47 protein-coding genes and 2 tRNA genes (2 of these 49 only partly in view) are annotated in these 57671 nt (G+C 62.5%); 35 read left to right on the top strand and 14 right to left on the bottom strand.

Annotated features, from left to right (window positions below):
- From tsaE to JV241A_RS22415, 11 genes are all read left to right on the top strand, one after another.
- Window positions 1-217: the 3' portion of a tRNA (adenosine(37)-N6)-threonylcarbamoyltransferase complex ATPase subunit type 1 TsaE gene (gene tsaE, locus JV241A_RS22465; protein WP_134064520.1), read on the top strand. The gene continues 254 nt to the left of window position 1, outside the view; 217 of the gene's 471 nt are visible here — the last part of the coding sequence; its start codon lies beyond the left edge, outside the window; it ends in the stop codon at window positions 215-217.
- 3 nt (window positions 218-220) lie between these two features.
- Window positions 221-1645 carry an N-acetylmuramoyl-L-alanine amidase gene (locus JV241A_RS22460; protein ID WP_205125920.1) on the top strand — a complete coding sequence of 475 codons (1425 nt, stop codon included), beginning with the start codon at window positions 221-223 and terminating at the stop codon, window positions 1643-1645.
- Window positions 1642-3543, top strand: a complete 1902-nt coding sequence (gene mutL, locus JV241A_RS22455) for a DNA mismatch repair endonuclease MutL (protein WP_134064517.1) — start codon at window positions 1642-1644, stop codon at window positions 3541-3543. The genes JV241A_RS22460 and mutL overlap by 4 nt, the downstream gene beginning before the upstream one ends.
- Before the next feature lies 1 nt (window position 3544).
- A complete protein-coding gene (gene miaA, locus JV241A_RS22450) occupies window positions 3545-4516 on the top strand; it encodes a tRNA (adenosine(37)-N6)-dimethylallyltransferase MiaA (RefSeq protein WP_134064515.1) in 972 nt (323 codons plus the stop codon).
- A 96-nt stretch (window positions 4517-4612) separates the two neighbouring features.
- The gene (hfq, locus tag JV241A_RS22445; protein WP_010221594.1) at window positions 4613-4873 is read left to right on the top strand and encodes an RNA chaperone Hfq; all 261 of its coding nucleotides are present in this window, start codon (window positions 4613-4615) and stop codon (window positions 4871-4873) included.
- Between the two features lie 12 nt (window positions 4874-4885).
- Complete coding sequence (hflX, locus tag JV241A_RS22440; RefSeq protein WP_010221595.1) at window positions 4886-6187, top strand: ribosome rescue GTPase HflX; 1302 nt, start codon at window positions 4886-4888, stop codon at window positions 6185-6187.
- 96 nt (window positions 6188-6283) lie between these two features.
- Window positions 6284-7444: an FtsH protease activity modulator HflK gene (hflK, locus tag JV241A_RS22435; protein ID WP_115089095.1), complete on the top strand. Its 1161-nt coding sequence runs from the start codon at window positions 6284-6286 to the stop codon at window positions 7442-7444.
- Window positions 7444-8313, top strand: a complete 870-nt coding sequence (hflC, locus tag JV241A_RS22430; RefSeq protein WP_010221597.1) for a protease modulator HflC — start codon at window positions 7444-7446, stop codon at window positions 8311-8313. Before hflK ends, hflC begins: the two co-directional genes overlap by 1 nt.
- Window positions 8314-8588: 275 nt before the next feature.
- On the top strand, window positions 8589-9776 hold the full coding sequence (locus JV241A_RS22425; RefSeq protein WP_038997444.1) for an ATP phosphoribosyltransferase regulatory subunit: 1188 nt from the start codon (window positions 8589-8591) through the stop codon (window positions 9774-9776).
- A 54-nt stretch (window positions 9777-9830) separates the two neighbouring features.
- Complete coding sequence (locus tag JV241A_RS22420; protein WP_010221599.1) at window positions 9831-11123, top strand: adenylosuccinate synthase; 1293 nt, start codon at window positions 9831-9833, stop codon at window positions 11121-11123.
- A 138-nt stretch (window positions 11124-11261) separates the two neighbouring features.
- Complete coding sequence (locus JV241A_RS22415; protein WP_115089516.1) at window positions 11262-13196, top strand: methyl-accepting chemotaxis protein; 1935 nt, start codon at window positions 11262-11264, stop codon at window positions 13194-13196.
- A gap of 51 nt (window positions 13197-13247) precedes the next feature.
- Here JV241A_RS22415 and JV241A_RS22410 read toward each other — a convergent pair whose 3' ends face one another.
- The 4 genes from JV241A_RS22410 to JV241A_RS22395 form a co-directional block, all read right to left on the bottom strand.
- The gene (locus tag JV241A_RS22410) at window positions 13248-14816 is read right to left on the bottom strand and encodes an iron ABC transporter permease (RefSeq protein ID WP_115089093.1); all 1569 of its coding nucleotides are present in this window, start codon (window positions 14814-14816) and stop codon (window positions 13248-13250) included.
- Window positions 14816-15829: an extracellular solute-binding protein gene (locus JV241A_RS22405; protein ID WP_115089091.1), complete on the bottom strand. Its 1014-nt coding sequence runs from the start codon at window positions 15827-15829 to the stop codon at window positions 14816-14818. The genes JV241A_RS22410 and JV241A_RS22405 overlap by 1 nt, the downstream gene beginning before the upstream one ends.
- Window positions 15830-16005: 176 nt before the next feature.
- Window positions 16006-16092 (bottom strand) — tRNA-Leu (locus JV241A_RS22400).
- 87 nt (window positions 16093-16179) lie between these two features.
- A tRNA-Leu gene (locus JV241A_RS22395) sits at window positions 16180-16266 on the bottom strand.
- A 266-nt stretch (window positions 16267-16532) separates the two neighbouring features.
- On the opposite strand from JV241A_RS22395, the gene rnr reads away from it, so the two are divergent.
- The 7 genes from rnr to dnaB all read left to right on the top strand — a co-directional run bounded on the left by rnr (window position 16533) and on the right by dnaB (window position 23753).
- Window positions 16533-19130, top strand: coding sequence for a ribonuclease R (gene rnr, locus JV241A_RS22390; protein WP_134064513.1), 2598 nt, complete (start codon window positions 16533-16535; stop codon window positions 19128-19130).
- The gene (rlmB, locus tag JV241A_RS22385; protein WP_115089088.1) at window positions 19127-19879 is read left to right on the top strand and encodes a 23S rRNA (guanosine(2251)-2'-O)-methyltransferase RlmB; all 753 of its coding nucleotides are present in this window, start codon (window positions 19127-19129) and stop codon (window positions 19877-19879) included. The genes rnr and rlmB overlap by 4 nt, the downstream gene beginning before the upstream one ends.
- Before the next feature lie 277 nt (window positions 19880-20156).
- A complete protein-coding gene (gene rpsF / locus JV241A_RS22380; protein ID WP_115089086.1) occupies window positions 20157-20582 on the top strand; it encodes a 30S ribosomal protein S6 in 426 nt (141 codons plus the stop codon).
- Between the two features lie 28 nt (window positions 20583-20610).
- Window positions 20611-20841, top strand: coding sequence for a 30S ribosomal protein S18 (gene rpsR / locus JV241A_RS22375; protein ID WP_009403887.1), 231 nt, complete (start codon window positions 20611-20613; stop codon window positions 20839-20841).
- 36 nt (window positions 20842-20877) lie between these two features.
- Window positions 20878-21777, top strand: a complete 900-nt coding sequence (locus JV241A_RS22370) for a hypothetical protein (RefSeq protein WP_115089084.1) — start codon at window positions 20878-20880, stop codon at window positions 21775-21777.
- Between the two features lie 21 nt (window positions 21778-21798).
- Complete coding sequence (gene rplI / locus JV241A_RS22365) at window positions 21799-22245, top strand: 50S ribosomal protein L9 (RefSeq protein WP_045196876.1); 447 nt, start codon at window positions 21799-21801, stop codon at window positions 22243-22245.
- A gap of 110 nt (window positions 22246-22355) precedes the next feature.
- Window positions 22356-23753, top strand: coding sequence for a replicative DNA helicase (gene dnaB / locus JV241A_RS22360; protein ID WP_115089082.1), 1398 nt, complete (start codon window positions 22356-22358; stop codon window positions 23751-23753).
- Between the two features lie 5 nt (window positions 23754-23758).
- Here dnaB and JV241A_RS22355 read toward each other — a convergent pair whose 3' ends face one another.
- Window positions 23759-28288: a hypothetical protein gene (locus tag JV241A_RS22355; RefSeq protein WP_134064511.1), complete on the bottom strand. Its 4530-nt coding sequence runs from the start codon at window positions 28286-28288 to the stop codon at window positions 23759-23761.
- A 168-nt stretch (window positions 28289-28456) separates the two neighbouring features.
- On the opposite strand from JV241A_RS22355, the gene JV241A_RS22350 reads away from it, so the two are divergent.
- From JV241A_RS22350 to JV241A_RS22335, 4 genes are all read left to right on the top strand, one after another.
- Entirely contained in the window at window positions 28457-30760 is a 2304-nt protein-coding gene (locus JV241A_RS22350; RefSeq protein WP_134064509.1) for a YgiQ family radical SAM protein, read from the top strand.
- Window positions 30761-30960: 200 nt separating this feature from the next.
- Complete coding sequence (locus JV241A_RS22345; RefSeq protein ID WP_134064507.1) at window positions 30961-34245, top strand: transglutaminase family protein; 3285 nt, start codon at window positions 30961-30963, stop codon at window positions 34243-34245.
- Window positions 34246-34284: 39 nt separating this feature from the next.
- Entirely contained in the window at window positions 34285-36771 is a 2487-nt protein-coding gene (locus JV241A_RS22340) for a circularly permuted type 2 ATP-grasp protein (RefSeq protein ID WP_134064505.1), read from the top strand.
- Window positions 36771-37688, top strand: a complete 918-nt coding sequence (locus JV241A_RS22335; RefSeq protein ID WP_115089073.1) for a transglutaminase family protein — start codon at window positions 36771-36773, stop codon at window positions 37686-37688. Before JV241A_RS22340 ends, JV241A_RS22335 begins: the two co-directional genes overlap by 1 nt.
- A 116-nt stretch (window positions 37689-37804) precedes the next feature.
- Here JV241A_RS22335 and JV241A_RS22330 read toward each other — a convergent pair whose 3' ends face one another.
- Window positions 37805-38392, bottom strand: a complete 588-nt coding sequence (locus JV241A_RS22330) for a TIGR00730 family Rossman fold protein (protein WP_115089071.1) — start codon at window positions 38390-38392, stop codon at window positions 37805-37807.
- Between the two features lie 354 nt (window positions 38393-38746).
- Here JV241A_RS22330 and azu point away from each other — a divergent pair, with 354 nt between their 5' ends.
- The gene (azu, locus tag JV241A_RS22325; RefSeq protein ID WP_115089069.1) at window positions 38747-39193 is read left to right on the top strand and encodes an azurin; all 447 of its coding nucleotides are present in this window, start codon (window positions 38747-38749) and stop codon (window positions 39191-39193) included.
- Between the two features lie 95 nt (window positions 39194-39288).
- On the opposite strand, the gene nadE is transcribed toward azu, so the two are convergent.
- Both nadE and pncB read right to left on the bottom strand, forming a co-directional pair.
- Window positions 39289-40116, bottom strand: coding sequence for an ammonia-dependent NAD(+) synthetase (gene nadE / locus JV241A_RS22320; RefSeq protein ID WP_134064503.1), 828 nt, complete (start codon window positions 40114-40116; stop codon window positions 39289-39291).
- A gap of 3 nt (window positions 40117-40119) precedes the next feature.
- Window positions 40120-41322 (bottom strand): nicotinate phosphoribosyltransferase, encoded by a 1203-nt coding sequence (gene pncB, locus JV241A_RS22315; protein WP_038997430.1) that lies wholly within the window; start codon window positions 41320-41322, stop codon window positions 40120-40122.
- A gap of 470 nt (window positions 41323-41792) precedes the next feature.
- Between pncB and JV241A_RS22310 the strand changes: the two genes are divergently transcribed.
- From JV241A_RS22310 to JV241A_RS22280, 7 genes are all read left to right on the top strand, one after another.
- The gene (locus JV241A_RS22310; protein WP_115089065.1) at window positions 41793-42929 is read left to right on the top strand and encodes a branched-chain amino acid ABC transporter substrate-binding protein; all 1137 of its coding nucleotides are present in this window, start codon (window positions 41793-41795) and stop codon (window positions 42927-42929) included.
- 160 nt (window positions 42930-43089) lie between these two features.
- A complete protein-coding gene (locus JV241A_RS22305) occupies window positions 43090-44004 on the top strand; it encodes a branched-chain amino acid ABC transporter permease (RefSeq protein ID WP_010221625.1) in 915 nt (304 codons plus the stop codon).
- 2 nt (window positions 44005-44006) lie between these two features.
- The gene (livM, locus tag JV241A_RS22300; protein WP_115089064.1) at window positions 44007-45290 is read left to right on the top strand and encodes a high-affinity branched-chain amino acid ABC transporter permease LivM; all 1284 of its coding nucleotides are present in this window, start codon (window positions 44007-44009) and stop codon (window positions 45288-45290) included.
- Window positions 45287-46162, top strand: a complete 876-nt coding sequence (locus JV241A_RS22295; protein WP_038997426.1) for an ATP-binding cassette domain-containing protein — start codon at window positions 45287-45289, stop codon at window positions 46160-46162. The genes livM and JV241A_RS22295 overlap by 4 nt, the downstream gene beginning before the upstream one ends.
- Window positions 46159-46875 carry an ABC transporter ATP-binding protein gene (locus JV241A_RS22290; RefSeq protein ID WP_123564965.1) on the top strand — a complete coding sequence of 239 codons (717 nt, stop codon included), beginning with the start codon at window positions 46159-46161 and terminating at the stop codon, window positions 46873-46875. Before JV241A_RS22295 ends, JV241A_RS22290 begins: the two co-directional genes overlap by 4 nt.
- A gap of 383 nt (window positions 46876-47258) precedes the next feature.
- Window positions 47259-47528, top strand: coding sequence for a hypothetical protein (locus JV241A_RS22285; protein WP_115089060.1), 270 nt, complete (start codon window positions 47259-47261; stop codon window positions 47526-47528).
- Window positions 47529-47551: 23 nt separating this feature from the next.
- Window positions 47552-48319, top strand: coding sequence for an SDR family oxidoreductase (locus JV241A_RS22280; protein ID WP_134064501.1), 768 nt, complete (start codon window positions 47552-47554; stop codon window positions 48317-48319).
- Between the two features lie 83 nt (window positions 48320-48402).
- Here JV241A_RS22280 and JV241A_RS22275 read toward each other — a convergent pair whose 3' ends face one another.
- From JV241A_RS22275 to JV241A_RS22265, 3 genes are all read right to left on the bottom strand, one after another.
- Window positions 48403-49512 carry an AGE family epimerase/isomerase gene (locus JV241A_RS22275; protein WP_115089058.1) on the bottom strand — a complete coding sequence of 370 codons (1110 nt, stop codon included), beginning with the start codon at window positions 49510-49512 and terminating at the stop codon, window positions 48403-48405.
- A gap of 136 nt (window positions 49513-49648) precedes the next feature.
- Window positions 49649-50278 carry a TetR family transcriptional regulator gene (locus JV241A_RS22270; protein ID WP_134064499.1) on the bottom strand — a complete coding sequence of 210 codons (630 nt, stop codon included), beginning with the start codon at window positions 50276-50278 and terminating at the stop codon, window positions 49649-49651.
- 134 nt (window positions 50279-50412) lie between these two features.
- Window positions 50413-50814: a hypothetical protein gene (locus JV241A_RS22265; protein WP_134064497.1), complete on the bottom strand. Its 402-nt coding sequence runs from the start codon at window positions 50812-50814 to the stop codon at window positions 50413-50415.
- Window positions 50815-51155: 341 nt separating this feature from the next.
- Between JV241A_RS22265 and JV241A_RS22260 the strand changes: the two genes are divergently transcribed.
- Window positions 51156-53216 (top strand): AsmA family protein, encoded by a 2061-nt coding sequence (locus JV241A_RS22260; RefSeq protein WP_134064495.1) that lies wholly within the window; start codon window positions 51156-51158, stop codon window positions 53214-53216.
- A 101-nt stretch (window positions 53217-53317) separates the two neighbouring features.
- Here the strand turns inward: JV241A_RS22260 and JV241A_RS22255 are convergent, their stop codons facing one another.
- Window positions 53318-53848 (bottom strand): ferritin-like domain-containing protein, encoded by a 531-nt coding sequence (locus JV241A_RS22255; RefSeq protein ID WP_010221634.1) that lies wholly within the window; start codon window positions 53846-53848, stop codon window positions 53318-53320.
- 90 nt (window positions 53849-53938) lie between these two features.
- Window positions 53939-54292 carry an osmotically-inducible lipoprotein OsmE gene (gene osmE / locus JV241A_RS22250; RefSeq protein ID WP_134064493.1) on the bottom strand — a complete coding sequence of 118 codons (354 nt, stop codon included), beginning with the start codon at window positions 54290-54292 and terminating at the stop codon, window positions 53939-53941.
- A 123-nt stretch (window positions 54293-54415) separates the two neighbouring features.
- On the opposite strand from osmE, the gene JV241A_RS22245 reads away from it, so the two are divergent.
- Window positions 54416-55306 (top strand): triacylglycerol lipase, encoded by an 891-nt coding sequence (locus tag JV241A_RS22245; protein WP_115089049.1) that lies wholly within the window; start codon window positions 54416-54418, stop codon window positions 55304-55306.
- Here the strand turns inward: JV241A_RS22245 and JV241A_RS22240 are convergent.
- Window positions 55287-56180, bottom strand: a complete 894-nt coding sequence (locus tag JV241A_RS22240) for a DMT family transporter (protein ID WP_134064491.1) — start codon at window positions 56178-56180, stop codon at window positions 55287-55289. The two genes, JV241A_RS22245 and JV241A_RS22240, sit on opposite strands and share 20 nt — an antisense overlap.
- Before the next feature lie 98 nt (window positions 56181-56278).
- Between JV241A_RS22240 and JV241A_RS22235 the strand changes: the two genes are divergently transcribed.
- The 3 genes from JV241A_RS22235 to JV241A_RS22225 all read left to right on the top strand — a co-directional run.
- Window positions 56279-57070 carry a helix-turn-helix transcriptional regulator gene (locus JV241A_RS22235; protein ID WP_134064489.1) on the top strand — a complete coding sequence of 264 codons (792 nt, stop codon included), beginning with the start codon at window positions 56279-56281 and terminating at the stop codon, window positions 57068-57070.
- A gap of 62 nt (window positions 57071-57132) precedes the next feature.
- Window positions 57133-57414, top strand: a complete 282-nt coding sequence (locus tag JV241A_RS22230; protein ID WP_115089043.1) for a PsiF family protein — start codon at window positions 57133-57135, stop codon at window positions 57412-57414.
- Between the two features lie 111 nt (window positions 57415-57525).
- Window positions 57526-57671, top strand: partial view of a hypothetical protein gene (locus JV241A_RS22225; protein ID WP_134064487.1) — the 5' portion only. 265 nt of this gene lie beyond the right edge of the window; only the first 146 of its 411 coding nucleotides appear in the window; the start codon lies at window positions 57526-57528; its stop codon lies beyond the right edge, outside the window.

Genomic DNA, 57671 nt, shown 5'->3' with positions numbered 1-57671 from the left:
CGATCCGGAGGAGCTGGAGTTCATGGGCATCCGCGATTACTTCGAAGATGACGCCCTGTGCCTGTTCGAATGGCCCCAAAAAGGGGCGGGCATTTTGCCAAAGCCCGACCTGACCATTACCATAAGCCCCCAGGCGAGCGGTCGTTCGCTCAACCTGTCGCCGCAGGGGGCACGTGGCGAAGCCTGGTGTGCCGCTCTGGCCTTGGAATTCAAATAGAAAATGGGGATAGGTATGCGCATTCGCGCACTGGTTTCTGTCGTAGGACTGCTGCTTACGGCAGTAGCCGTGGACGCTCTGGCCGTTACGCAAGTCAAAAGTATGCGTTTATGGCGAGCGCCGGATAACACACGGCTGGTCTTCGACCTCTCGGGCCCTGTGCAGCACAGCGTATTTACCCTGACCGCCCCGGATCGCCTGGTGATCGACATCAATGGCGCGACCCTGGCCGCGCCGCTTTCAGTGTCCACCTCCAACACCCCGATTACCAGCGTGCGCTCGGCCCAGCGTACGCCCACCGACCTGCGCGTGGTGGTTGACCTCAAGAAGTCGGTGACGCCCAAGAGCTTCACCCTGGCGCCCAACGCGCAGTACGGCAACCGCCTGGTGGTCGATCTGTTCGACCAGGAGGCCGACGCCGTCACCCCGCCGCCGACCCCGCCGGTCGCCACCACGCCTGCGGTGCCGGTGACTCCGGCACAACCGGCGATCAAGCTGACCCCGGTGCCCAATGGCAAGCGTGACATCGTCATCGCCATCGACGCCGGTCACGGCGGTGAAGACCCGGGGGCTTCCGGCTCGCGCGGCCAACACGAAAAAGACATCGTCCTGGCCATCGCCAAGGAACTGCAGCGCCAGATCAACTCCGAGAAGGGCTTCCGCGCCGAGCTGACGCGTACCGGCGACTACTTCATCCCGCTGCGTAAGCGCACCGAGATTGCCCGCAAGAAGGGCGCCGACCTGTTCATTTCGATCCACGCTGACGCCGCGCCGTCCAAGGCCGCGTTTGGTGCCTCGGTGTTCGCCTTGTCCGATCGCGGTGCCACCTCGGAAACCGCGCGCTGGCTGGCCGACAGCGAAAACCGCTCCGACCTGATCGGTGGTGCCGGCAACGTCAGCCTCGATGACAAGGACCGCATGCTCGCCGGTGTGCTGCTCGACCTGTCGATGACCGCTTCGCTGAGCTCCAGCCTCAACGTCGGGCAGAAGGTCCTGGGCAACATGGGCCGTATCACGCCGCTGCACAAGCAGCGCGTCGAACAGGCCGGGTTCATGGTGCTGAAATCGCCGGACATCCCGTCGATCCTGGTGGAAACCGGCTTTATCTCCAACGCCAACGAGGCCGCCAAGCTGGCCACCCCGAGCCACCAGCAGTCCCTCGCCCGCTCGATTCACAGTGGCGTGCGCCAGTTCTTCCAGCAGAACCCGCCGCCGGGCACTTATGTCGCCTGGCTGCGTGACAGCGGCAAGATTGCCCAGGGCCCACGCGAGCATTCGGTGCGCCCGGGCGAGACGTTGGCGATGATCGCCGTGCGCTATCAGGTCAGCGTTGCCAGCCTGCGCAGCGCCAACAGCCTGAAGACCGATGAGCTGAAAGTCGGCCAGCACCTGAACATCCCGACCACGGCACTGGCGGCCCAGCAATGAGCAGCAGTGCCCGGATCGAGCTGCTCAGCCCGCGGCTGGCCAACCAGATTGCTGCTGGTGAGGTAGTCGAGCGCCCGGCCTCGGTAATCAAGGAGCTGCTGGAAAACAGCCTGGACTCCGGTGCCAAACGCATCGACGTCGAAGTCGAGCAGGGCGGCGTCAAGTTGCTGCGGGTGCGCGACGACGGTGGCGGTATCGCTGCCGATGACCTGCCGCTGGCCCTGGCCCGGCACGCCACCAGCAAGATCCGCGACCTGGAAGACCTCGAGCGGGTCATGAGCCTGGGCTTTCGTGGTGAGGCCCTGGCCTCGATCAGTTCGGTCGCCCGCCTGACCCTGACCTCGCGCACCCGTGACGCCGAGCAGGCCTGGCAGGTGGAAACCGAAGGCCGCGACATGGCCCCGCGGGTGCAGCCTGCGGCGCATCCGGTCGGCACCTCGGTGGAAGTGCGCGACCTGTTCTTCAATACTCCAGCCCGGCGCAAGTTCCTCAAGACCGAGAAAACTGAATTCGATCACCTGCAGGAAGTGATCCGGCGCCTGGCGCTGGCGCGTTTCGACGTGGGTTTTCACCTGCGTCACAACGGCAAAAGCATTCTCAGCCTGCACGAAGCCCATGACGACACTGCTCGCGCTCGCCGCGTAGCCGCTATTTGTGGCCCGGGCTTCCTTGAGCAGGCGCTGCCGATCGAAGTCGAGCGCAACGGCTTGCACCTGTGGGGCTGGGTCGGCCTGCCGACCTTCTCGCGCAGTCAGGCCGACCTCCAGTACTTCTTCGTCAACGGCCGCGCAGTGCGCGACAAGCTAGTCGCCCACGCCGTGCGCCAGGCTTATCGCGACGTGCTGTTCAACGGTCGGCACCCGACCTTTGTGCTGTTTCTCGAAGTCGACCCGACAGGCGTCGACGTCAACGTGCACCCGACCAAGCACGAAGTGCGCTTCCGTGACGGGCGCATGGTTCACGACTTTCTATACGGCACCTTGCACCGCGCCTTGGCCGATGTGCGCCCGGAAGACCAGTTGGCCGCGCCTGCTGCGACCGGCGAGATCGTCCGTCCCAGCGGCATTCAGGCGGGTGAGTTCGGGCCTCAGGGCGAGATGCGCCTGGCCGCCAATCTGCTCGAGCAGCCGCCTGCCGAGCCAGGCCTGCGCCCGTCCCTGGGCAGCAATGGCAGTGGCGCTGGCTATCAGTATCAGTACACACCGCGGCCAGCCCAGGCATTGCCTGCGGCCGAAGCCCAGGGTGTGTACCGTGAGTTCTTTGCCCCACTGAACGATGCCGCGCCTGCTGCATTGCCCGAAGGCCAGGGCGACATCCCGCCTCTGGGTTACGCCCTGGCCCAGCTCAAGGGCATCTATATCCTTGCCGAAAACGCCGTCGGCCTGGTGCTGGTTGACATGCACGCCGCCCATGAGCGGATCATGTACGAGCGCCTCAAGATGGCCATGGCCAGCGAAGGCCTCAGCGGCCAACCGCTGCTGGTGCCGGAATCCCTGGCCTTGAGCCAGCGCGAAGCCGATTGCGCCGAAGAGCACGCCGAGTGGTTCCAGCGCCTGGGCTTCGAGTTGCAGCGCCTGGGCCCGGAAAGCCTGGCGATCCGGCAGATTCCAGCGCTGCTCAAGCAAGCCGAGGCCAATCGCCTGGTTCAGGATGTACTGGCGGACCTGATGGAATACGGCACCAGCGACCGTATTCAGGCGCACCTGAACGAACTGCTCGGGACCATGGCCTGCCACGGCGCGATCCGCGCCAACCGGCGCCTGGCCATCCCGGAAATGAACGGCCTGCTGCGCGACATGGAAAACACCGAGCGCAGCGGTCAATGCAACCATGGCCGACCGACCTGGACCCAGATGGGCCTGGACGATCTGGACAAACTGTTCCTGCGCGGTCGATGACATGAGTGGCAAACCTCCAGCGATATTCCTCATGGGCCCGACTGCGGCGGGCAAGACCGACCTTGCCATCGAGCTGACCAAGGTCCTGCCATGCGAGCTGATCAGTGTCGACTCGGCGCTGGTCTACCGTGGCATGGACATTGGCACCGCCAAACCGTCCAAAGAGATTCTGGCTGCCCATCCGCATCGCTTGATCGACATCCTTGACCCGGCTGAAAGCTATTCGGCCGCCGATTTTCGTCGCGATGCGCTGGAGGCCATGGCCGATATCACCGCGCGCGGCAAAATCCCCCTGCTGGTCGGCGGCACCATGCTTTATTACAAGGCATTGCTCGAAGGCCTGGCAGACATGCCGGCGGCTGACCCGCAGGTGCGTGCCGAACTCGAAGACGAGGTCCAGCGCCTCGGCTTGCACGCCCTGCACCAGCAACTGGCGGCGGTCGATCCGGAATCGGCGGCGCGTATTCATCCCAATGACCCGCAGCGGCTGATCCGCGCGCTGGAGGTCTACCGGGTCAGCGGCCTGACGATGACGTCACATCGCCAGCGTCAATCCGCGGAAAGTAGCGCCGCAGGCACGTCCGCAGCGGGCCAATTGCCCTATACTGTCGCCAGCCTGGCCATTGCGCCTGCCGATCGACACGTATTGCACGAGCGGATTGCGCTAAGATTCGGGCAAATGCTGGAACAGGGCTTCGTTGACGAGGTCCGATTGCTGCGAGCCAGAAGTGACTTGCATGCGGGGCTGCCGTCTATACGGGCGGTTGGTTATCGCCAGGTCTGGGATCACCTTGATGGCAAGTTGACTTCAGTGGAAATGCAGGAGCGCGGCATTATTGCCACTCGCCAATTGGCGAAGCGGCAGTTCACCTGGTTGCGTAGTTGGGCTGACCTGCACTGGTTGGACAGCCTGGCCTGCGACAATCTGTCTCGCACCTTGAAATACCTTGGATCGGTCTCCATATTGAGCTGAGTCCTTGCAATAGCCGTCTATCCTTGGGGTGGGGCGGCTTGAGCCATCAGTTTTTCTTTGATTTTTTTACTATTGATCCTTACAGGAGTGCGGCATATGTCAAAAGGGCATTCGCTACAAGACCCTTACTTGAATACTTTGAGAAAAGAAAAAGTTGGGGTTTCGATCTATCTGGTTAACGGTATCAAGCTGCAAGGCACGATCGAATCCTTCGACCAGTTCGTGATTCTGCTGAAGAACACCGTCAGCCAGATGGTTTACAAGCACGCCATCTCGACAGTTGTCCCTGTGCGTCCGATCCGTCTGCCTAGCGCAACCGAATCAGAGCAAGGCGACGCTGAGCCAGGTAACGCCTGATAGGAGTCTGCTTTGTTCTTTGAGCGCCACGGTGGTGGTGAACGGGCAGTCCTCGTTCACTTGGAAGGTCAGAACCCTGAGGCGCGCGAAGATCCGCAGGAGTTTCAGGAGCTGGCACTGTCGGCTGGGGCCGATATTGTCGCGTTCGCCAATGTGGCGCGACATCAGCCCACCGCCAAATACCTGATTGGCAGCGGCAAGGTCGAAGAGTTACGCGACCTGGTCAACGCCGAACAGGTAGATTTGGTGATTTTCAATCACACCCTCACCCCCAGTCAGGAACGTAACCTCGAACGAGTCTTCGAGTGTCGCGTGCTTGACCGCACCGGTCTGATTCTCGACATCTTCGCCCAGCGGGCGCGTACCCATGAAGGCAAGCTGCAGGTCGAACTGGCCCAGCTCGAGCACATGAGCACGCGGCTGGTGCGTGGCTGGACTCACCTTGAGCGGCAAAAAGGCGGTATCGGCCTGCGCGGCCCGGGTGAAACCCAGCTGGAAACCGACCGCCGCCTGCTGCGGGTACGCCTGCGCCAGATCAAGGCGCGCCTGGAGAAGGTCCGCAGCCAGCGTGAACAAGCTCGCCGTGGCCGTAAACGGGCGGATATCCCCTCGGTTTCCCTGGTCGGCTACACCAACGCCGGCAAGTCCACCCTGTTCAACGCCCTGACCCAGTCCGAGGTCTATGCCGCCGACCAGTTGTTCGCGACCCTCGACCCGACCCTGCGCCGGCTTGAGCTCGACGACCTCGGGCCGATCGTGCTGGCCGACACCGTGGGCTTCATTCGTCACCTGCCGCACAAGCTGGTCGAGGCATTTCGGGCTACGCTCGAAGAGTCGAGCAACTCCGACCTGCTGCTGCACGTGATCGACGCCCATGAGCCTGAGCGCATGGCGCAGATCGAGCAGGTCATGGCGGTACTGGGAGAGATCGGTGCAGAAGGCTTGCCGATCCTCGAGGTCTATAACAAACTCGACCTGCTTGAAGGTGTCGAGCCGCAGATTCAGCGCGATGCCGATGGCAAGCCGCAACGGGTCTGGGTCTCGGCCCGCGATGGTCGGGGGCTGGAGCTGGTGGGGCAGGCGGTCGCCGAATTGCTGGGGGATGACCTGTTTGTCGGTACCTTGCGCCTTGAGCAGCGTTTCGCCCGGCTGCGCGCGCAGTTCTTTGAACTGGGTGCGGTGCAGAGCGAAGAGCATGACGATGAAGGCAGCAGCCTGCTGGCTGTGCGATTGCCGCGGGTGGAGTTGAACCGCCTGGTCAGCCGCGAAGGTTTGCAGCCGCTGGAGTTCATCGAGCAACATACTTTGCAATAAATGCCCGGCGACGCGGTCGGGCAGCCGTGACAGGCATTCTGTAGCATTGGACGGCGCGCCGTGGGCGCGTCTTTGCTTTATCAGATGGAGAGCGCTATGGCTTGGAATGAGCCGGGTGGCAACTCGAACAATCAGGATCCGTGGGGCGGGCGCCGTGGTGGCGACAAGAAAGGGCCACCGGATCTCGACGAGGCCTTCCGCAAGCTGCAGGACAGCCTGAACGGCATGTTCGGCAGTGGCAAGAAACGCGGTGGTGATGGCGGCATCGGCAAGGGCGGTGGCTTCGGCCTGCTCGGCATCGGTCTCGCCGTGCTTGCAGCTATCTGGCTGTACAGCGCCGTGTACGTGGTCGACGAACAGGAGCAGGCAGTCGTGCTGCGCTTCGGCAAATACTACGAAACCGTAGGGCCGGGCCTGAACATCTACTTCCCGCCGATCGATCGCAAGTACATGGAGAACGTTACTCGCGAACGTGCCTATACCAAGCAGGGGCAGATGCTGACCGAAGACGAGAACATCGTCGAGGTGCCGCTGACCGTGCAGTACAAGATCACCAACCTGCAGGATTTCGTGCTGAACGTCGATCAGCCTGAAATCAGCCTGCAGCACGCGACCGACAGTGCCTTGCGTCACGTGGTGGGTTCCACCGCGATGGACAAGGTGCTGACCGAAGGTCGTGAGCAGATGGCCGTGGAAATCAAGGAGCGCCTGCAGCGTTTCCTCGATACCTACCGTACCGGTATCACCGTCACCCAGGTCAACGTACAGAGCGCGGCAGCCCCGCGTGAAGTGCAGGAAGCCTTCGATGACGTGATCCGTGCCCGTGAAGACGAGCAGCGTGCCCGCAACCAGGCCGAGTCCTACGCCAATGGCGTGGTGCCGGAAGCCCGTGGTCAGGCCCAGCGGATCATCGAGGATGCCAACGGTTACCGCGACGAAGTCGTCTCGCGCGCCAAGGGTGAGGCCGACCGCTTCACCAAACTGGTCGCCGAGTACCGCAAGGCCCCTGAAGTGACCCGTCAGCGCCTGTACCTGGACACCATGCAGGAAGTCTACAGCAACACCAGCAAGGTCCTGGTTTCCGGCAAGGACGGCCAGAGCAACCTGCTGTACCTGCCGCTGGACAAGATGGTGCAGGGCAGCCGCTCCGGCTCTGCCCCGGTCACCGTTGCGCCGTCGGCCAACGCCGATGCGGCCAACCGCGCGGCGGAGCTGCAACAGCAGCAAACACAGTTGCGTACTAGGGAGAGCCGCTGATGAGCAATAAATCGCTGATCGCCCTGATCGTGGCCGTGGTGCTGGCGATCGTGGCCTGGAACAGCTTCTACATCGTGGCCCAGACCGAGCGTGCGGTACTCCTGCAATTTGGTCGTGTGGTCCAGGCTGATGTCCAGCCTGGCCTGCATGTGAAGGTTCCTTACGTCAACCAGGTGCGCAAGTTCGACGCCCGCCTGATGACCCTGGACGCCCCGACCCAGCGCTTCCTGACCCTGGAAAAGAAAGCGGTGATGGTCGATGCCTACGCCAAATGGCGGGTCAAGGACGCCGAGCGCTTCTACACCGCGACCTCGGGCCTCAAGCAGATCGCCGACGAACGTCTGTCGCGCCGTCTGGAAAGCGGCCTGCGTGACCAGTTCGGTAAGCGCACCCTGCACGAAGTGGTCTCCGGTGAACGTGACGCGCTGATGGCTGACATCACTGCATCGCTGAACCGCATGGCCAGCAAGGAACTGGGTATCGAAGTGGTCGACGTTCGCGTCAAGGCCATCGACCTGCCCAAGGAAGTCAACCGCAGCGTGTTCGAGCGGATGAGCACCGAGCGTGAGCGTGAAGCCCGCGAGCACCGCGCCAAGGGTAACGAGCTGGCCGAAGGCATCCGTGCCGACGCCGATCGTCAGCGCCGTGTACTGCTGGCTGAAGCCTACCGGGAATCGGAAGAAACCCGCGGTGACGGCGATGCCCAGGCCGCGTCGATCTACGCCAAGGCCTACGGTCAGGACCAGGAGTTCTACGCGTTCTACCGTAGCCTCAAGGCCTACCGCGAGAGCTTTGCCGACAAGAGCGATGTACTGGTGCTCGATCCGAGCAGCGAGTTCTTCCGCTTCATGGGCAAGACCAAGCCATAAGCATCTACCCCGCCGGGCGGCTAAAACGCCTGGCGGGGTGATCCCGCGAGAAAACGGGTGTATGATGCGGCAGCCGGGAAATTCCCGGCTTTTTTGCGTCTGCAAGATCGAACGGTTCAAACCCGGCTCGGGTCTACAGAGCAGCCCAAGGTATTCGAGGGTATAGGCACGGCGGTAGCGCTGGAATCGGTGCTGCGCGCCATTGTTTGCCGATACCTGCTTCACTCAAGGCTCGCCCGCGGGCAGGCCGCCCGGACCATAGGGGAAATGGCGAAATGGCAACGGTAGACCGCTGGCTGCTGCCAGATGGCATCGAAGAAGTACTGCCACCTGAGGCGGCGCGCATCGAGATCGCGCGTCGGCAGGTGTTGGATCTGTTCCAGAGCTGGGGTTATGACTTCGTCGTGACCCCGCATATCGAGTACCTGGAATCGCTGCTCACCGGTGCCGGCCAGGACCTGGACCTGCGGACCTTCAAGGTCATCGACCCGCAATCGGGCCGGCAGATGGGTTTCCGTGCCGACATCACCCCGCAGGTTGCGCGCATCGATGCGCACACCCTGCGTCGTGAAGGGCCGAGCCGCCTGTGCTATGCCGGCAGCGTGCTGCACGCTTTGCCGCGGGCGCTGTCGACTTCGCGCAGCCCGATCCAGCTCGGTGCCGAGCTGTACGGCGACGCCAGCCCGGTCAGCGACGTCGAGGTGATCAGCCTGATGCTGGCCATGCTGCAACTGGCCGATGTGCCGGATGTGCACATGGACCTTGGCCATGTCGGTATCTACCGTGGCCTGGCCCGTGCTGCCGGCCTGTCGGGTGCGATCGAGCAACAACTGTTCGATGCCTTGCAGCGCAAGGCCGTCGACGAAGTGATCGAGCTGACCGCCAAGCTGCCAGCGGACCTGGCCGGCATGCTGCGCTCGCTCACCGAGCTGTGCGGTGGCCGTGAAGTGCTGGCCGAGGCGCGTGTGCGTCTTGGCCGTGCACCGGCTGCGGTACTGGCGGCACTGGATGACCTGATGGCGATCGCCGAGCGGCTGGCCACGCGTTACCCCGAGCTGCCACTGTATTTTGACCTGGGCGAGTTGCGTGGCTACCACTACCACACCGGTGTGGTGTTTGCTGCGTTCGTCCCGGGTGTCGGTCAGTCGATCGCCCAGGGCGGTCGTTACGACGACATCGGAGCGGACTTTGGCCGGGCGCGCCCGGCCACCGGTTTCTCCACGGATTTGAAGACCCTGGTCACACTGGGGCGAGCCGAGGTGGTATTGCCGTCTGGCGGGATCTGGATGCCCGACAGCAGCGATGCGGCACTCTGGCAGTTGGTCTGCCAATTGCGCAGTGAAGGTCAGCGGGTGGTTCAGGCCTTGCCTGGGCAGCCATTGACTGCCGCCGTCGAGGCGGATTGCGATCGGCAATTGATTCAGCAAAACGGGCTTTGGCAGGTTCTGCCGCTGGCCATTTGAGATTCCCCGCCGGTACGAGCCGGCGCCAAGTTTGCGCGAATGAGGACAAGTGTTATGGGTAAGAATGTCGTAGTCCTGGGCACCCAGTGGGGTGATGAGGGCAAAGGCAAGATCGTTGATCTGCTGACCGAACATGCTGCCGCCGTAGTGCGCTACCAGGGTGGCCACAACGCTGGTCACACCCTGGTGATCGACGGTGAGAAAACCGTGCTGCACCTGATCCCTTCGGGCGTGCTGCGCGAAGGCGTGCAGTGCCTGATCGGCAACGGCGTGGTGGTTGCACCTGACGCCCTGCTGCGTGAAATCAACAAGCTGGAAGAGAAAGGCGTACCGGTGCGCGAGCGCCTGCGCATCAGCCCTTCCTGCCCGCTGATCCTGTCCTACCACGTGGCCCTCGACCAGGCTCGTGAAAAAGCCCGTGGCGAGCAGAAGATCGGCACCACCGGTCGCGGCATCGGCCCGGCCTACGAAGACAAGGTTGCCCGTCGCGGCCTGCGCATCGGTGACCTGTTCCACCGCGAGCGTTTCGCTGCCAAGCTCGGCGAGCTGCTGGACTACCACAACTTCGTGCTGGTCAATTACTACAAAGAGCCTGCAATCGACTTCCAGAAGACCCTGGACGAGTGCATGGAATACGCCGAGCTGCTCAAGCCGATGATGCTCGACGTCACCGCCGAGCTGCACAACCTGCGTCGCGCTGGCAAGGACATCATGTTCGAAGGCGCCCAGGGCTCGCTGCTGGACATCGACCACGGTACCTACCCGTTCGTGACCAGCTCCAACACCACCGCTGGCGGCATCGCTACCGGTTCGGGCGTTGGCCCTATGTACCTGGACTACATCCTCGGTATCACCAAGGCCTACACCACCCGCGTTGGCTCGGGCCCTTTCCCGACCGAACTGTTCGATGACGTCGGTGCCTTCCTGGCCAAGCGTGGTCACGAGTTCGGCGCCACCACCGGTCGTGCCCGTCGTTGCGGCTGGTTCGATGCCGTGATCCTGCGTCGCGCCATCGACGTCAACAGCATCTCCGGCCTGTGCCTGACCAAGCTGGACGTGCTCGACGGCCTGGAAACCATCCGTATCTGCGTTGGCTACAAGAACGAGAACGGTGCCGTTATCGATGCCCCGACCGACGCCGACAGCTACATCGGCCTGGAGCCGGTGTACGAAGAAATGCCGGGCTGGAGCGAGTCGACCCTGGGTGCCAAGACCCTGGAAGAACTGCCGGCCAACGCCCGTGCCTACATCAAGCGTGTGGAAGAGCTGGTCGGCGCGCCGATCGACATCATCTCCACCGGCCCGGACCGCAACGAGACCATCGTGCTGCGTCATCCGTTCGCCTGATCCGCGACTGATGTAAAGACAAAGGCCCCTTGATAGGGGCCTTTGTCGTTTCTGTCGGCTGATCGGCACAACCTTTGCTGTAAGAATCACTCCAGCGGTGCCATCACTTTAATGGCCCCAGAAGTAGAGGGTTCTTTCGTGTCCGCCGTTCTCTCACTGTTACGAAGCCGCCTGTTGCGGCCTGTCTTTGTTGCTCTCGGTATCGCTCTTTTGGTGCAGGTGCTGGTCGCGGTCGCGCTGACCCGGAGCACGGTGACTGCCCTGGAGGCCGATCTGGGCAACCGTCTGGCTGCCGACAGCCAGAAGCTTTCTGCCGAACTCGAGCAGGCCGGCCAGGAGGTAAGCTCCGGGCTCGACAGCTTGTCTGCCAGTACCCGCCAGCGTCTGGCTGCAGGCCTTTCCACGCGCCTGCAGGATGAGCAGGCGCAGTTGCGGGCAACGCTGGAGAAGAATCTCAAGGATTCGGCCAACGACATGGCTGAGTTGCTTGCCTCGGTGGCGCCGCGGGCCATGTGGGACAACGACGTGCCGACCCTGTCGGAGTTTTCCCGTCGGGCCCAGCGCAACCCTAACGTGCTGTTCGTCATCTACGACGACGCCCAGGGGCAGCACCTGACCCGTTATCTCAACCGGCAGAACCCGATCAACCAGGCGCTGCTGGAAAAGGGCAAGGGTGAGCGGGCGCTGGACAAGGTGCTGGATGCTGCGCGCAACGACCCGTCGGTGTATTTCGTCGAGGCCCCTATCAACCCCAATGGTGTCGAGATCGGCAAGGTGCTGATGGGCGTTTCCACTGCCGTGGTCGACCACGAGCTGGTGGCGCTGGACAAACGCTTCTCGGCGTTGATTGCCAGTGGCGATCAGCTGGTCGGCGACAGCCTCGTGGGCGCCGCGGCAGACAGCAACAAGGCCCTGCGCGCGCGTCTGGAGGCGGCTCAGGCCAGCGCTGCCGGCATGCAGGCCAATACCTCGCAAAGCGTCCAGGACGCCGCGGCAACCCTGCGCTGGAACATCGGTGTGGGGCTGGCCCTGGTCGGCCTGGGTGTACTGCTGGTGGTCGCGGTGGTGCTCGGCCGGCGCGTGGTCAACAAGCTGCGCCTGTTGATCGCTGCGCTGAACGACCTGGCGGCGGGTGAGGGTGACCTGACCAAGCGCGTTTCCATCGACAGTCGCGACGAGATCGGCGACATGGCTGCGGCGGTCAACCAGTTCGTTGCCAAGCTGCAGCCTATCGTGCGCGAAGCCGGTGAGGTGGCCCAGCGTACTGGCATCGAGATCGGTGCCATGACCCAGCGCAATGCCGGCGCCGACGCCGCTGCCGAACTGCAGCGCGACGAAGTCGCTGCCAGCCTGCGCGACCTGTCGAGCATGGCCGATGAGGCTCAGGCCGAAAGCCAGGCCATGCAATCGGCCTTGCAGCAAGTGGTGGATATTCGCCAGGCCACCGACGAGAACAGCCGTACTTCAACCCAGGTGGCCAAGCTCATCGAAGACCTGGCCGGACAGGTCGAGACCGGCTCCAAGGTCATCGAACGCCTGGCCCAGCAGAGCGAGCAGATCGAGGTGGTGCTGACGGTGATCCACGGTATTGCCGAGCAGACCAACCTGTTGGCACTCAACGCCGCCATCGAAGCGGCGCGCGCCGGGGAAACCGGGCGTGGCTTTGCCGTGGTGGCCGATGAAGTCAGGGCGCTGGCGAGCAAGACCCAGAGTTCGACCGGTGACATCCAGGCGCATATCGGTGCCTTGCAGCAAGGAGCAAAAGAAGCGGTGGCGGCAATCAGCCTGGCTGGGCGCCAGGCCAGCGAAGGCTTGCTGGTGCTGCGCGACAATGCGCGGGTGCAGCAGTCGGTGCAGGCTTCGGTGGAGCAGGTGCATGCGGCTATCGGCCTGGCTACCCGTGCGGCTGAGCAGCAGGCGCATGGGGCGCAGGCGGTGCGTGGCAGGGTGCAGACCATCCATGCTCAGGCCGAGCGGGCTGCCGAAGTGGTGATGCAAACCACCGCCAGCAGCAAGGTGCTCGACGACCTGGCGGCGCAGCTCAAGGCTAGCCTGGGGCAGTTCCGGGCCTAGTGTGGGAGCCGGCCTTGCCGGCGATGGGCTGCGAAAGCAGCCCCAAAGGCATCACGCGCGGTTGAGGTACATCCGCGTAGTGAGCAGATACACCGGCAACCCCGAGACCAGAATCAGCAATGCCGCATACGGCGCTGCCGCTGCGAACTCGACGTTGGCGGTATGCGCCCACACCTCGGTCGCCAGGGTGGTCATGCCGGTCGGGCTGAGCAGCAGGGTTGCCGTCAGCTCCTTCATGGCATCCAGGAACACCAGCGCGAACGCCGCCGCCAGGGCCGGGAAGATGATCGGCAGGGTCACCCGGCAGAACGCCGTGAACTGCGTCGCGCCAAGGGTGCGCGCTGCTTCTTCAAGCTGCGGCGCCGCCTTGTTCAAGGCTGTGCGCACCGGTGCCTGGGCCAGCGGCAGGAACAACAGGGCGTAGGCCAGCAACAGCAAACCGGTGGTCTGGTACAGCGCCGGCACATAGTGCAGGGCGAAGTACACCAGGGTCAGTGCAATCACCAGGCCGGGCAGGGCATGCAGCAGGTACGGCAGGCGCTCGGCCCAGATCGCCAGGCGACCTTTGTAGCGCACCACCAGGAAGCTTACCGGCAGCGCCAGCAACAAGCTCAAGCCGGCGCCACCCAGTGACAGCGACAGCGACGAGAACAGGGCGCGGCTGATATCAGCCACCGGAAAGGCTGCCGACGAACCAACGCTCAGCCAGTAGCCGAGCATGCCCAGCGGAATGCCGCTGCCCAGCAGGGCCAGGATCAGGCAGTACAGCTGCCCTGCCGGCATCCATGCCCGCAGGCGAATCGGCGCACCGCGCCGGGCCACGCCCTGGCCGATCCGCACATGCCGGGCCTTGCCGCGCACGCGCAGTTCCAGCCAGAGCATCAGCAGGCACATGAACAGCAGCACCGCCGAGAGCATGGCGGCGTTGGCGTTGCTGAACTCCAGTTCGAACTGCTGGTAGATCGCCGTGGTGAACGTCTGCAGGCCGAGAATCGACAGGGCGCCGAACTCCACCAGCATGTGCAGGGCAATCAGCAGGCTGCCGCCAATGATCGACGGCCACAGCAGCGGCAGGGTGATGCGCCAGAACACGCCCCAGCGCGTCTGCCCCAGGGTGCGCGCCGACTCTTCCAGCGAGGTATCGAGGTTACGCAGGGTCGCGGCTACCGGCAGGAACACCAGCGGGTACTTGGACAGGCTCATCACCAGGATGGCGCCGCCCAGGCCTTCGAAGCGCGGGCTCAGCGACACCCAGGTAAAGCCGCTGACAAAGGCCGGCACGGCGAACGGCAGGCACAGGATCACACCCCACAGGCGCCGCCCGGGCAGGTCACTGCGCTCCAGCAGCCAGGCCAGGGATACGCCCAGGGCCATGCAGGCCAGGGTGACTCCGGCCATCAGCATCAGGGTGTTGCGCATCAGGCCCCAAACGAAAGGGCGCCAGAGCAGGTGCAAGGCTTCGCGCCAGCCGGCTTCCCAGGTTTTCAAGGCCACATACAGCAGGGGTAACAGGCTTAGCCCGACCAGCAGCAACACTGGCAGTACCACCCAGATCGACGGGCGCTTGCGCTTGGGGATGTAGCGGCTGGCCAGTGCTGCCGCGGGCAGGGCTGCGCTCATTACAGCAGGCCAACTTCGCGTTCGAGCTCCAGGGCTTCTTCGGCATTACCCAGGTCGGCCGGAGTGATTTTCGGCGGGCGCAGGTCTTCGAATGGTTTCAGGCCCTGATCCGAGACCATGCCTTTATGCAGCGGATACTCTGCAGTGGTCTGGGTGATTACCCGCTGGCCTTCTTCGCTGGCCATCCAGGCCAGCAGGGCCTGGGCTTCTTTCGGGTGTTTGCTGGCTTTTACCGCAGCGGCGCTGGAAATAGTCACCAAGCCACCGACGTCGCCATCGGCCAGGTAGTAGAGCTTCGAATCCAGCTGGCCGCGCTCTTTCTTCAGGGCGTACCAGTAGTAGTTGTTCACCAGCACGGCAGCCACTTCGCCATTTTCGACGGCTTTGAGCGCAACCATGTTGTTGGTGTAGGTCTTGCCGAAGGCCTTGAGGCCGGTCAGCCATTCTTCGGCGGCGTCACGGCCGTGCAGCTTGAGGATGGCCACGGCCTGTTCCTGGAACGCGCCGCTGGTCGGCACGAAGCCGATCTTGCCGTCCCATTGTGGGTCGGCGAAATCCATCACTGAGGGCGGCAGGTCTTTTTCGTCGATCACCTTGGGGTTGAAAGCGACCACGCGGGTGCGTGCGGTGACGCCCATCCAGCTGCCGTTGGCGGCGACGTATTCCTTGGGCAGGACCTGCAGGGTCGAGTCATCGATCTTGGCCAGCAGGCCCAGTTCGCCGAGGTTGTTCAGCGGTGGCGACTCTTCGGTGTAGATGACATCGGCAGGGGAGCGATCACCCTCTTCGATGATCTGGCTGGCCAGCTGGTTGCTGCTGCCCTTGCGAATATTGATGTGGATGCCGGTCTTGGCCTCGTAGGCCTTGGCGATGGCTTCACCGATTTCCTTGTGCTGGCCGTTGTACAGGGTCAGCGCCACAGGGTCGGCGGCCATGGCGGCTGGCGTACCCAGCACCATGGCAAAAACAGAAACGGCCAGGCCGCGCAACAGGGGGTTATTGCGGAACGTCATGCGGGTGCTTCCTCGCTTGCGGCTACATATCTGGAAACAATGATAATCGATATTGCTTCTCAAATGCCCTTGTGAGGGAAAATTCATGAGCAGGCTATCGGTCGTTTCTGGATTGCAGGCGAGGAAAAGGGGAGGGCAGAAACGAAAAAACCCGCTTTCGCGGGTTTGATCTGAATTGGTGCCCAGAAGAAGACTCGAACTTCCACGACCGTAAGGTCACCAGCACCTGAAGCTGGCGTGTCTACCAATTTCACCATCTGGGCAAAATGAAGCGGTGTAGCTTGTAATGAAAACAGTGTAGCGTGTTGCAGTAAATCTCAGATGCCGGAGGCGATTCTAAGATTTGAAATTGGTGCCCAGAAGAAGACTCGAACTTCCACGACCGTAAGGTCACCAGCACCTGAAGCTGGCGTGTCTACCAATTTCACCATCTGGGCATTTCGCTGAGGAACATGATGCTTCACATCGTGCTGCATCTCAACTATAACGACGGTGTCCGTCGTTGTGGTGCGCACTATACGGATGCCTCTGAGAGCTGTAAACCCCCGTTCTGAAAAAATCTTAAAAAATTCAAGTCGTTGTTCCTTATGATGGTTTTGGCAGCATCCAGGGGGCTCTGACAGGGCTGTCCAAGCCTGAAATTTCCGGTTTCAATACGCCTATGCCAAACTAACCCTTATATAGACAAGGTGAACCCCTCCTAATGGCCGATTGGCAGACCCTCGATCCCGAGGCCGCTCGTGAAGCGGAAAAATACGAAAACCCTATTCCTAGCCGTGAGCTGATCCTCCAGCGTCTGGACGAGCGCGGTTCGCCGGCAGCCCGTGAGCAGCTGGTCGAAGAGTTCGGCCTGACCACCGAAGACCAGATCGAAGCCCTGCGCCGCCGCCTGCGCGCGATGGAGCGTGACGGCCAGCTGATCTATACCCGGCGCGGCACTTATGCCCCGGTAGACAAGCTCGACCTGATCCTCGGCCGCATCGCCGGCCACCGCGACGGCTTCGGTTTCCTGATCCCGGATGACGGCAGCGACGACCTGTTCCTCAGCCCCGCGCAAATGCGCCTGGTGTTCGACGGCGACCGCGCCCTGGCCCGGGTTTCCGGCCTGGATCGCCGTGGCCGCCGCGAAGGCGTGGTGGTCGAAGTAATCTCCCGTGCCCACGAAAGCATCGTTGGCCGCTACTTCGAAGAAGGCGGTATCGGCTTTGTCACCCCCGACAACCCCAAGGTCCAGCAAGAGGTGCTGATCACCCCGGGTCGCAACGGCGGTGCCCGGGTCGGTCAGTTCGTCGAGGTCAAGATCACCCACTGGCCGACCCCGCGCTTCCAGCCTCAGGGCGACGTTACCGAAGTGATCGGCAACTACATGGCCCCGGGTATGGAAATCGACGTTGCCCTGCGCAGCTACGATATTCCGCACGTCTGGCCAGAAGCCGTGATCAAGGAAGCGCGCAAGCTCAAGCCGGAAGTCGAAGAAAAAGACAAAGAGCACCGCGTCGACCTGCGCCATCTGCCGTTCGTCACCATCGACGGTGAAGATGCCCGCGACTTCGACGATGCGGTGTACTGCGAGAGCCTGGGCAAATTGCGCCTGTTCTCCGGTGGCTGGCGCCTGTACGTGGCGATCGCCGACGTCTCCAGCTACGTGCGCCTGGGTTCTGCCCTGGATGCCGAAGCCCAGGTGCGCGGCAACTCGGTGTACTTCCCCGAGCGCGTGGTGCCGATGCTGCCCGAAGAGCTGTCCAACGGCCTGTGCTCGCTGAACCCGCACGTCGACCGCCTGGCGATGGTCTGTGAAATGACCATCAACAAGTCCGGGCAGATGGTCGATTACCAGTTCTACGAAGCGGTGATCCACTCCCATGCGCGCCTGACCTACAACAAGGTCAGCAGCATGCTCGAGCACGCCCGTACCCGCGAAGGCAAGGCACTGCGCGAGCAGTACAGCGAAGTGGTGCCGGACCTCAAGCAGCTCTATGCGCTGTACAAGGTGCTGCTGGCGGCCCGTCATACCCGTGGCGCGATCGACTTCGAAACCCAGGAAACCCGGATCATCTTCGGTGCCGAGCGCAAGATCGCCGAAATCCGGCCGACCGTGCGCAACGACGCGCACAAGCTGATCGAGGAATGCATGCTGGCGGCCAACGTGGCCACCGCCGAGTTCCTCAAGAAGCACGAAATCCCGGCCCTGTACCGTGTTCACGACGGTCCGCCACCGGAGCGCCTGGAAAAACTGCGGGCCTTCCTTGGCGAGCTGGGCCTGTCCCTGCACAAGGGCAAGGATGGTCCGTCGCCGAAGGATTACCAGGCGCTGCTGGCGAGCATCGCCGACCGCCCGGATTTCCACCTGATCCAGACCGTGATGCTGCGCTCCCTGAGCCAGGCGGTGTACAGCGCCGACAACAATGGCCACTTCGGTCTGAACTACGAGGCATACACCCACTTCACGTCGCCGATCCGTCGCTACCCGGACCTGCTGACCCACCGGGCCATCCGCAGCGTGATCCGTTCGCGCCAGGAAACCCCGCACGTCAAGCGTGCCGGTGCGATGAGCATCCCCAAGGCGCGCATCTACCCGTACGACGAGGCGACCCTGGAGCAGCTCGGCGAGCAATGCTCGATGAGCGAGCGGCGTGCCGACGAGGCCACCCGCGACGTGGTCAACTGGCTCAAGTGCGAGTACATGAAAGACCGCGTCGGCGAGAGCTTCCCGGGTGTGATCACCGCGGTGACCGGTTTTGGCCTGTTCGTCGAGCTGACCGACATCTACGTCGAAGGCATGGTCCATGTCAGCGCCTTGCCGGGCGACTACTACCACTTCGACCCTGTGCACCACCGCCTGGCCGGTGAGCGTACCGGTCGCAGCTTCCGCCTGGGCGATACCGTTGAAGTACGGGTAATGCGCGTTGACCTCGAGCAGCGCAAGATCGACTTCGAGATGGCCGAGAACACCCTGAAGGCGCCGATTGGTCGCAAGCAGCGAGGCGAAGGCGTGCGTCCGCAAGACGGCAAGCCGGTACCGGTGCTCGACAAGAAGGCTGAAGCGTCGCCCAAGGCTGCAGAGCCTGCGCGCCGGAGCAAGAAGAACGAAACCGCCGAAGCCTATTTCCCTTCCCATGCCGCGGCGAAAAACGCCGAAGTGCGCAAGAGTCGGGAAATGAAAAAGGCCTTGATGACCGACGCCAAGCACGCAGGCAGCAAGCCGGCGGCCAAGTCGGGCAAGTCGGAAAAACCGAGCAAGCACCGTAAAGGGCCGCCGAAAGCTGGCTCCGCGTCACGTAAACCCAAGGCCAAGTCATGAGTCAGTTGGAAAAGATCTACGGCGTACATGCCGTGGAAGCCCTGTTGCGTCATCACCCCAAGCGGGTCAAGCAGATCTGGTTGTCCGAAGGGCGCAGCGAACCGCGCCTGCAACCGCTGCTCGAGCTTGCCGCGCAGAACCGCGTGGCGGTCGGCCAAGCCGAGCGTCGCGAGATGGATGCCTGGGTTGAAGGCGTGCACCAGGGCGTGGTGGCTGAAGTCAGCCCGAGCCAGGTCTGGGGCGAGGCAATGCTCGAGGAGCTGCTCGATCGCACCGAGGGCGCACCGCTGATTCTGGTGCTCGATGGCGTTACCGATCCGCACAACCTCGGCGCCTGCCTGCGCACCGCCGATGCCGCCGGTGCCCTGGCGGTGGTGGTGCCCAAGGACAAGTCGGCGACCCTGACCCCTGCGGTACGTAAAGTGGCCTGCGGCGCGGCCGAAGTCATCCCGCTGGTAGCGGTCACCAACCTGGCGCGGACCCTGGAGAAACTCCAGCAACGCGGCCTGTGGGTGGTCGGTACCGCTGGCGAGGCCGAGCAGGAGTTGTATCAGCAGGACCTGACCGGGCCGACCATCCTGATCATGGGCGCCGAGGGCAAGGGCATGCGCCGCTTGACCCGCGAGCACTGTGATTTTCTGGTCAAGCTGCCGATGGCCGGTAGCGTCAGCAGCCTCAACGTGTCGGTGGCGACAGGCGTGTGCCTGTTCGAGGCCGTTCGTCAGCGGCAGGCTAAAGCCAAGGGCTGATCTCTGCGGGGCTGCTTCGCGGCCCATCGCCGGCAAGGCCGGCTCCCACAGGTGTTGTGCCAGTCTGTGGGAGCCGGCCTTGCCGGCGATTGCAGCACCGCGGTGCTGCTCAATAATTCACCAATTACCTTGCTTGTCCCCCGGGGCTTCTCTACAATTGCGCCCCTTGCCATGTTGGCAGGCGTTCATGCGCCTTTTCCCAGGGCAAGACATACAAGTGTCATTCACTCCTTGTCTGACCACTCTGGTGGCAGACTACAACCCGTAAGGAGCATTCATGCGTCATTACGAAATCATCTTTCTGGTCCACCCTGACCAGAGCGAGCAAGTCGGCGGCATGGTTGAGCGTTACACCAAGCTGATCGAAGAAGACGGCGGCAAAATCCACCGTCTGGAAGATTGGGGCCGTCGTCAACTGGCCTACGCAATCAACAATGTTCACAAGGCTCACTACGTGATGCTGAACGTTGAGTGCACCGGCAAGGCCCTGGCCGAGCTGGAAGACAACTTCCGCTACAACGATGCCGTGATCCGTAACCTGGTCATCCGTCGCGACGAAGCCGTTACCGGCCAGTCCGAGATGCTCAAGGCTGAAGAAAACCGCAGTGAGCGCCGTGAGCGTCGCGACCGTCCTGAGCATGCTGATGGCGCCGAAGGCGACGACAGCAATGACAGCGACAACAGCGATAACGCTGACGAGTAATCCACGGACCTTTTGAGGAGCCTATTACATGGCACGTTTCTTCCGTCGTCGTAAATTCTGCCGCTTCACTGCTGAAGACGTGAAAGAGATCGATTACAAAGATCTCAACACCCTGAAAGCTTACGTATCCGAAACCGGCAAAATCGTTCCAAGCCGTATCACCGGTACCAAAGCTCGTTATCAGCGTCAGCTGGCTACCGCTATCAAGCGCGCCCGCTTCCTGGCCCTGCTGCCCTACACCGACAGCCACGGCCGCTGAGACCGGGTCGTCGACAAGTAGCAAAGGATAAAATGCATGCGCGCCTTGGCTGATTTCATCATGCGCGGTCGCGTGCAGGCCACCCTCGTGGTGGTGGGTTGTGCGGCATTGCCGCTGTTGTTCTGGTTGAGTGCCGCCGCCGGGAGCCTGGTGTTCCTGCGGCGCGGTTTCAAGGATGCCTCCGGTGTCCTCGCCTGGGCTTTGTTGCCGGCGATGGCCTGGTGGTTCTTCGGCGAGCCGCGCACCTTGATGGTGTTGCTGGGTACGCTGGGTCTGGCTGCGCTGTTGCGCGCCGGGCAGTCCTGGAACCGGGTGCTGTTGTTCAGCATCGGCATGGGTCTGGTGTATGGGGTTGTACTGGGTTCGGTGTTCCGCGAACCGATTGAAGCTCTGGCTGGAGCGCTTGAAAAAGCCCTGCCGCAGATGCTCGACGGTCTCTACCAACAGTTATCGGTAGAGGAGCGGGCCCGCCTTGGTGGCCTGATTGCGCCAGTGCTCGTTGGCCTGATAGCGGCGTTGTTGCAAGCCGTCAGTGTGCTGGCCCTGATGTTGGGTCGTTACTGGCAGGCGTCGTTGTATAACCCGGGTGGTTTTGGTCGCGAGTTTCAAGCGGTCAGGCTCCCCCTGGTGCCGGCGCTGGTACTGTTGGTGCTCATGCTGGTGGGGCCGAACTTCGGTCCTGAACTGGCGATGTTGACGCCACTGTGCAGCGTACCGCTGATGTTTGCAGGGCTTGCCCTGATGCATGGGCTGGTGGCGCAAGGTCGATTGGCCAAATTCTGGCTGGTCGGGTTGTACGTGACGCTGGTGCTGTTCATGCAGCTGACTTATCCGTTGCTCGTGGTCCTGGCCATTGTCGACAGCCTGATTGATTTTCGCGGTCGCAAGGTACCCCCCAAAGGTGCCGATAACGATTCCGCGAACGGTGAAGGTTAAAAGTTAAGAGGTTATTACCAAATGGAACTGATCCTGCTGGAAAAAGTCGCCAACCTGGGCAACCTGGGCGACAAGGTAAATGTTAAGGCCGGTTACGGTCGTAACTTCCTGCTGCCATTCGGCAAAGCCACCGCTGCTACCGCTGCCAACCTGGCTGCGTTCGAAGAGCGTCGTGCTGAGCTGGAAAAACTGGCTGCAGAGAAAAAAGCTTCGGCTGAAACCCGCGCTGCCCAACTGGCCGAGCTGGAAGTGACCATCACTGCCACCGCCGGTGACGAAGGCAAGCTGTTCGGTTCGATCGGCACCCACGACATCGCTGACGCCCTGACCGCCTCCGGCGTTGAAGTGGCCAAAGCTGAAGTTCGTCTGCCGAACGGCACCATCCGTAACGTCGGCGAATACGACGTTGCCGTGCACCTGCACAGCGACGTTGAAGCCACCGTTCGCGTGGTTGTTGTCGCAGCCTAAGCTGTACCGATCGGCTGGCACCTTGGGTGTCAGCCGGTTAACATCGGGCACGATCCTGCTTTGCAGGTCGTGCCCTTTGTCTTTTTCATCACCCTGATTCCTGCGTGGCCATGAACGAGATAACCGCCCCCGAGCAATATGATCTGCAAACCGCTGCCCTGAAGGTGCCGCCGCATTCCATCGAGGCCGAACAGGCCGTGCTCGGTGGCTTGATGCTGGACAACAACGCCTGGGAGCGGGTGCTTGATCAAGTCTCCGATGGCGACTTCTACCGGCATGACCACCGCCTGATCTTCCGCGCCATCCACAAGCTCGCCGACCAGAACGCCCCGTTCGACGTGGTGACACTGCACGAGCAACTGGACAAGGAAGGGCTGAGCTCGCAAATCGGCGGCCTCGGCTACCTCGGCGAGCTGGCCAAGAACACCCCGTCGGTGGCCAACATCAAGGCCTATGCGGGGATCATCCGCGAGCGGGCGACCCTGCGCCAGCTGATCAGCATCAGCAACGAGATCGCCGACAGCGCCTTCAACCCCCAAGGGCGCAATGCCGCGGAGATCCTCGATGAAGCCGAACGGCAGATCTTCCAGATCGCCGAAGCACGGCCGAAAACCGGCGGCCCGGTGGGCGTCAACGACCTGCTGACCAAGGCCATCGACCGTATCGACACGCTGTTCAACACCGACAGCGCGATCACCGGCCTGTCCACCGGCTACACCGACCTTGACGAGAAGACCAGCGGCCTGCAGCCAGCCGACCTGATCATCGTCGCCGGCCGTCCATCGATGGGTAAGACCACCTTCGCCATGAACCTGGTGGAAAACGCGGTACTGCGCAGCGACAAGGCGGTACTGGTGTACTCCCTGGAGATGCCAGGCGAATCGCTGATCATGCGTATGCTGTCCTCGCTCGGCCGCATCGACCAGACCAAAGTACGTTCCGGCCAGCTGGAAGACGACGACTGGCCGCGCCTGACCTCGGCGGTCAACCTGCTCAACGACCGCAAGCTGTTCATCGACGATACCGCCGGCATCAGCCCGTCGGAAATGCGCGCGCGGACCCGCCGCCTGGTGCGCGAGCACGGCGAAGTCGGCCTGATCATGATCGACTACCTGCAGCTGATGCAGATCCCGGGCTCCAGCGGCGACAACCGCACCAACGAGATTTCCGAGATTTCCCGCTCGCTCAAGGCCCTGGCCAAAGAGTTCAACTGCCCGGTAGTGGCCCTGTCGCAGCTCAACCGCTCCCTCGAGCAGCGGCCGAACAAGCGCCCGGTGAACTCCGACTTGCGTGAATCCGGTGCAATCGAGCAGGACGCCGACGTGATCATGTTCGTTTACCGGGATGAGGTGTACCACCCGGAGACCGAGCACAAAGGCATTGCCGAAATCATCATCGGCAAGCAGCGGAACGGCCCGATCGGCTTTATCCGCCTGGCCTTCATCGGCAAGTACACCCGCTTCGAAAACCTCGCGCCGGGCAGTTACAACTTCGACGACGACGAGTAATCCGCTCAGCCATCACTGGCGGCCCTGAACAGTTCACGCGCCGCTTGAGGGCTAAAAGCGGCACGCCAGATCGGCACATGGGCTTGCCCTTCACGCTCGGCCTGAGCCTGTGATGCTGCGCCCAGGCGGCTTTGTGCCAAGGTCTTCAAGTGCGCGCCCTTGAGCTGGAACTGGTCCAGGGCGGTCGTTGTCGCATCGTAGTGAAAATGCGCCTCCCAAAGCGTTGAGCGACTGCCTTGGGCGTCGCGGATCTGGTAAATGTCGAGGAAGTACTTGTTCCGCCCTTTACCGCGTGGCGCTCGCATCAGTGTCTTGTGCACGCTCACTTGCCGGTGCTCGATCAGGTACAGCAGACGATTGATGTCGAGTGTTTCCGGTGATTTGTACAGCATCAGGCGCAATGCCTCGCCATGCTGGCGCAAGCGCTGGGCGGCGCCGTGCAGGCGATCGAGCAGGGAACTTTGTTCAGCCGCCGTGCTTGATGACTCAATGCCTTGTGCCAACACCTCCAGAGCCCCGGCGTGACGTTCAAGGGCTTCGACGATGTTGGTCGGGTTTTGTTTTTTCGCGGCATCCTGGCGTGCGCTGTCCAGTTGCTGCTCGACGTTGCCCAGTAACGTATTGGCCTGGGACAGCTGCGTTGCCAGCGACGCAGCGCCGCCAACCTGGCGTTCAGTGGCAAGCGGCTGCCAGTAGCCGGCCACTGGGTTGACATAGCGTTGCACCCGGGGGCCGGAAACGATGCCAGGGCTGATGATATCGACCACCTCCCGACCCTGCTCGTCGGTGTGTGCTTCCCCCACCTTAAATGCCGTAGTGCCCTGCTGCCTGACTTTGATCACCCGCTTGCGTGGCCCGGCGACAGGCTGCTGCAGCGACAGGGCGGGCAGAAAATCAGTGTCCAGGGCCTGCGAGTCAAGGCTCAACAGGGTATTGCTGGTCAGGTCTTGGTACATCGACTCAAGTCGCTGTTGTATCTGCTGCACCAGGTTGACCAGCGCCTGGTCGATGTCGCGCAGATGGGCTTTATCCAGCATGGCAGCGGTGTCCTGCATGGATTTGAGCCCTTGCTGGTGGTTGTCGAATTGGCGTTGCAGGTCATCGAGCAGTGACAGCTGATAGTGTTCCGGGAGGCTGTCCAGGTCGGTATAGGTGCTCAGGGCGTCGTGCAGTTGCACCAGGCGCAGCGCCGCCTCGGTATTGAGCTGGATCGGGGCTTGCGGGTCCGGGGTGTCGCTGATAACCAGCAAGTCCATCTTGAACAGGATCACCGCCGCTCGGTGCATCAGCACAGTTGCGGGGAAATGTTCCCTGGCCCGGGCGAGATAGGCGTCGGTGCGAGGGCCGGGAAAGCTGCTGGTGAGGGCTTTGATATAGGCCGCGTGCTTGTCGAGGAAGGGGCGCTTTTCGTCCAGGTGCTGGAGGATACGCCGGTGTTGCAGGCGATAGCGGCCATGCTCGCCCTGATGGGGGTCGGCCAGCAACTCCCCGGTTTCACTGGTGAAGGCGAGGTCCTGGCTGAGCATGATCTTTTCCAGGCAGTGAAGGCGATATTCGTGCATCTCTCGTTGCTGACTCAGTGTCTGCGGCTCGCCCAGGGTTTCAAGCAGGTCGATCTTCGTCGAAATGTATTTGATGGTTTTCCAGTAGGTCAGGACCAGGGCAGAGATGGCTTGTAGCTGTGCGTCTGAGCCACTAATTGTGGCGTTGACCCGGGCAGTCGCTTGCGTCATCTGGCCGGCGGTCGTCAGCAGTGCCTGGTTGACTTCAAGTAGTTGCTGGCGAGTGTTGTATTGCTGCTGAAATTGGGCATCACGCTCGGCTGTGGCGGCTGCACGGTTCTGCTCCTGCATTTGCGCCAGACGCCCGCCTCGGCGGGGCATGCCGGCGGCGCCAGGAACCTGGGCGTAGTACCAGTGCTGGCGATACAGCACAATCGCAGGGCTATCGGCACGTGGACCATCTGCCAGTCGCCATACCCGCCATTCTGGAGTTGATGCCGAGGCCTCAGGCACTATCGGGTATGCGGCTCCCTCGATCATGGCGTAGGTCGTTCCCTGGTAACGATGAATGCCGCTCCCAGGCGGGCTGGCAGTACCGGCCAATGGATGGGCGCCAACCCTCAAACGTCCGGCTGAGACCGCCTGCAGCGGGGGCTCGGCCAGCAGTGCCGGCAGCAGGTCGCGGTTGCGCAGCGCGATGTCGAGCAGATGTTCGCGCAACATGGCAACGCTATTGTCTTTGGCTAACGGGTTGTGTGGGTGCTCGTGCAAGGCCTGCAGTAACCCAACACCTGGCATGTCCTGGAATTGATAGCGGCTACCGGTGCGGGTCAGGCTCAGGTAGCCCGTGGCGTCGGGTGAACCGAAGTGTTGAACGGGCACTGCGGGGGTGAAACCTGTGCCTGGCGGGGCTTGAAGGTTCTCTTCGATGCGGATGCCTAATGTAGCTGGCCACTCAGGGCGGGTGGCGAGCAACTGGCAGCACAGAGCTTCGACATCCCGGTCGGGGCCAGCCCGCTCATCGTCCAGTTTGCACAGTGCCAACAGGCTGCGGCTTTCCTGCGCAAGCCCGAGCAAGGTCGAAATGGGGCCGGGTTCGATGAGACTGTCCGTTGCTAGCCGCATCAGCTCGGGGTGGCGGCGCAGCGCTTCGCGCGCGGCCGCAACAGACAAACCGGGGAAGCGCAGGGTCAGGGCGGCAATGGCCGGGTTGCCCTCTGCGTTGGCCGATGGTTGCCCTTCAATCACGCAGCGCAGTTGCCAAGGCAGGTCCGCCCCCGCGCTCCATGCCGCCTCCAGCTGTTCGCGCGTTACACCGCTCAGCCGCACTACGGAGGTAGCGGACTTGGTAGGGAGCTGAGGCTGCAGGTGTTCCAGCAACCTGGCGTCGCTCCAGTTTCGCGAATCCAGTTGCTGCGCTATTCGTGCTTCAATTGCCGGTGCACGGCCAAGGGCTGCCACCAGGTGCCTTGAGCGGCGAGCCGAGAGCCGTGCGCCGAGGCCCTGAAGCCTGGCGCTGATGATCAGGTCGGCGATATCGGCCGCGGCCTGGACTGCTTCGTTGATGCGACCGGACAGCAGTGCGTTGGCTGCTGAAATCGACTGAAAACCAAGGCTGGCGAAGGTGGCGGTGAGCATGGCGCGGTTGAGGCCGGTAACGCCGCCGGGAACCGAGAGTGTCAGCAACTCCAGCACCTCGCTGACCACGAACAGTGCGCCTCTCTGGAAGGTGTCGAAATCCACGCTGTTGTTGCTGATCGCCATCAGCGCCAGGTCGGCGGCAATCCCGTGCTGCTGTTCCTGGGCGATAACCTGGAGCAGTGATTGCGATTTCCACGGGCTGTTCGGGTTCTCGACGACATCGAGCAGGGCGGTGGAGGGCTGGTTGGCAAAGGTGTCGTACAGCCATTTGGCCAACGTATTGAGCTGGTTGCGGTCAACGTTGTCAGGCTTGAGCAGTGCCGAGAGCTTTTGTTGTAGCGCAAGCGGCAGCCATTGATAGAGCCAATGCAATGCGCTGGTGTTTTGGCCCTCGTGGATCTGCTGGCGTAGCGAGTCCACAGCGTCGACGGCCGAGGCGTGAGAGCGCCAGGCGCCGTCCGGGCGTTCGGGAAAATAGCTGAAAATCCCATCGCCCAACTTGACCACGAAAAACGGCAGCGGAATCAAGTTACCCATCAGGGTCTGGCTCATGCGTTGGCTGGCCACTGAGTCCAGTGCCTGTTTCAGTGGCCTGAACAACGGCTGAGACCCGGCCAGCCCGAGCAGATGTTCGATGACCCCGTCCGGCAACTTCAGGCTGAAGTATTTCCACTGCAGGGCCCCCGGTCGCTCGCAGGCTGTTTGCAAGCTGGCCAGTTGCTCACGGTTGAACTCGTGGTCTTCGGTGCTGCGATAGGCTTCCAGCAGGGCAAATTGCAACAGGGCACGCTGATAGTCGTTGACCGCTGGTGCGCTCAGGGCGGGCAGCTTTTGCTGCAAGTCGTCTTGCAAGCGCTTGCCCAGGTTCAAATTGCGCACGACATCGACGAAGGTGCTCACCGGGATCAGCGAATGACGCCCGCCAGGCTCGCGGGTGTTGATGCTACTGGCCTTGAGGAAGTCCTGCCCTGAGCCGCTTTGCAGCGCAATGTTAAAGCCAAAATTGTCCTGGGCTGCCTGCCAGAGACTGCGAGTCTGCAGGTGTTCGACTTCCTGGTGGGGGAACTCGTGCTGAACCTCCAGCGAGTAGGTGTGCAGGTAGGTGCTCAGAGGGTCCAGCGCCTGGCCGGACGCCAGGGCCAGTTGTTGGCGCAGGTCATTCAGAGCCTGGTGCTCGAAAGCACTGCGAAACTGGTGCAGGGCGTCACTCAGACGCTGGCGCAGTTGCGGGCCGAGACGGGCCAGTAGCAGGTAGCGGCGCTGCTCATGTTCATCCAGGGTGTGCAAACTTTGCTTCAGATGCTCTTCGATCAGCTCCAGGGTCAGGCGATCTGACCAGCGTTGCAGGTCGTTGGCTGCCAGTGGGACCTGGTCGACAATTGAGGGGGGCATGGTGTGCGTCTCCATTGGTGGAAAACGCAGATCAGAGCGCGGCGCTGGCGGCGACGGGCGGTAAATAATTGTCGGGGGCGGATTCCGACCACCACCGTCGGATTTGGTCAATTTTTGTGCTATATTCCGCGCCCGCGATTTTTCATCGATTAGCCACCGGTCACTGACATGCAAGCAGCCAAACCACTTTTCGACTATCCCAAATACTGGGCCGAATGCTTCGGGCCAGCACCGTTCCTGCCGATGAGCAGGGAGGAGATGGATCAGCTCGGCTGGGATTCCTGCGACATCATCATCGTGACCGGTGATGCCTACGTCGACCATCCGTCGTTCGGCATGGCCATTATCGGCCGCCTGCTGGAAGCCCAGGGTTTCCGCGTGGGCATCATTGCCCAGCCGAACTGGCAGTCCAAAGACGACTTCATGAAGCTCGGCGAGCCAAACCTGTTCTTCGGCGTCGCGGCCGGCAACATGGACTCGATGATCAACCGCTACACCGCCGACAAGAAGATCCGCTCCGACGACGCCTATACTCCGGGTGGCCTGGCCGGCAAGCGTCCGGATCGCGCCAGCCTGGTCTACAGCCAGCGCTGCAAGGAAGCCTACAAGCATGTGCCAATCGTCCTTGGCGGCATTGAAGCTTCTCTGCGCCGTATCGCTCACTACGACTACTGGCAGGACAAGGTCCGTCATTCGATCCTGATCGACGCCTGCGCCGACATCCTGCTGTATGGCAACGCCGAGCGGGCCATTGTCGAAGTGGCCCAGCGCCTGTCTTTTGGCCAGAAGATTGAAGACATTACCGACATCCGCGGTACTGCTTTCATTCGCCGTGACACGCCGCAAGGCTGGTACGAGGTCGACTCGACCCGTATCGACCGTCCGGGCAAGATCGACAAGATCATCAACCCGTACGTCAACACCCAGGACACCCAGGCCTGCGCCATCGAGCAGGAGAAGGGCGAGGTCGAGGACCCGAACGAAGCCAAGGTTGTGCAGATTCTCGCCAGCCCGCGCATGACCCGTGACAAGACGGTCATCCGCCTGCCGTCGTTCGAGAAGGTCCGTGGTGATGCCGTGCTCTATGCCCACGCCAACCGCGTGTTGCACCTGGAGACCAACCCGGGCAACGCCCGTGCCCTGGTGCAGAAGCATGGCGAAGTGGACGTGTGGTTCAACCCGCCACCCATTCCGATGACCACCGAAGAAATGGACTACGTGTTCGGCATGCCCTATGCGCGCATCCCGCACCCGGCGTACGGCAAGGAGAAAATTCCGGCCTACGACATGATCCGTTTCTCGGTGAACATCATGCGCGGCTGCTTCGGTGGTTGTACCTTCTGCTCGATCACCGAGCACGAAGGGCGCATCATCCAGAACCGTTCGCACGAGTCGATCATTCGCGAAATCGAAGAGATCCGCGACAAGGTGCCGGGCTTTACCGGCGTCATCTCCGATCTCGGCGGGCCGACTGCGAACATGTACCGCATCGCCTGCAAGAGCCCCGAGATCGAATCGGCGTGCCGCAAGCCATCGTGCGTGTTCCCGGGCATCTGCCCGAACCTGAACACCGACCACTCGGCACTGATCAAGCTGTACCGCAGTGCCCGTGACCTGCCGGGAGTGAAGAAGATCCTCATCGCTTCGGGTCTGCGTTACGACCTGGCGGTGGAATCGCCGGAGTACGTCAAGGAACTGGTGACCCACCACGTCGGCGGTTACCTGAAAATTGCCCCGGAGCACACCGAGGAAGGCCCGCTGAATCAGATGATGAAGCCGGGCATCGGTAGCTATGACCGCTTCAAGCGCATGTTCGAGAAGTATTCGAAAGAGGCGGGCAAGGAGCAGTACCTGATCCCGTACTTCATCGCCGCGCACCCGGGCACTACCGACGAAGACATGATGAACCTGGCCTTGTGGCTCAAGGGCAACGGTTTCCGCGCCGACCAGGTGCAGGCGTTCTACCCCTCGCCAATGGCGTCGGCCACGGCCATGTACCACTCGGGCAAGAACCCGCTGCGCAAGGTCACCTACAAGAGCGACCCGGTGACCATCGTCAAGAGCGAGCAACAGCGTCGCCTGCACAAGGCGTTCTTGCGTTACCACGATCCGAAGGGCTGGCCGATGCTGCGTGAAGCCCTGGAACGCATGGGCCGTGCCGACTTGATCGGCCCGGGCAAGCACCAGCTGATCCCGCTGCACCAGCCGGCGACCGACAGCTACCAGAGTGCCCGGCGCAAGAACTCGACCCCGGCCGGCAGCCACAAGGTGGCCAAGGAACAGAAGATCCTCACCCAGCACAACGGCTTGCCGCCGCGTGCCAGCGACGGTTCCAAGCCGTGGGACAAGCGCGAACAGGCCAAGGCTGCGGCGTTTGCCCGCAACCAGGAAGCGGCCAAGGCGCGCAAGGATGCCGCCAAGGGCGGCAAGGGCAAGAAAAAGCCCGCCCGCCAGCCGGCGCTGCCGCGCTAACTGAAACGCCAGCCTTCGGGCTGGCGTTTTTGTTTGTGTCGCTGGCAAAGCCTCAAATCTGTGCAAGGCTTGCACGGCGGCCTCGCTACGGTGCGCTTTTGCTGCGACCGTAGGGGCTGCATGCAGGGAATCGCAGGCCTGGGCCCATGGCACAAGTCTTGCGCGGTTCCGCTACCGCCCAGGCTCGCAGGAGGCCCGCCGTGTCGATTCATGTCGCCTTGCACCATGTCACCGAGTACCGCTACGACCGTGCAGTTGAACTGGGCCCGCAAATCGTTCGCCTGCGCCCGGCCGCCCACAGCCGTACACGGATCCTCTCCTACGCGCTGAAGGTGCAGCCGGGTGGGCATTTCATCAATTGGCAGCAGGACCCACAGGGCAATTACCTGGCGCGCCTGGTGTTCCCGGAGAAAACCGACAGCCTGCGGGTGGAAGTCGACCTGGTCGCCGAGATGGCGGTGTTCAACCCGTTCGACTTCTTCCTCGAACCCTACGCCGAGCAGATGCCCTTCAGTTATGGCCGTGACGAACGCCACGAACTGCTGCCCTACCTGGAGCAACTGCCGCTGACGCCGAAGTTCGCCACCTACCTGGACAGCATCGAGCGTACGCCGCAAGCCAGCGTCGATTTCCTGGTTGCCCTGAACCAGCGCCTGAGCGAAGACATCAGTTACCTGATCCGCCTCGAACCCGGTGTGCAAACCCCGGAGCAAACCCTGGAACTGGGCTCCGGCTCTTGCCGTGATTCGGCCTGGTTGCTGGTGCAGTTGCTGCGTCACCTGGGCCTGGCGGCGCGGTTTGTCTCCGGCTATCTGATTCAACTGACCGCCGACATCAAGTCGCTGGACGGGCCGGCGGGTACCGAAGAAGATTTCACCGACCTGCATGCCTGGTGCGAGGTGTACCTGCCCGGTGCCGGCTGGATCGGCCTGGATGCCACCTCAGGGCTGTTTGCCGGCGAAGGTCATATCCCATTGGCCTGTAGCCCCGATCCGACTTCAGCGGCGCCGATCAGCGGCTTGGTCGAGCCCTGCGAATGCACCTTTGAACATGAAATGAGCGTCGAGCGCCTGTGGGAATCACCACGGGTGACGCTGCCCTACAGCGATGAGCAATGGCAGGCCATCGTCGCCCTCGGGCGCCAGGTGGATAGCGATCTGAAAGCGGCGGATGTGCGCCTGACCATGGGCGGCGAGCCGACCTTCGTTGCCATCGACGACCCTGACGGCGCCGAGTGGAACACGGCAGCGTTGGGCGCGAACAAGCGGCGCCTCGCTGGCGAGCTGTTCCAGCGTCTGTACAAGCATTACGCGCCCAGCGCCCTGGTGCATTTCGGCCAGGGCAAGTGGTACCCGGGTGAGCAGTTGCCGCGCTGGTCGCTCAACTGCTTCTGGCGGCGTGACAGTGTGCCGCTGTGGAGCAACCCGGCGTTGATTGCCGACGAGCAGGAAGACCTTGGCGCCGACAGCGACTTGGCCGGGCGCTTCCTGGCCAGCGTTGCCGAGCGTTTGAAGTTGCCGCCGCGCTATGTCTTCGCCGCCTACGAGGACCAGCTCTATTACCTGTGGCGCGAGGGCGGCCTGCCGTCCAATGTACGCGTCGACGATGCACGGCTGGACGACGAGATGGAGCGCGCTCGATTGCGCAAAGTGTTCAGCCAGGGCCTGGACAAGGTCATCGGCCAGGTTCTGCCGTTGGCCCGCAGTGCCGACGAAGAGCGCTGGCAAAGCGGGCGCTGGTACTTGCGCGATGAGCATTGCCGGTTGGTGCCTGGCGATTCACCACTGGGTTACCGCCTGCCGCTGGCCGCGCAGCCCTGGGTCAAGGCCGCTGAATACCCCTATGTGCATCCGACCGACCCGAACCAGGTGCTGGGCGATTTGCCCGCCGGCGATGCGTTGGCCCGGGCGAGCGCTGGGCATGCAGTGGACGAAAAGGAACGCACAGCCCCCGAGATCGATGCCTCGGCCGACTGGCTGACCCGAACGGCCCTGTGCGCCGAACCGCGTGAAGGTCGCTTGTACCTGTTCATGCCGCCGTTATCACGGCTGGAGGATTACCTGGAGCTGGTCACGGCGATCGAAGCCACCGCCGCCGAGCTGCATTGCCCGGTCATCCTCGAAGGCTACGAACCGCCGGCCGACCTGCGCCTGGCCAACTTCAAGGTCACGCCGGATCCCGGTGTCATTGAGGTCAACGTGCAGCCTTCGGCCAGTTGGGACGAGTTGGTGGAGCGTACCGAGTTCCTCTACGAACAGGCGCGCCTGAGCCGCCTGAGCAGCGAAAAATTCATGATCGACGGTCGCCACACCGGTACCGGCGGCGGCAACCATTTTGTGCTCGGCGGCGCGACTCCGGCCGACTCGCCGTTCCTGCGCCGACCCGATCTGCTACGCAGCCTGATCAGCTATTGGCACAACCATCCATCGCTGTCCTACCTGTTTTCCGGCCTGTTCATCGGTCCGACTTCCCAGGCGCCGCGGGTGGATGAAGCGCGTAACGACGCTCTCTATGAACTGGAAATTGCCTTCGCGCAGATGCCCGAGGTCGGTGAGGACTGCCCGCCCTGGCTGGTCGACCGGCTACTGCGTAACCTGCTGATCGACGTCACCGGCAATACCCACCGCGCCGAGTTCTGCATCGACAAGCTGTACTCCCCGGATGGTCCGGCCGGGCGCCTGGGTTTGCTGGAACTGCGCGCCTTCGAGATGCCGCCTCATGCGCGCATGAGCCTGGTCCAGCAGCTTTTGCTGCGCGCCTTGGTCGCGCGTTTCTGGCGTGAACCCTATGCGCCCAAGCGCCTGGCCCGCTGGGGGACCGAGCTGCACGACCGCTTCATGCTGCCGCACTTTATCGAGCAGGACTTCGCTGATGTACTGGTCGAGCTCAATGCCGCAGGCTACCCGCTGCGTGCCGAGTGGTTCGCAGCGCACCTGGAGTTTCGCTTTCCCAAGGTCGGCGACTATGCCGTCAACGGTATCGAGCTGGAGCTGCGCCAGGCCCTGGAGCCCTGGCATGTACTGGGCGAGGAGGGCAGTGGCGGTGCCGCCGTACGTTATGTCGATTCGTCGCTGGAACGCCTGCAGGTCAAGGTCAGCGGCATGCCGCCGGAGCGTTATCAGCTGACTTGTAATGGTCGGGCGCTACCCTTGCAGCCAACCGGGCGGGTCGGTGAGTTTGTCGCCGCCGTGCGTTATCGCGCCTGGCAGCCGGCCAATTGTTTGCAGCCGACCATCGCGGTGCATGCGCCGCTGGTGTTCGACCTGCTCGACACCTGGATGGGCCGTTCGCTGGGCGGCTGCCAATACCATGTCGCCCATCCGGGCGGGCGCAATTACCAGACCCTGCCGGTCAATGCCAACGAAGCCCAGAGCCGGCGTCAGGCGCGCTTTTTCCGCCTTGGGCATAGCCCGGGCGTAGTGGACGTACCTGTGCTGCAGGTAAACCCGGAACTACCCTTTACCCTGGATTTGCGCCGCAGCTGAGCGTTACTCTGAACTGACTTGTGGCCTTCGAGCATTGCCATGCCTGACCTGTTTGATGCTTACCCGCTGAGTGCGGGGACCTATCACGAGCTGCTCGAAAGCCAAGGCGCGGTGCGGGAGCATTGGCAGCCCTTGTGTGCCTACCTGCAGCGCAGCGGGCCGGCGCAACTGGCCCAGCGCCAGGCCTCGTTGACCCGCCAGTTGCGCGAGAACGGCGTCACCTACAACGTCTATGCCGACCCCAAGGGCGCCGACCGGCCGTGGGAGCTGGACCTGTTGCCGCACCTGCTGCCCGCCGCCGAATGGCAGCAGCTGGCGGCGGGTGTTGAACAGCGCGCACGATTGCTCAATGCGGTGCTGGCCGATATCTACGGGCCGCAACAGTTGATCCGTGAAGGCCTGCTGCCGGCCGAACTGGTCTATGGCCATAACAATTTTCTCTGGCCCTGCCAGGGTATCGCTCCACCTGAAGGGACCTATCTGCATGTCTATGCGGTGGACCTTGCCCGCGCCCCGGACGGTCGCTGGTGGGTCACTGCCGACCGTACCCAGGCGCCGTCGGGCGCAGGTTTCGCGCTGGAGAACCGCACCATCGTCTCGCGAGCCCTGCCCGAGCTGTACCGCGACCTGCAGGTGCAGCACCTGGCTGGTTTTTTCCGTACCCTGCAACAGACCCTGGCGCGGCTGGCGCCCAGTGCCAAGGACGCGCCGCTGGTGGTGTTGCTGACCCCGGGGCGCTTCAACGAGAGCTATTTCGAGCACCTGTACCTGGCCCGGCAACTGGGTTATCCACTGGTCGAGGGCAGCGACCTGACCGTGCGCGATGCCACGGTGTACCTCAAGACCTTGAGCGGCCTGCGCCGGGTGCACGCGATCATGCGGCGTCTGGACGATGATTTCTGCGACCCGCTGGAGCTGCGCACCGATTCGGCCCTGGGCGTGCCCGGTTTGCTTGATGCCGTGCGCCAGGGCCGGGTACTGGTGGCCAATGCGCTGGGCAGCGGCGTGCTCGAGTCGCCAGGGCTGCTCGGCTTTTTACCGGCGATCAACCAGCGCCTGTTCGCTGAAGACCTGAGCCTGCCGTCCATCGCCACCTGGTGGTGCGGTGAGCCACCGGTGATGGCGCGGGCGCTGGAGCAGTTGCCCAAGCTGTTGGTCAAGCCGGCGTTCCCCTCGCAGAGCTTCAGCCCGGTATTCGGTCGTGATCTCGACCCGGCCCAGCGCCAGGCCCTGGCCGCTCGCATCCAGGCCCGGCCGTACGCCTACGTGGCCCAGGAGCTGGCGCAACTGTCCCAGGCGCCGGTATGGCAGGCCGAGAAGGGCCAGTTGCAGCCGCGGGCCATCGGCATGCGCGTGTACGCCGTGGCCTCGGCCGAGGGTTATCGGGTACTGCCCGGTGGCCTGACCCGGGTTGCCGCCCAGGCCGATGCCGAAGTGGTGTCGATGCAGCGCGGTGGTGCCAGCAAGGACACCTGGGTGCTTGGCGACGCTGCGCCAGCGGGCGAGCAATGGCGGACCCAGCGCAGCATCGGCGTGGCCGAGCTGATCCGCCAGGACCCTTATCTGCCGTCACGGGTAGTGGAGAACCTGTACTGGTTCGGGCGTTACTGCGAGCGCTGCGATGCCAGTGCGCGTTTGCTGCGGATCATTCTCACCCGTTACCTGGACGGCGACGACCCGCTGGCCTTGCAGGCCGCGGTGGAACTGGCCGATGAGTTGTCGTTGTTGCCGGAGGAGGGCGAATTGCCCGAGCGCCTGCGTGCGGCGCTGGATGATGCCGACTGGGCCTTCAGCCTGCGCGCCAACTTGCAGCGCCTGCAATGGGCGGCCTCCCAGGTGCGCGGCAAGCTCTCGCGGGAGAACTGGCAGGCGCTGGTCGAGCTGCAGCGTGAGGCGCAATGCCTGGAGGATGCCGAGGCGGATTTCGGTGAGCGGGTGGATTTTCTCAACCGCCTGGTGATGTCGCTGGCGGCACTGTCGGGTTTTGCCCTCGACGACATGACCCGCGACGAGGGCTGGCGTTTCTTGATGATCGGTCGACGCATCGAGCGCCTGCAGTCGCTGTGCAGCAGCCTGGCGGCGTTTCTGCGCGGGCCGGCGGTGTACGACCAGGCCGGGCTCGAATGGTTGCTGGAGCTGGGCAACAGCAGCATCACCTATCGTTCGCGCTATCTGGCCGTCGCGCAGTTGATCCCGGTGCTCGATTTGCTCCTGCTCGATGAACAGAACCCCCATGCCGTGCTGTTTCAGCTCAAGCTGCTGGTGCGCGCCAATCAGCGCTTGAGCGAGGAGTTCGACAGCCCCTGCGATCCGGCCCTGGCCCTGCTGGCCGAGCAGTTGCGTCACTTCGACCTGCGCAGCCTGGAAGATCCCTTGTTCGGCAGCGCCAGCGTACAGGCCGTGCTGTCCGGCCTTGCCGATCTGCTGCAAGCGGTCGCCCTCGCCAGTGGCGAGATCTCCGAGCGCCTGGCCTTGCGCCATTTCGCTCACGTCGATGATGTCAGCCAACAGACGGTGTCACTGTGATGAGTGCGCACTACCAGATCATTCACGACACCCATTACCGCTACGACAGCCCGGTGTCCCTGGCCCAGCAGCTGGCGCACCTGTGGCCACGGCCTTGCGCCTGGCAACGCTGCACGGCCCAGGCCCTGCAGGTCAGCCCGCAGCCAACCCAGCGGCGTGATGAGTGGGATGTATTCGGCAACCCGCTGACCCGCCTGGCCTTCGAGCGCCAGCATGAGCAATTGCGGGTGGTGGCGCGCTTGCAGGTTGAAGTGCTGGAGCGGGACGCGCCGGACTTTGCCGCCTCGCCCGCCTGGGAGCGGGTGCGCGATGCCCTGACCTATGCCAGTCAGCCGTTGGTGGCGGAGTTTTTCGAAGCCTGTCGCTACCGTTTTGAGTCGCCTTATGTGCGTCTCAAGCAGCGCTTCGTTGTTTTCAGCGAATCCTGTTTCGAACCCGGGCGGGCGTTGCTGGAAGGCGTGCAGGCGTTGATGGAGAAGATCTTCAGCGAATTCACCTTCGACGCCGACGCCACCCAGGTCGCCACGCCACTGGTAGAGGTGCTGGAGCGTCGTCGCGGGGTGTGCCAGGATTTTGCCCACCTGATGCTCGCCTGCCTGCGTTCGCGTGGTCTGGCTGCGCGTTATGTCAGCGGCTACCTGTTGACCCGACCGCCACCTGGCCAGCCTCGGCTGATTGGCGCCGATGCCTCGCATGCGTGGGTTTCGGTGTTCTGCCCGGGGCAGGGCTGGATTGATTTCGACCCCACCAACAACCTGCGGCCGGCGCTGGAGCACATCACCCTGGCCTGGGGCCGGGATTTTTCCGATGTGTCGCCGTTGCGCGGGGTGATCCTTGGAGGCGGCAGCCATGACCCGGAGGTGCAGGTCACGGTGATGCCGCTGGATGAAGCTGCTGCTTTGCAGGAGCGGGCTTGACCCGCGATGAAGCCATGTCGCCTGGATTGCGACCGCTTCGCGCTCGATCGCGGGCAAGTCCCGCTCCCACAGGATCTGCGCGGTGTGGGAGCTGGCTTGCCAGCGATGAGGCCGGGTCAATCAGGCTTCTTGTCGACCCACTTGGGTAGCACGGGGGCTTCGAAGCTGTCCATGGCGTCGAGCAACTCGGCCGGTGAGTCGGCCAGTTGCAGCATGGCGCGGTGTTGCGGGCGCACGAAGCCTTCTTCCACCACATGGTCAAGGAAGCTGCCCAGCTTGCTGTAGAAGCCGTTGACGTCGAGCAGGCCCAGCGGCTTGGCGTGGTAGCCCAACTGGCCCCAGGTCCAGACTTCGAACAGTTCTTCCAGGGTGCCCAGGCCACCTGGCAAGGCGACGAAGGCGTCGCTCAGCTCGGCCATGCGCGCTTTGCGCGCGTGCATGCCGTCGACCACTTCCAGGCGGGTCAGGCCGGTGTGGCCAATCTCGGCGTTTTTCAGCGCCTCGGGAATGATGCCGATCACCTCGCCACCCGCAGCCATGGCCGCATCGGCAACGATACCCATCAGGCCCACGGCGCCACCGCCGTAGACCAGGGTCAGGCCGCGCGCGGCGATGGCCTGGCCGAGGGCGATGGCCGCCTCGCGGTAGGCTGGGTTGACGCCGGTGCTGGCGCCACAGAACACACAAACGGAACGTACGGGCATTGCTTCTCTCCGGTTACAAGCGCACACAGAGTAAGGCGCTAGCCGCCCGCTTCCAAGCCCGCAGCATTCATTCTGGCCGGGCAAACTCGCACGACGCGCCCGCAGCACCGCAGGCGTAGGCGGCCAGGAGGCCGTTGAGGAAAGTACCAAAGGACATGATCATTTACTCCTAAATGAGAGGTTGTCTCATCCTCCCTCAAAGGTGCATGATGGGCACTTAGATTTCCTGTATACAATCCATAGAACAAATTTACTGCCTGGCTCTTCGGCCAGCGCTTGACCCACATCATGGGCCGGCCTTGCGGTTTCAGGCAGTCTTCAAACTGATAAAAACCCCTGCCATGGAGATTCACGATGTTTGCCAAAGTTGTTGCAGTATCCTTGCTGACCCTCGCCAGCACTCAGGTATTTGCCGCTGAGTGCAAGGCGACGATCGACTCCACCGACCAGATGTCGTTCAACACCAAGGCTCTGGAAATCGACAAGAGCTGCAAGACCTTCACCGTCGAGCTGACCCACTCCGGTTCGTTGCCGAAGAACGTCATGGGCCACAACCTGGTCATCAGCAAAGAAGCTGACATGCAGCCGATCGCCACCGAAGGCCTGGCTGCCGGCATCGACAAGAGCTACCTGAAAGAAGGCGACGCGCGCGTGATCGCCCACACCAAGATCATTGGCGCTGGCGAGAAGGATTCGCTGACCATCGACGTGTCCAAACTCAAGGCGGACGAGAAGTACGGCTTCTTCTGCTCGTTCCCTGGCCACATCTCGATGATGAAAGGCACCATTACCCTGAAGTAATTGCCCTGGGGCTGCTTTGCAGCCCATCGCCGGCAACGCCGGCTCCCACACCGATTACCGTGGGAGCCGGTGTTGCCGGCGATTCAATCAGCGCCTCAAGGCGCGAATGGCATCTCGCGCTTGTGCTGGGTCTTGCGGTACGTGGCACTGATGATGTCGAACGCTTCCTGGCTCACCGGCTCGCCATGCAAAAACGCATCGATCTGCGCATAGGTCACGCCGTGGGACGCTTCGTCCGGCTTGCCGGGCGCCAGGTCTTCCAGGTCTGCGGTCGGGACCTTATCCACCAGTGATTCCGGCGTGCCAAAGCTGCGGGCGATGGCCCGTACCTGGTTCTTCACCAGGCCACTGAGCGGCGCCAGGTCGCAGGAACCATCACCAAATTTGGTAAAGAAACCCATCACCGCTTCGGCGGCATGGTCGGTGCCGATCACCAGGCCCTGACGGGCGCCGGCGATGGTGTACTGGGCAACCATGCGCATGCGCGCCTTGGTGTTGCCGACGACGAAGTCGACCATCGCCGGCGAGCCGTTCTCCAGGGCCTTGACCTCGGCTGCCAGGGCGCGCACGGCCGGGGCGATGTCGACGGTGTGCACCTCGTCGGCCTTGATCACCTCCAGGCAGGCCTGGGCGTCGTGTTCGTCGTGCTGCACCTGATAGGGCAGGCGCACGGCAATGAAGCGGTACTGCGCGTCACCGCTCTCGCTGCGCAATTCATTGATCGCCCGTTGCGCCATCAGCGCGGCGGTCAGCGAGTCGACGCCGCCACTGATGCCCAGCACCAGGGTCTTTAGCCGTGCGTTGTTCAGGCAGGTCTTGATGAAGGCCACGCGCCGGGTCACTTCGGCTTCGAGCGCGGCGCTGTCGGCGAACGGCGGCTGGACCTTGAGCGCTTGGGCAATCTCTCGCTGGACGGCTTGCATGAATTACTCCTTGGACACTTTGAAGACGTGGCGCAGGTAGGCGACGAAGTTTTCGTCGCGGCATTGGGTCTTGGCCGCCTCATCGGAAATCTTGGCGACGGGCTGGCCGTTACAGTCGGTCATTTTAAGCACGATGCTCATCGGCGCCACCCCGGGCAGGTCGCAGGTGAGGTTGGTGCCGATGCCGAAGCTGACGTTGATCCGCCCGCGCAGGGCACGGAAGATCTCCAGCGACTTGGTCAGGTTCAGGCCGTCGGAGAACACCAGGGTCTTGGTCATCGGGTCGATTCCCAGCTTGCGGTAGTGGGCGATGGCCTTTTCCGCCCATTGCACCGGGTCGCCCGAGTCATGGCGCAGGCCATCGAACAGTTTGGCGAAGTACAGGTCGAAATCGGTCAGGAAGGCATCCATGGTGATGCAATCGGTCAGGGCGATGCCAAGCAGTCCGCGGTATTCGCGCACCCAGCAGTCGAGCGCGGCGATCTGGCTGTCGATCAGCCGCGGCCCCAGTTGCTGGTGGGCCATGATCCATTCATGGGCCATGGTCCCCAGCGGCTTGATATCCAGTTTCCGTGCCAGGTGCACGTTGCTGGTGCCGACGAAGCGCGCCGGGAAATCATCCTTGAGTACCCGTACCACTTCTTCCTGAACCTTGTAGGAGAAGCGTCGGCGGGTGCCGAAGTCGGCCACCTGCAGCTCGGCCAGTTCCTCGCTGCTGGCATTGGCCTTGAGCCAGTCGAACTTGCGATACAACTGGTCGCGGGCATCGCTCAGTTTTGCCTGGGGATGACGATGGCGGTTGCGCACTTCGCTGATGATCGCCAGCAATGGCACTTCAAACAGGATCACGTGCAGCCAGGGCCCGCGCAGGCGCAGGTACAGCTGATCGTTCTCGACCCCCAGTTGCAGGTAGCGCAGGTTGAAGCGAAACAGCCCGAGAAAGCGCAGGAAGTCCGGCTTCATGAAGCTGATCTGTTCAAGGAAGCCCAGCTGGCCATTACCCAGGCTCAGTTCGCACAGCTGCTCGATCTGTTCGCGGATCTGCGCCAGATAAGGGCGCAGGTCTTCACCGTTGCGGCAGCGGAATTCCCACTCGACGTCGACGTTGGGGTAGTTGTGCAGCACGGCCTGCATCATGGTCAGCTTGTAGAAATCGGTGTCGAGCAGGTTCTGCACGATGCGATCGGCAAATGCACTCTCGCTCATAGGGGGCTCCAAAGGGGGCGCACGCCATCACTGCCAGTGATGACGCACAGACTTGCGCATTGTGCCAGCCTTTGTCGCCATGAGGGCAGGCCGGGGCAGGGGTAATTCGGTAGCAGGCTACAGGTAGCGGCGCTTTTAGCGGTCAGCGACTAGCCTGTAATGGTGCCCGCTGTAGCAGTCGCGCACCAAGGATGTGCAGTTCGGTTACGCATCCTGTTACAGGCTGGTTGCACGTAACCAAAACCCAGGGTTGCAATGATGGCACTTCGCGGTTGCTCTTTTTTGTCGGGGCGGGTGGCGCTTTCCGTAAGGCAGACGGTTGCACGACCAGTAAAAAAAGGCCGCGAATCCTTGCTGCGCAACTTGTTCACGAGTTTTTCCAGAATAAAAAACCAATGGCACGGCCCTTGCTCAGAGCAATTGCTGAAAGTTGTAGTGCCAACCAAAAAAAACTCCAGGAGCACCACCTCATGTCGCAGACGTTTTACAAGAAAGGCTTTCTGGCCCTCGCCGTGGCTACGGCGCTGGGCATTTCTTCGTATGTTCAGGCCGACATCAAGATCGGCGTAGCAGGCCCGATGACCGGTGCCAACGCAGCGTTTGGCGAGCAGTACATGAAAGGTGCACAGGCGGCAGCCGACAAGGTCAATGCCGCGGGCGGGGTCAACGGCGAGAAGATCGTGCTGGTCAAGGGTGACGACGCCTGCGAGCCGAAACAGGCCGTGGCCGTGGCCAACCGCCTGGTTGACCAGGACAAGGTCATCGGTGTGGTCGGGCACTTCTGCTCGTCCAACACCATTCCGGCCTCTGAGGTGTATGACGAGGCCGGTGTCATCGCAATCACCCCGGGTTCGACCAACCCGGCAGTTACCGAACGCGGCCTGACCGGCATGTTCCGCATGTGCGGGCGTGACGATCAGCAGGGTATCGTCGCCGGCGACTACATCGTCGACGTGCTCAAAGGCAAGAAGGTCGTGGTCCTGCATGACAAGGACACTTACGGCCAGGGCCTGGCGGATGCCACCAAGGCCCAGCTTGAGAAGCGTGGCGTGAAACCCGTTCTTTACGAAGGCCTGACCCGGGGCGAGAAAGACTTCAGCGCCGTGGTCACCAAGATTCGCGGCGCTGGTGCCGATGTCGTCTACTTCGGTGGCCTGCATCCGGAAGCGGGTCCTCTGGTGCGGCAACTACGTGAGGCGGGTCTGAAAGACGTCAAGTTCATGTCCGATGACGGCATCGTAACCGACGAACTGGTCTCCACCGCTGGTGGCCCACAGTACGTCGATGGCGTGTACATGACCTTCGGCGCCGACCCGCGCCTGCTGCCAGACAGCAAGGCCGTGGTCGAGGAGTTCCGCAAAGGCGGTACCGAGCCAGAAGGCTACACCCTGTACGCCTACGCCTCGGTCCAGGCCCTGGCTGCAGCGTTCAACGGCGCCAAGTCGAACAAGGGCGAAGACGCTGCCAAGTGGCTCAAGGCCAATCCGGTGCAAACCGTGATGGGCGAGAAGAAGTGGGACACCAAGGGCGACCTGACGGTCTCCGACTACGTGGTCTACCAGTGGGACAAGGACGGCAAGTATCACCAACTGGAAAAACAAAAATAACAACGGTAGGCGACCCGGGCTTGTGCCCGGGTCGCTACCCGGTTTTGCGCCGTACCTGTCTTTTCTCGTAGATCTGCACAACCCTGCGCTGCGAGGGCCGCTTCATCCGGGGCTCACCGTAGTCGGCGCTTGTGCAATCTCAAATACGTGAGATTGCGTTATGGATGGTATTTTCCTGCAGCAACTGGTCAACGGGCTGACCCTCGGGTCTGTCTATGGCCTGATCGCCATCGGCTACACAATGGTCTATGGCATTATCGGCATGATCAACTTCGCGCACGGCGAGGTGTATATGATTTCCGCGTATCTCGCGGCAATCAGCCTGGCATTGCTGGCGTATTTCGGTATCGAATCCTTTCCCTTGCTGATGCTCGGGACGCTGATCTTCACGGTGGTGGTCACCGGTGTCTACGGCTGGACCATCGAACGCATCGCCTACAAACCCCTGCGTAACTCCACCCGCCTGGCGCCGCTGATCAGTGCCATCGGCATCTCGCTGATCCTGCAGAACTACGCGCAGATCAGCCAGGGCGCACGCCAGCAAGGCGTACCGACCCTGCTCGAAGGCGCCTGGCGCGTCGAGGTGGGCACCGGATTCGTCCAGCTGACCTACACCAAGATCTTCATCCTGGTGGCAGCCTTCGTCGGCATGGCCGCACTCACCTACATCATCAAGTTCACCAAACTTGGACGCATGTGCCGGGCCACCCAGCAGGATCGCAAGATGGCCTCGATCCTCGGTATCAACACTGACCGGGTGATCTCCTATGTGTTTGTCATCGGTGCAGTCATGGCGGCCCTGGCCGGCGTGCTGATCACCATGAACTATGGCACCTTCGACTTCTATGCCGGCTTCATCATCGGCATCAAGGCCTTCACCGCTGCGGTCCTCGGTGGCATCGGCTCATTACCGGGCGCCATGCTCGGCGGGATCATCCTCGGGATTTCCGAGTCGTTGTTCTCCGGGCTGATCAACTCCGACTACAAGGACGTGTTCAGCTTCTCGCTGCTGGTGCTGATTCTGATCTTCCGTCCCCAAGGCCTGCTGGGTCGCCCACTCGTGGCGAAGGTGTAAGTATGTCTGCTGCCAATACAACTACATTCGATATCAAGCGCAGCCTGATCGATGCGATTCTCGCCGGGCTGATTTCCCTGATCGTGTTCGGGCCCATCGTCGGCGTGGTGCTCGACGGCTACAGCTTCAACCTTGAACCCACCCGCGTTGCCTGGCTGGTGGCCGGGGTCATGGCCGGGCGTTTCTTGCTCAGCTTGTTCCTGCAGACACCCAAGGGCCAGTCGATCCTCCAGGGCTTCGAGGGCAGCGGCTCCGGGGTGCACGTGCTGGCGCCAGACTACAAATCGCGGCTGCGCTGGATCATCCCGGCACTGATCGTGATTGCCATCGTCTTCCCGTTCTTCGCCAACAAGTACCTGCTGACCGTGGTCATCCTCGGCCTGATCTACGTGCTGCTGGGCCTGGGCCTGAATATCGTGGTGGGCCTTGCCGGCCTGCTCGACCTGGGCTACGTGGCCTTCTACGCCATCGGCGCCTATGGCCTGGCCCTGGGTTACCAGTACCTGGGCCTGGGCTTCTGGACTGTGTTGCCACTGGCGGCGATCGCGGCGGCGCTGGCCGGGTGCATATTGGGCTTCCCGGTGCTGAGGATGCATGGCGACTACCTGGCCATCGTCACCCTGGGCTTTGGCGAAATCATCCGGCTGATACTGAACAACTGGTTGTCGTTTACCGGTGGCCCCAATGGCATGCCGGTGCCGTCGCCAACGTTCATGGGCCTGGAGTTTGGCCGCCGGGCCAAGGACGGCGGGGTGCCTTTCCATGAGTTTTTCGGCATCGCCTACAACCCCAATGTGAAATTCCTGTTCATCTACATCGTGCTGTTCCTGGTGGTGCTGGCGGTGCTGTACATCAAGCACCGGCTGACCCGCATGCCGGTCGGCCGCGCCTGGGAAGCGTTGCGCGAAGATGAGATCGCCTGCCGCTCCATGGGCTTGAATCATGTGTTGGTGAAACTCTCGGCCTTCACCCTCGGCGCCTCCACCGCCGGCCTTGCCGGGGTGTTCTTTGCCAGTTACCAGGGTTTCGTCAACCCGTCGTCGTTCACCTTTTTCGAGTCGGCGCTGATCCTCGCCATTGTCGTGCTCGGCGGCATGGGCTCGACCGTCGGCGTGGTGATCGCCGCGTTCGTGCTGACGGTGGCGCCGGAACTGCTGCGCAGCTTCTCCGAATACCGGGTGCTGTTGTTCGGCGTGCTGATGGTGTTGATGATGATCTGGAGACCGCGCGGCCTGATTCGCATCAGCCGTACCGGTGTAGTTCCGCGTAAAGGAGTGGCGCCATGAGCGATGACGTGATTCTCTCGGTTGAAAACCTGATGATGCAGTTCGGCGGCATCAAGGCGCTCAGCGATGTCAGCCTCAAGGTCAGACGCAACCAGATCTTCGCCCTGATCGGCCCCAACGGTGCAGGCAAGACCACGGTGTTCAACTGCCTGACCGGCTTCTACAAGGCCAGTGGCGGCAAGATCGAACTGAACCTGCGCGGCACCCGCACCAACGTCATCCAGCTGTTGGGCGAACGCTTCCAGCTGGGCGATTTCGTCTCGCCCAAGCGCTTCATCAACCGCCTGCACTACAAGATGTTCGGCGGTACCCACCTGGTCAACCGCGCCGGGCTGGCGCGGACCTTCCAGAACATCCGCCTGTTCCGGGAAATGTCGGTGGTCGAGAACCTGCTGGTGGCCCAGCACATGTGGGTCAACCGCAACCTGCTGGCCGGCGTGCTCAACACCAAGGGCTACCGCAAGGCCGAAAGCGATGCCCTGGACCATGCCTTCTACTGGCTGGAAGTGGTCGACCTGGTCGACTGTGCCAACCGCCTGGCCGGTGAGCTGTCGTACGGGCAGCAACGTCGCCTGGAAATTGCCCGGGCCATGTGCACGCGCCCGCAGATCATCTGCCTGGACGAACCGGCCGCCGGCCTCAACCCGCAGGAAACCGAAGCGCTGAGCAAGATGATCCGTGTGCTGCGCGACGAGCATGACCTGACCGTGGTGCTGATCGAGCACGACATGGGCATGGTCATGAGCATTTCCGACCATATCGTGGTGCTTGACCACGGCAACGTGATCGCTGAGGGCGCGCCACAGGACATCCGTCACAACCCGACGGTGATTGCCGCCTACCTGGGCGCCGATGAAGAGGAACTGGTATGAGTACACCGATCCTCGAACTGAAAGAGATCGACGTGTTCTACGGGCCGATCCAGGCCCTGAAGAAAGTCTCGCTGCATATCGATGAAGGTGAAACGGTGAGCCTGATCGGCTCCAACGGCGCCGGCAAGTCGACCCTGCTGATGTCGATCTTCGGCCAGCCGCGGGCAGCGGCCGGGCAGATCATCTACCGTGGCACCGACATTACCCACAAGTCATCGCACTACATCGCTTCCAACGGTATTGCCCAGTCGCCGGAAGGCCGCCGGGTGTTCCCTGATATGTCGGTGGAAGAGAACCTGATGATGGGCACCATCCCCATTGGCGACAAGTTCGCCAGCGAGGACATGCAGCGTATGTTCGAGCTGTTCCCGCGGCTCAAAGAGCGGCGCAACCAGCGCGCCATGACCATGTCCGGCGGCGAGCAGCAGATGCTCGCCATCGCCCGGGCTTTGATGAGCCGGCCCAAATTGCTGCTGCTCGATGAGCCGTCGCTGGGCCTGGCGCCGATCGTGGTCAAGCAGATCTTCGCCACCTTGCGCGAGCTGGCGCAGACCGGCATGACCATCTTCCTGGTGGAGCAGAACGCCAACCATGCGCTGAAACTCTCGGACCGCGCCTACGTGATGGTCAACGGCCATATCCGTATGACCGGCACGGGCAAGGAGCTGTTGGTCAACGAGGAGGTGCGTAACGCCTATCTGGGCGGGCACTGATCGGTAGCTGAAAAAAACGCCCCGCTTGACGGGGCGTTTTTTTGTCCACAGTTTTGTGGAAAACCTTGCGGCGACTTTCTTTTGGGCGCGACAGAAAGTCGCTTTAACTGGCTGTTTTATCAGCTTTTGAGTTGTCCACTATTGGTGTGGAAGCGACTGTGGGTAACTTGGGTGCAGCTTGCTGGAAGCCTTTATCTACAAGGCTTTCAGGCTTGTGATTGTTTTTTGATCAGGTTTTTTTCCGGCGTTCGCATCGGGGTTTGTCAAGTGTTTTGTCCTTAGCGCAAATGGCGATTAAACGGCTCCAACAGCCTGTGGATAACTCTGTGGGCAAGCCTTGGAAAGATCGACGTAGACAGCGTCGTTACAGGCCTGGAGCCATCATGGAAATCCGCGCCTTGGGCGACTGCTACCACCCTGAGGTCAAGGCCAGCGCCCAAGGTCAAGGAAAATACTTGCTCAAGGCCCGGATTACGCGGCTTGCAGGGTTTTCAAGTTGCCCCCGGATTTTGTGGAAGGGCTTGTGGATAAGATGCGCAAAGCTTGCTACAGGCCGTCTATACCGGGGCTTACACAGGTTTGATCGTTTTTTGTACAGTGTCTTGAATGGCTTGCTGCCGAACGCGGCGGCGGGCATGCTGCAAACCCTGTGATCAGCCTCATCAAGGAGACCCGCATGACCTCTACCGTATTCATCACTGGCGCAACCTCCGGCTTCGGCGAAGCCTGCGCCCGTCGTTTTGCTGAAGCCGGCTGGTCGCTGGTGCTGACCGGTCGCCGTCAGGAGCGCCTGGAAGCGCTGTGTGCCGAGCTGTCGCAACAAACCGAAGTGCACGGCCTGGTGCTCGATGTGCGTGACCGCAAGGCCATGGAAGCGGCCATCGCCAACCTGCCACCGGCGTTCGCCAAGCTGCGCGGGCTGATCAACAACGCAGGCCTGGCCCTGGGCGCTGACCCGGCGCCCAAGTGCGACCTCGATGACTGGGAAACCATGGTCGACACCAACATCAAGGGCCTGATGTACAGCACCCGCCTGCTGCTGCCACGGCTGATCGCCCATGGCCGTGGCGCGACCATCCTCAACGTCGGCTCGGTGGCGGGTAACTATCCGTATCCGGGCAGTCATGTGTATGGCGGCACCAAGGCGTTTGTCGGGCAGTTCTCGCTGAGCCTGCGCTGCGACCTGCAGGGGACTGGCGTGCGGGTGAGCAATATCGAGCCGGGCCTGTGCGAGAGCGAGTTCTCGCTGGTGCGTTTCGGTGGTGACCAGGCGCGTTACGACGCCACCTATGCCGGGGCCGAGCCGATTCAGCCGCAGGATATCGCCGAGACCATCTTCTGGATCATGAACCAGCCGGCGCACATCAACATCAACAGCCTCGAGCTGATGCCGGTGAGTCAGGCGTGGGCGGGTTTTTCGATCGATCGTTCAGGCAAGGCTTGAGGGCCTTTCGCTGGCAAGCCAGCTCCCACAGGGATTTCAGGCCACCAGGGCCATTGTGGGAGCCGGCCTTGCCGGCGATAGCGTCAAAGCTGACGCTGCAGCCCTTCCAGGCAAGTCGCCAGATGGTAAGGCGTAGTCGACGGCATATCGAAGCGGCTGACCTTGCCATTGGCATCCCGGCACTCATACCAGCCTCCGGCATGCAGGAAATTCTGCTGCAGCGCCTTGAACTGGGCCAGCACCGTGGCGGCGCTCGCCGGGCGCAAGGTCAGGGCGCGCAGGTATTCGGCCTGGGCCCAGATGCGCTGGGTTGCGTCGCGCACCTGGCCATCGGCGCTGAGCATTGCCAGCACCGCCGTGTCTTTCACGCCGCAGTGTTCGGCATAGGCGAATGCCCGGCTGAGCGACCCATGCAACTCGCCACCGCGTAACAGCGGCGAAGACTCCAGCAAGTAGAACCATTCGAACTGGTGACCCGGTTCGAACCAGTTATCCACAGCCCCGCGCGGCTTTTCCAGCATCACCCCGTGTTCAGGGTCGATGAAGTGCGTCTGCATGGCCGCTGCCAGGGTTTCCAGCGCTTGCTGAACAGTTTCATCGTCACGCACCGACAGGGTGGCGAGGAAGGCTTCGGCCAGGTGCATCAGCGGGTTCTGCAGCGGGCCGCTGGCCAGGTCCGACCAGTCTTCGCCAAGGCTCGCCTCGTACAGGCCGTCATCACGGGCGAACTGCACGGCCACCACTTCCAGCGCAGCGTTGAGGGTCGACTCGACCAGCGGCTCGCGGACCTTGCCCCAGTAATGCGCGCAGGCGAAGACGATAAAGGCGTGGGTGTAGAGGTCCTTGCGTCGGTCCAGCGGCTTGCCCTGGGCATCGATGCTGTAGAACCAGCCGCCGTGCTCGGCATCATGGAAGTGCCGCTGCAAGGAGCGAAACAGAGCCGCGGCGCGCTCGCTGGCGCCGGGCTGCTCGATACGGCTGCTGAACAGGTACAGCTGGCGTGCGCAGGCCATGGCCCGGTAGCGCTGCACCGGCATGGGTTGCTGCTGTGGGTCGAGGGCTTCGAAGGGCAGGGCCATGTCTGCATTCCAGCCCGGGCCTTGCCACAGCGGCACGATGCGCTGGTCAAAGTGCGTCTGGACCTCGGCGAGCAGGGCGGGCAGTTCAGGCTGGGCAGTACGAAGGTCGGGCATGGAAAAAGTTCGTCGCGGTCGGTGCGTTTGCGCGCAATGGTAGCAGGAAACGGCGGCGACTTTGCCGGCCTCATCGCTGGCTGTAGGAGCGGGCTTGCCCCGCGATGAGGCCAGTTCAGCCAGCACAGCAGACTGCCTACAGGGTGCTGAGCCCCTGCCAGTGCTTGGCGCCGACAAAGATGAAGCGCAGCTGTTGGGTGATTTTTTCCGGGGCGCTGATCGGTTCGACGGCGCTGGCGCTTGGTTCGTCGATCAGTTCCGGCAGGGTGGCGAACACGGTTTTCACCACCAGGTCGGCCATCACCGCCAGGGCTGCGGCGTCCAGGTGCTGCCAGCGCGGCATGCGCGCAAGGTCGGTGGCCAGGTCCGAGCTGATGCCCTGGCGCAGGGTACCGATAGCCTGGCGTACCGGCTGCGAACCACCATATTGCTCGCGGGCCAGGAACAGGAACTGGGCGCGGTTGGCTGCCACCACGTCGAGAAAGATCCGCACCGAGGCATCGGTGATGCCGCCGAGCTCGAATTCGTTCTGGCGCACCAGGCGGATGGTCTGGCGAAAGGTTTCGCCGACTTCATTGACCAGGGCCAGGCCCAGTTGGTCCATGTCGGAGAAATGCCGGTAAAAGCCGGTAGGGACGATGCCTGCGGTTTTCGCCACTTCGCGCAGGCTGATGCTGCCGAAGCCTCGACCGCTTTCCATCAGGTGGCGGGCGGCATCCAGCAGGGCGTGGCGGGTCTGTTGCTTTTGTTCGGCGCGCGGCAGCATGGCAAGTATCGGCAGGCAGTGAAACAGCCCTGCACTCTAATAGCCTGGCGCCAGAAAAACAAAGCCCGGTCAATGGACCGGGCTGGGAGGGGAGCTACTACAGCACTGGTGTCTCTTGTTGTCTGGCATAGGCTTCAGCTCGCGCGTTGGATTTCGATCAGACGATCAGAACCACCTTCTGCGACCTCGAAGCGTGCTTTCAGACGGTCAGAACCACCTTCGGCTACCTTGTAGTACTGTTTCAGGCGATCAGCACCACCCTCGGCAACCTTGACCCGGTCATTCAGGCGATCAGCACCACCTTCGGCAACGCGGTTGTTGCGGTCAAGTACGCGATCCGAGCCACCTTCGGCAACACGGTTGTTGCGCTCCAGCAGCCGATCCGAACCGCCTTCGGCCAGCGGGTTCAGCGGTTGCGAAATCACCGTCGAGCTGGAACGCGATTCGGCGCTCAGGGCTTGTTCGGCGGCGGGAACGGCAAAGGCGTTGGCGGCCAGGATGGACAGGGACAGGCTCAGCAGTAATTGGCGTTTCATGATTCGGTGCTCCTCGGCGGGGCTGGAAAGTGGGTACGGAGCCAATGCTACGCCGGGAAACGCCAGATAAAAGTTCATAAAGATAATGGTAACAATCAACGGAATTGATGCTTTGCAGCGGCCGCTCTAAGCCGCGGTTTACGGCGCGATGAGCGACTGCGCCGAGGTCGTTACCGGGGCAGCCGGATGAGGTAACGATCGACAAAAGTTGAGAAAAAGGTCAGAAAAAACCTCGTTATCATGGCTGATCAATTAAACCCCTCGGGTTTTCATCAGTCCGAAGAGATAAGTGCCATCAACGCGCCCGCTTTTTGCCATGCAGTCATCAGGAGAATCGTGCAATGACGCGCCCCGCCAAAATCATCACCTGGACCCTCGCCAGCCTGCTGCTGGTCCTGGCCGTAGTGGTGATCGTCATCGCCACCTTCGACTGGAACCGGGTCAAGCCCACCCTCAATGCCAAGGTCTCCGAAGCACTGCATCGGCCCTTCGCCATCAACGGCAACCTGGCGGTGCGTTGGCAGCGTGAGCCGGAGCAAGGCGGTTGGCGCGCCTGGCTGCCATGGCCGCACTTCATCGCCGAAGACCTGACCCTGGGCAACCCAGATTGGCTCAAGGAGCCGCAGATGGTCGGCCTCAAGCGCGTCGAGTTTCGCCTGGCGCCGCTGCCGCTGCTGGTGCAGCAGATCGTCATTCCACGCATCGATCTCAACCAGCCGACCGCCAGCCTCAAGCGCCTGGCCGATGGCCGTGCCAACTGGACCTTCGACTTCGGCCCCAAGGACGAGCAGGCCGAACCGTCGAAATGGGTGCTCGACATCGGCGCCATCGGCTTTGACAAGGGCCAGGTAAGTCTCGATGACCAGACCCTGAAAACCCGCCTGGAGGTGTTGATCGACCCGTTGGGCAAGCCGATCCCGTTCAGCGACATCGTCGGCAAGGCCTCGGCGCAGAAGGCCGGTGCTGCCCAGGACTACGCCTTCGGCCTCAAGGTCAAGGGCCGCTACAAAGGCCAGGCGCTGGCCGGCACCGGCAAGATCGGCGGCCTGCTGGCCCTGCAGGACGCTTCGCAGCCGTTCCCGCTGCAGGCCGACATGGCCATTGGCGAAACCCGCATCGCCGTCGCCGGCACCCTGACCGACCCGCGCAATCTCGGCGCCCTCGACCTGCGCCTGCGTCTGTCAGGAGCGAGCCTGGGCAACCTGTATCCGCTCACCGGCGTGACCCTGCCCGATTCACCGCCCTATGCCACCGAGGGTCATCTCACGGCCAAACTGCATGAACCTGGCGGCGCGGCGTTTCGCTATGAAGGCTTCAACGGCAAGATCGGCGACAGCGATATCCATGGTGACCTGGCGTTCGTCGCCAGCCAGCCGCGGCCAAAGCTGAGCGGCAAGCTGGTTTCCAACCAACTGTTGTTCAAGGACCTGGCGCCGCTGATCGGGGCCGACTCCAATGCCCAACAGAAAGCCCGAGGCGGTGCCAGCAAGCAACCCGCAGGCAAGGTGTTGCCGGTCGAGGAATTTCGCACCGAACGCTGGCGGACCATGGACGCGGACGTGACCTTCAGCGGCAAGCGCATCGTGCACAGTGCCGAGCTGCCGTTCACCGATCTTTCCAGCCACTTCGTCCTCGAGGATGGCGTGCTGCGCCTGGCACCACTGCGCTTTGGCATCGCCGGCGGCAAGCTCGACGCCCAGGTGCGCCTCGATGGCCGTAGCGTGCCGTTGCAGGGACGGGCGCAACTGAGTGCGCGTAACTTCAAGCTCAAGCAGCTGTTCCCGACCTTCGAGCCGATGAAGACCAGCTTCGGCGAACTCAATGGCGACGCCGACCTGAGTGGTCGTGGCAACTCGGTGGCAGCGCTGCTGGCGACCGCCAATGGCGACTTGAAAATGCTGATCAACGATGGCGCCATCAGCCGTGGATTGATGGAGATCGCCGGGCTCAACGTTGGCAACTATGTGGTCGGCAAGCTGTTTGGTGACAAGGAAGTGAAGATCAATTGCGCGGCAGCCGACTTCGGTATCAAGGATGGCCTGGCGACCACGCGGGTGTTCGTCTTCGATACCGAGAACGCGATCATCTACATCAACGGTACCGCCAACTTCGCCAGCGAGCAGCTGGATTTGAAGATCAACCCCGAGTCCAAGGGCGTGCGCCTTATTTCGTTGCGCTCGCCGCTGTATGTGCGCGGGCCGTTCGCCAAGCCAAGCGCTGGCGTACAGGCCTTGCCGCTGGCCTTGCGTGGGGTGGGGATGGTGGCTCTGGGGGTGACAGTGGGGCCGGCGGCGGGGTTGCTGGCACTGATAGCGCCAAGTGGGGATGTGCCGAACCAGTGCACGCCCTTGCTGGAGCAAATGAAGGCTGGCAAGGCGCCGCGGGCAGTGAAGGCGGGTTGAGAGGAAGCAATCGCGGGTCAAGTCGAGCCGTCGCACCGCCGCTCCCACAATGGAACTGTGTGCACCAGACCTGTGGGAGCGGGCTTGACCCGCGATAAGGTCTACAGGCCTTGCAGCAAATCCGCCATGTCGTCGGCGTGCTCCTCTTCCTGGGCCAGGATGTCTTCGAAGATCCGCCGCGTGGTCGGGTCGCTCTCGCCGATGTACTGGATGATCTCGCGGTAGCTGTCGATGGCAATCCGCTCGGCGATCAGGTCTTCCAGGACCATCTCCTTGAGGTTGCTGCCGGCGACGTATTGGGCATGGGAATTCTTGCTCAGGTTGTCCGGGTTCAGGTCCGGTTCGCCGCCCAGCTGGACGATGCGTTCGGCCAGTTTGTCGGCGTGCTCCAGCTCCTGGGTGGCGTGCTCGAGGAATTCGTCAGCTGCGACACTGGCCTTGATCCCGCTGGCCATGTAGTAGTGGCGCTTGTAGCGCAGGGCGCAGACCCACTCGGTGGCCAGCGACTCGTTGAGCAGGCGCAGGATTTTTTCCCGGTCGGCGCTGTAGCCTTCGGTCACGGCGCCCTGCTCGACATGCTGGCGGGCGCGTTCACGCAGGGTTTTAACATCGGTCAGTTCAACGTTGCTCATCATCATCTCCAGGCTGAAAACGGATAGATCTTCACGCTCTGTCGGCGCGCTGGTTACTAAAGCTGTGAGTCGCCAGCACGGGGAAAAGTTTTATAGCTTGGCCTTGGCCTTTTCGACGGCCTCGTCATCGACCTGGCGTTGTTCGCAGGTCTTGAAGCCCTTGGCGTCGACATGGCCGGTGGCATCGAAGCGCACGTAATAGGCCTGCTGCTTTCCGTTACGGTTGAGGATGTAGTTGTTGCAGGTACCGCCGTGGGGCAGGTCGATCACAGTCGATGGGCTGCCGCCAATGGCAATCACCCGCTGCATGGTCATGCCGTTCTCGACCTGCTTGACCAGCGGCTCTTCGTGATAGGTGACGTAGTCCACCGGGTTTTCCGGGCGGCTGCCGCAGGCGGCCAGGGTGGCGGTGGTCAGCAGAATGGCCAGGGTCTGTTTGTACATGGTTGAGCTCCTTGCTGAGGGTCTATTGGCTTGGAACCCCAGCGAGCGGCGGGAGTTCGATTGCGATTGCCGTCGAAGTGCCTGTAGTGTTGGGCGACTGTCCACGGAACGGGGAATGCAGCCATGGCCCAAGGGCTCGCCACGCGTTATCCACTGGTGCTGGTGCCAGGCATGCTCGGGTTTGTCCGCCTGCTGCTGTATCCCTACTGGTTCGGGATCGTTTCGGCGTTGCGCCGGGGCGGGGCGACGGTGTTTGCCGTGCAGGTGTCGCCGCTCAACTCCTGCGAGGTGCGCGGCGAGCAGTTGTTGCTGATCATCGAGGACCTGCGTCGGCGCACTGGCGCCGACAAGGTCAACCTGCTTGGCCACAGCCAGGGCGCCCTGACGGCGCGCTATGCGGCCGCCAAACGGCCGGAATGGGTGGCGTCCGTCACCTCGATTGCCGGGCCCAATCACGGCTCGGAGCTGGCCGATCACCTGCATGACTATTACCCCGCCGACTCCGCGCGCGGCCGTGTGCTCAAGGCTCTGCTGCATGGGCTGGGGGTTTTGATGGGCTGGCTGGAGACCGGCTGGCGCGGGCCGAAACTGCCGATTGACGTCCACGCCTCGCACCAGTCGCTCACCAGTGCCGGCGTGGCGCGCTTCAACCAGGCTTATCCACAGGGCCTGCCGACCACCTGGGGCGGCGAGGGACCGGCCGAGGTGAATGGTGTGCGTTACTACTCCTGGTCCGGCACCCTGCAACCGGGCCGGACCGATCGCGGCCTCAACCGCCTGGACGGCAGCAATCGCTTCTGCCGCCTGTTCGCCCGCACCTTCGTGCGGGAAAAGGGCCAGTGCGACGGCATGGTCGGGCGCTTCAGCTCGCACCTGGGCCAGGTGATCGGCGATGACTATCCGCTCGATCACCTGGACATCGTCAATCAGTCGCTAGGTGCGGTGGGCAAGGGCGCAGAGCCTGTGCGGCTGTTCACCGAACATGCTGCCAGGCTCAAGGCTGCGGGACTGTAGCGCTGCGGCGCAGGGGTGTTTTCCAGCGTTCGGCGAGGATCACCCCGACCAGGGTCAGCACCCCGCCCACCAGGTGATAGAGGGCCAGCTGCTCGCCCAGCACCATGGCAGCGATCACCGCTGTCACCGCTGGCAGCAGGTTAAAGAACAGCGTCGTGCGACTCGGGCCCAGACGGCTGACCCCCTGCATCCAGGCCAGCGGCGCGATCATCGAGGCCAGTACGCAGGCGTAGATCACCAGGCCGATGTTGCCCGCGCCCAGGCCGGTCTTTTCCGAGAACAGGAACAGCGGAAACAGCACGATGATCGCCACCAGCACCTGCAGATACAGCAGCTGCAGCGGTGGGATGCGCAACTGCCACTTTTTCAGCAGGGTGCTGTACATCGCATAAGCCAGGGTGGCGATCAGCATCAGCGCATCACCGCCGTTGACCCCGTGTTGCACCAGCACCGCCAGATCGCCAGCCGACACCACAACCAGCACGCCGATGAACGACACCACCGCGCCAATCAGCGCACCGATGGTCAGGCGCTGGCCGAGGCTGATGATTGCCAAGGCCAGGGACATCAGCGGCATCAGCGAGAGGATGATGCCCATGTTGGTAGCGCTGGTGATGGCGGCGGCGAAGTAGGCCAGGCTCTGGTACACCGCCATGCCGAGTACGCCGAGAATGAAGATCTTGCCCAGGTTCGGGCCAATCGCCGCCCAGTTGCGCAACACCGGCCGCAAAAGAAAGGGCGTGAACAGCAGGCCGGCGAGCAGCCAGCGATAGAAGCCGATCTCGGCCGGGAAGATCGCCCCGGCAGACATCTTGGTGACCACGGTATTGCCGGCCCAGATGAAGATTGCCAGCAATGGAAACGCATAATTCATGAAACAGGAACTCTTGAGGGTACAGGCAGCTATTATCCGCTTGTCTGTCTTGTTGTTTATACTTGTATCCAGACAACCCGCCCATAGATCCAGACAGCATGTCGATAAAGTACGTAAAAATTCCGCAATTCGAGGCTTTGCCGGCCCCGGTGTATTTTCGCTACGACGAGTTCGGCGCCGATACCCACAGCGCCGCCCATCGGCATGCCTGGGGCCAGCTCAACTATGCGGCGCACGGCATCATGCACCTGGAAATCGACGGCCAGCGCTTCATCTCGCCGCCGCATTATGCGGTGTGGGTGCCGCCCGATACCGAGCACAGCTGCTACAACCCGCAGGCCATCGTCTATCGCTCGGTGTACCTGGATCGCGCCCTGTGCCAGGGCCTGCCTGGCGAACCGTGCACCCTGGTGATCAGCGACATTCTCAAGGCCATTCTTGGCGATTTCGCCACCCGTGACGTCAAGGTCCCTGAAGATGAAGCCGACCAGCGCCTGGCCCGGGTGCTGGTCGACCAGTTACGCCGCGCACCGACCCAGACCTGCTACCTGCCCTACGCACGCAGTGCCGGCCTGGGCGATGTGCTGCAGGCTCTGCATGCCGAGCCCGGCGACAATCGCCCGCTCGGCCATTGGGCCGCCAGCGTCCATGTCAGCGAACGCACCCTGGCCCGGCAGTTCATTCGCGAGCTGGGCATGAGCTTTGGCGAGTGGCGCCTGCGCCTGCGATTTCTGCGCGCCATCGAGGCGCTGGAGCAGAACCTGCCGATCCAGCAGATTGCCTTCGACCTGGGTTACAGCAGCGCCTCGGCGTTCATCGCCATGTTCCAGCGCCAGGCCCACTGCACGCCTGAGCAGTACCGGCGCCGGGCTCGCGCTGGAGGTTTGTAAGAGTATTTGTCTACACTCTCGCCAAGGCTGCGCGTGGTGCGCGGCGACTAGGAGAAAACGCCATGAAGATGGTGCGTGTGCCGTTGCTGTTGCTGGGATTGCTGATGTGTTCCCAAGGTTTTGCCGCCACGGCGCAACAGGAAAAAATGAAGACCTGTAACGCCGACGCCACGGCCAAGGCGCTCAAGGGCGATGAACGCAAGGCGTTCATGAGCACCTGCCTGAAAGCCAAACCTGCGACCCAGCAGGACAAAATGAAAACCTGCAACGCCGACGCCACCACCAAGGCGCTCAAGGGCGACGAGCGCAAGGCGTACATGAGCGACTGCCTGAAGAAAAAGTAACGTCTGCTGCTGGCGGCAGGCCCGCGGTTCTTGCGAGCCTGTCGCCACCCCCCTATGATCCGCGGCCCGGGCAGGGTGGTTCATCCTGCACACTTCATCGCCAGGATCTTCATGAAAACGGACTTCAACTTCTCGCGCCAGCATCTGTTGCTCGGCTGCTCAGCGTTCTTTGCCGCAGCGTTTTTCCTCTACTCGATTGCCACGATCAACTACTGGATCGACGGCAGTGACCTGGCCTTTTTCAGCCTGCTGACCCT

Source organism: Pseudomonas sp. JV241A (genome assembly GCF_900275665.1).
Taxonomy (GTDB): domain Bacteria; phylum Pseudomonadota; class Gammaproteobacteria; order Pseudomonadales; family Pseudomonadaceae; genus Aquipseudomonas; species Aquipseudomonas wadenswilerensis.
Note: the sequence above shows the minus strand (reverse complement) of the source record. Positions and strands in the feature narration are given on the sequence as shown.

Coding starts and splice junctions, on each gene's coding strand:
- JV241A_RS22420 (WP_010221599.1), top strand. CDS start 9,831: ATGGGTAAGAATGTCGTAGTCCTGGGCACCCAGTGGGGTGATGAGGGC.
- JV241A_RS22235 (WP_134064489.1), top strand. CDS start 56,279: ATGTCGATAAAGTACGTAAAAATTCCGCAATTCGAGGCTTTGCCGGCC.
- JV241A_RS22335 (WP_115089073.1), top strand. CDS start 36,771: ATGAGTGCGCACTACCAGATCATTCACGACACCCATTACCGCTACGAC.
- JV241A_RS22310 (WP_115089065.1), top strand. CDS start 41,793: ATGTCGCAGACGTTTTACAAGAAAGGCTTTCTGGCCCTCGCCGTGGCT.
- JV241A_RS22265 (WP_134064497.1), bottom strand. CDS start 50,814: ATGAAACGCCAATTACTGCTGAGCCTGTCCCTGTCCATCCTGGCCGCC.
- JV241A_RS22280 (WP_134064501.1), top strand. CDS start 47,552: ATGACCTCTACCGTATTCATCACTGGCGCAACCTCCGGCTTCGGCGAA.
- pncB (WP_038997430.1), bottom strand. CDS start 41,322: ATGAGCGAGAGTGCATTTGCCGATCGCATCGTGCAGAACCTGCTCGAC.
- JV241A_RS22340 (WP_134064505.1), top strand. CDS start 34,285: ATGCCTGACCTGTTTGATGCTTACCCGCTGAGTGCGGGGACCTATCAC.
- osmE (WP_134064493.1), bottom strand. CDS start 54,292: ATGTACAAACAGACCCTGGCCATTCTGCTGACCACCGCCACCCTGGCC.
- rpsR (WP_009403887.1), top strand. CDS start 20,611: ATGGCACGTTTCTTCCGTCGTCGTAAATTCTGCCGCTTCACTGCTGAA.
- JV241A_RS22270 (WP_134064499.1), bottom strand. CDS start 50,278: ATGCTGCCGCGCGCCGAACAAAAGCAACAGACCCGCCACGCCCTGCTG.
- JV241A_RS22275 (WP_115089058.1), bottom strand. CDS start 49,512: ATGCCCGACCTTCGTACTGCCCAGCCTGAACTGCCCGCCCTGCTCGCC.
- JV241A_RS22240 (WP_134064491.1), bottom strand. CDS start 56,180: ATGAATTATGCGTTTCCATTGCTGGCAATCTTCATCTGGGCCGGCAAT.
- JV241A_RS22285 (WP_115089060.1), top strand. CDS start 47,259: ATGGAAATCCGCGCCTTGGGCGACTGCTACCACCCTGAGGTCAAGGCC.
- hflK (WP_115089095.1), top strand. CDS start 6,284: ATGGCTTGGAATGAGCCGGGTGGCAACTCGAACAATCAGGATCCGTGG.
- mutL (WP_134064517.1), top strand. CDS start 1,642: ATGAGCAGCAGTGCCCGGATCGAGCTGCTCAGCCCGCGGCTGGCCAAC.
- hfq (WP_010221594.1), top strand. CDS start 4,613: ATGTCAAAAGGGCATTCGCTACAAGACCCTTACTTGAATACTTTGAGA.
- livM (WP_115089064.1), top strand. CDS start 44,007: ATGTCTGCTGCCAATACAACTACATTCGATATCAAGCGCAGCCTGATC.
- miaA (WP_134064515.1), top strand. CDS start 3,545: ATGAGTGGCAAACCTCCAGCGATATTCCTCATGGGCCCGACTGCGGCG.
- azu (WP_115089069.1), top strand. CDS start 38,747: ATGTTTGCCAAAGTTGTTGCAGTATCCTTGCTGACCCTCGCCAGCACT.
- JV241A_RS22460 (WP_205125920.1), top strand. CDS start 221: ATGGGGATAGGTATGCGCATTCGCGCACTGGTTTCTGTCGTAGGACTG.
- rpsF (WP_115089086.1), top strand. CDS start 20,157: ATGCGTCATTACGAAATCATCTTTCTGGTCCACCCTGACCAGAGCGAG.
- JV241A_RS22350 (WP_134064509.1), top strand. CDS start 28,457: ATGCAAGCAGCCAAACCACTTTTCGACTATCCCAAATACTGGGCCGAA.
- nadE (WP_134064503.1), bottom strand. CDS start 40,116: ATGCAAGCCGTCCAGCGAGAGATTGCCCAAGCGCTCAAGGTCCAGCCG.
- JV241A_RS22425 (WP_038997444.1), top strand. CDS start 8,589: ATGGCAACGGTAGACCGCTGGCTGCTGCCAGATGGCATCGAAGAAGTA.
- JV241A_RS22305 (WP_010221625.1), top strand. CDS start 43,090: ATGGATGGTATTTTCCTGCAGCAACTGGTCAACGGGCTGACCCTCGGG.
- JV241A_RS22260 (WP_134064495.1), top strand. CDS start 51,156: ATGACGCGCCCCGCCAAAATCATCACCTGGACCCTCGCCAGCCTGCTG.
- JV241A_RS22370 (WP_115089084.1), top strand. CDS start 20,878: ATGCGCGCCTTGGCTGATTTCATCATGCGCGGTCGCGTGCAGGCCACC.
- JV241A_RS22410 (WP_115089093.1), bottom strand. CDS start 14,816: ATGAGCGCAGCCCTGCCCGCGGCAGCACTGGCCAGCCGCTACATCCCC.
- rplI (WP_045196876.1), top strand. CDS start 21,799: ATGGAACTGATCCTGCTGGAAAAAGTCGCCAACCTGGGCAACCTGGGC.
- JV241A_RS22230 (WP_115089043.1), top strand. CDS start 57,133: ATGAAGATGGTGCGTGTGCCGTTGCTGTTGCTGGGATTGCTGATGTGT.
- rnr (WP_134064513.1), top strand. CDS start 16,533: ATGGCCGATTGGCAGACCCTCGATCCCGAGGCCGCTCGTGAAGCGGAA.
- JV241A_RS22255 (WP_010221634.1), bottom strand. CDS start 53,848: ATGAGCAACGTTGAACTGACCGATGTTAAAACCCTGCGTGAACGCGCC.
- JV241A_RS22245 (WP_115089049.1), top strand. CDS start 54,416: ATGGCCCAAGGGCTCGCCACGCGTTATCCACTGGTGCTGGTGCCAGGC.
- JV241A_RS22290 (WP_123564965.1), top strand. CDS start 46,159: ATGAGTACACCGATCCTCGAACTGAAAGAGATCGACGTGTTCTACGGG.
- JV241A_RS22355 (WP_134064511.1), bottom strand. CDS start 28,288: ATGCCCCCCTCAATTGTCGACCAGGTCCCACTGGCAGCCAACGACCTG.
- JV241A_RS22330 (WP_115089071.1), bottom strand. CDS start 38,392: ATGCCCGTACGTTCCGTTTGTGTGTTCTGTGGCGCCAGCACCGGCGTC.
- rlmB (WP_115089088.1), top strand. CDS start 19,127: ATGAGTCAGTTGGAAAAGATCTACGGCGTACATGCCGTGGAAGCCCTG.
- JV241A_RS22295 (WP_038997426.1), top strand. CDS start 45,287: ATGAGCGATGACGTGATTCTCTCGGTTGAAAACCTGATGATGCAGTTC.
- dnaB (WP_115089082.1), top strand. CDS start 22,356: ATGAACGAGATAACCGCCCCCGAGCAATATGATCTGCAAACCGCTGCC.
- JV241A_RS22405 (WP_115089091.1), bottom strand. CDS start 15,829: ATGACGTTCCGCAATAACCCCCTGTTGCGCGGCCTGGCCGTTTCTGTT.
- hflC (WP_010221597.1), top strand. CDS start 7,444: ATGAGCAATAAATCGCTGATCGCCCTGATCGTGGCCGTGGTGCTGGCG.